Source organism: Pseudoflavonifractor sp. MSJ-37, assembly GCF_018917965.1.
In the GTDB taxonomy this organism is placed as follows: Bacteria; Bacillota; Clostridia; order Oscillospirales; family Oscillospiraceae; genus Pseudoflavonifractor_A.
On sequence record NZ_JAHLPP010000007.1, the window covers coordinates 1 to 53074 of the forward strand.

Sequence of the window (53074 nt, forward strand, 5' to 3'; positions counted from 1 at the left end):
TTGTCAGTGAACTTCTCGTAGCTCGCAGCACCGGCGGTGGTCATCATGCCCATTACCATGGTAGACGCCAGACCGACGCTGAGAACCTTCTTGAGGTTGCTCATTGAGGATTCCTCCTTGTTTGATTTTGAAGCTAATCGGGAGACAATCGTCCACGAGTGGAGTACGACAGTCCTCACACCTGCCATTTCCGTACTGTTTTCAAGAGAAAAGGGGTATTTTTCGGGGCGTTTTGCCCCGAAAAATACCCCTGGTTGACTTTTGGTTGACATGGCAAGATCGGTCTTGCCAATTTCCGCTCTATCGTGCAGAATAGAGTCCAGAAAAGGAGTTGACTGCCATGATCTTCCTCTGGTACCCCAAGTGCTCTACCTGTCAAAAGGCCAAGGCCTGGCTGGATGCCCGCGGCGTCTCCTACGATCTGCGGGACATCAAGACCGACCGCCCCTCTGTGGATGAGCTCCGGGACTGGTATCGCCAGAGCGGCCTCCCCCTCCGGCGCTTTTTCAATACCAGCGGTCTCCAGTACCGGGCTCTGGGGCTGAAAGACCGTCTCCCCGCCATGACCGAGGCGGAACAGTTGGAGCTGCTGGCCTCAGACGGGATGCTGGTCAAGCGTCCCCTGCTGGTGGGCGGCCGCTTCGCCCTCCCCGGCTTCAAGGCCGCTGACTGGGCGGAGGCCCTCCACGTGGAGTCCTGAAACGCATACGGCCGCCGACGGACCGGATCTGGTCCATCGGCGGCCGTATCTTTTTCCATTCAGAACGGGGCTGTCCCGTCCAACGCCCCGGACTGGGGACCTCTGGGCCAGCGGCCCGTCAAAAAATCATAGAAGTTGGCCATGGTCGTCATGCTGTACGGCGTCACCCACAGGCCCACGATCCCTGCCGTCAGGGCGGACAGGATCTGCCAGCCCAAGAAGGAGATCTGGAGCTTGAAGCACTCCCACTTCCACCCCCGCATATAGGCCACGCTGCTGCGCACCGCCGCCCGGGCTCCCGCCTCCGGCTCATCCACCAGGAAGAAAAAGGTCAGGGCATACCGCAGGGACACCCAGAACACATAGATCATGAAGCCGACTGCACCCAACACCGTCAGGGGCATCGCCGGCCCGCCGAGGAGCGCCCCCGGAAGGCACAGCAGGAACAACGCCCCCATGCCCAGCATCGTCCAGCCCATTGCGCTGAGGCCCACCCAGACCACCGCCAGCAGGACCCGGCCCGCCATGGAAAAGATGTCCAGCAGATCCTGGAGACCCGCCCGCCGGCCCCGGGCCATGTTCAGGCTGTAAGCCGTATAGCCCGCCGCCAGCACCTGGGAGAACAGCCCCATGAGGATCGTGAAGAACAGGTATGGCAGGAGCCACGCTCCACTCCAAAGCTCCGCCGGATAGTAGTCCGCCCCCAGGGCCATCCCCTTCAGGGCTGCGAGCGGCGAATTGGAGGCCAGCAGGAGGATCACAAAGCTCCCGCCGCTGGTCAGACCGGTGGTGAGCAGAAGATATACCAATGTCACCAGCATCGGATGGGGCGACGCCCCTGCCATCCCGGCACGGGCGTCCCATTTCGCGCGGACTCGATCGAAGCGCATCGCTCCACCTCCTATAAATATAGATGGGATCTTCCTCTCTAAGATAGCATAGCCGTATGCCTTTGGCAAGCAAAAAGCCCCGGAACTCCCTCTCTCGGGAGTTCCGGGGCCATCGTATGTCCTAAATGGTGACCGGTCAGCGGCGTCCGCCGCCGAAACCTCCACCGCCGCCGCGGCTGCCGCCAAAGCCGCCTCCACGGCTGCCGCCGAAGCTCCCTCCGCCCCGGCTCCCGCCGAAGCCGCCGGAAGGTCTGCTCCCACCAAAACTGCCGCCGGGACGGGCCCCGCCGGAGGGACGGCTCCCACCGAACCCACTGCCGGGACGGGCTCCGCCAGAGGGACGGCTCCCGCCGAACCCGCTGCCAGGACGGGCTCCGCCAGAGGGACGGCTCCCACCGAACCCACTGCCGGGACGGCCGCCGCCGGAGGGACGTCCCCCGCCGAAGCCGCCGGGACCGGGTCCACCGGGCCTGGGACCGCCAGGGCCAGGACCGGGCCCTCTGCCAGGTCCGGGCCCTCCTCTCGGGCCACCCGGAGGCGGAGGCGGCGGGGCCCAATGGCGCCGGTACCAGCTGGACCGCGGGCCGTGCCAGAAGAAGATCGGCCGGAACACCACCGGAGGCTCCGGCACGCCATAATAGCGGCGGCGGTAATCGTTGTAGCGGTACCGGTCCGCGATGGACGCGATGATGAGGATCAGCACCACCGTAAAGACCAGCACCGTGCCCTGATCCACTCCGCTCTCATAGGTATAGCTGTAGCCATAGTCCTCACCGGGCATCACGGCGCTCCCGCCGAAATAGCTCTGGTAGACCCCGTCCATCCCCTGATAAAAGCTGAGGATACCGTCCTCCCAGTCGTTTCCGGACAGGACCCGCTCGTCCAGCTCCTGCATGACGCTGTTCGTCAGGAATGCGGAGAACTCGGTGCCGGGGTACACATAGTAGCTTCCGGTGGCATCGTCGATATAGAGGATCGCGTCTCCATCCCCCAAGCCCATAGCCCGACCGGCAGACTGGGCGGCGGTCTCCAGATCGTCGGTCCCGGCGTCCTCTACGGTGACCAGGGCCACCACGCTGTTATAACGGCTGTCCCAGTTGGCGTCATAGCTGAGCACCGTCTGGGCCGCGCTCTTGGAAAGGAGGCCCGCCTGGTCATCCAGGAACCGGCTGACCTTGCCGGTGTCCAGCCCGCTCTCCAGCGGGATGCTGGGCGTAGGGCCGGTCAGGTAAGACTGCTTCCTGGCCTGTCCGATCCCGATGGCGGCCGCCACCATCAACACGAAAAGCACGATGGCTGTGGTCCGTTTCTTCAAGGGGCATCACTCTCCTCAAGCGCAAATATCCGTTCTGTCTGTCTCAGCCTCTCAGCTCCAGCAGCTTCTGCTTCAGTTCACCTTCGATCTTGCCCAGTCCCCAGGGAAGGGCGCCGGGGACGCCCTTCCCTGGGCCCCCCATCCTTTCCTTCCTCGGGACGAATGGATCGTCCCTGCGGCAAGACCGCCTGCGGCGGTGCTTGGACGCGCTCACGCGCGGCGGGCGGACGAACCGCCCGCGCCGAGCTGGGCCGTCGGCTGGTCCGGTCTGTCTCAGCCTCTCAGCTCCAGCAGCTTCTGCTTCAGCTCACCTTCGATCTTGCCCAGCTCGGCTTCCGCGTCGCGGCGCTTCTGGGCGCCGTCCTGCTGGATCTTCATGACCTCATCCAGCGTAGAGATCAGCTGTTCGTTGGTGTGCTTCAGGGTCTCGATATCCACCACGCTCCGCTCGGCCTCCTTGGCCGTCTCGATGGTGCCCATCTTCAGCAGGTCCGCGTTCTTGGTCAGCAGTTCGTTGGTCATGTTGGTCACGGCGCTCTGAGCGGCGGTGGCCTGCCGGGAGTGTTCCAGCCCCATAGCCAGCACCATCTGGCTCTTCCACAGGGGGATCGTGTTCACCAGCGAGGACTGGATCTTCTCCAGCATGAGGGTGTCGTTGTTCTGGATCAGGCGGGTCTGGGGGCCCATCTGGATGGATATCACCCGGGTCAACTCCAGGTCGTGGATCTTCTTGTCGAAGCGCTCGCACATATTGGCCAGGTCGTTGTAGGCCTGCGCGTCCTCCTGAGCGCCGGTCTGAGTGGCCTTCTGCTTGAGCTCTTCCAGCTCGCCGGTCCGGACCTGCTGGAGCCGCTTCTTGCCCGCCAGGATATACATGGTGAGTTCCTTATAATATTTCATGTTCAGCTCGTACATCTGGTCCAGCATGGCCACGTCCTTCATCAGGGTGACCTGATGCTTCTCCAGAAGGGAGGCGATCTTGTCCACATTGGTCTCAGCCTTGGAGTAGGCGATCTTCATCTCCTCCAGCTCGTTTTTCTTCTTCTGGAAGAAGCCGAGGATGCCACCCTTCTTCTCCTCAGGCGTGCCTACGTGCTTGAGCTCTACCACCAGGGAGGACAGGGCCTCGCCCACCTCGCCCAGATCCTTGGTCCGCACGGAGTTCAGAGCGCTCTCCGAGAAGCCGGCGATGTTCTTCTGGGCCGCCGCGCCGTACTGGAGCACCACGTTGGAATCCCGCAGGTCGATCTTCTGGGCGAAGTCGTCCACCATCTTCCGCTCGGCCTCGCTGAGACGGCTCTCATCCAGCTTGACGGCGGCGGCCTCCCGCTCGGCCTCGGTCATCTGGCCGGGCTTGGCCGCAGGCTCATCGCCCAGCGTCAGAACGGGGGCCTCCGGAGCGGCGGCCGCGGCCGTATCCAGAGTGGGGGTGAGCGTCAGCTCCGGCATCATATCCAGTTCGTCAGACATAGCTGATCCATCCTTTCTTCTCGTCCTTCCATTCGGGAAGTCGAATCCAGTTCGTGATATCCGTCTCTTTTATTGCGCTCCGGCCTGGAAGTCGGAGCCGGTCAGGCCCTCTCCGGAGAGCATCCGCTCCAGAACGGTGATGTCCGTGGCGATGTCCAGGGCCTCGTCTCCGAACAGGGCGTCCAGCTGGCGGTCGAAGGCGGTGACGATGGTGTCCATCATCTTTTCCACCTTGCCCTTGGTCCCGTCGATGTTGGCGCCGGAGATCCCGGCGCTGTCCATCCGGTCGTAGGCGTTCAGGAGCTTCAGCGTGGTGGGCAGGTAGTAGTCCAGGAACTTGCGGATCTGAGACTGCTTCTCCGGGTGCTCCGCCACATAGTCCAGGATCTTGCCGGTGACCTCCTCCAGATGGTCGATCTGGGCGGAGATCTTTGGATCGGCGATGCTGGCGTTCAGCCGCTTCATCTCTCCCACGGCCCGGTCCCGCTCGGCCCGGAGCGCGGCCACCTCCGGAGAGACGGCAGGCTCCTGCTTTTTCGCGGCCTCCTGCTTGGGCTGGGCGGTCTTGTCCGCCTCCTTCCCCTTCCCGTCCGCGTCAGGATAGGTGACCACATAGTCCTTCCAGATCAGGCACCGGCCCAGCACATACACCGCCAGAGAGGCGGCAGCGGCCCCAATGAAATGGAGCGGCGCATAGAGCGGCAGAGCCATGGACCAGAGCAGCCAGACGATGCCGGCCGCATAGATGGGGATCGTGGACGCTATCTTTTTGTTCGCCATCGGCATTTCCTCCAAACTGAGGTCGATTCGTTCTAGTTTATTGTACCGTTCCCCCGAGGCGGTGTCAAGGAAAGTTCCACGGGAGCAGGCCTCTGAGCGTGCCGTTTCTGGTCAGTTTCTCCGTTGACTTTATGGGGAAAGATCAGTATGATATATAAAATGCCTTTTCCTACGGTCCCGGCCTGGAGAAGACGACCCGCAACGGCCCGGTCCAGTCCCCTGACAGAAAGGGCGGGACCCCCATCCGCTGTGCCACTTGTGTCAAAGAAAGGGGACATTCCCATGCTCACGCTCAACGAGTTCAAAGAGGCCCGGAACGTACTGTCCGGCGTCATCCAGGACACCCATCTGATCTACAGCCCCGCCCTGTCCAAGAACACTGGCAACAATGTATACATCAAGCCGGAGAACATGCAGGTCACCGGCGCCTACAAGATCCGCGGCGCTTATTATAAGATCAGCACCCTCTCTCAGGAGGAGAAGGAGAAGGGCCTGATCACCGCCTCTGCCGGCAACCATGCCCAGGGCGTGGCCTATGCCGCCCAGCACGCCGGCGTGAAGGCCACCATCGTCATGCCCACCACCACCCCGCTGGTGAAGGTGAACAATACGAAGGACTACGGCGCCGAGGTCATCCTCCACGGCGAGACCTTCGACGATGCCGCCGCCCTCTGCACCAAGCTGGCCGAGGAGCGGGGCCTGACCTACATCCATCCCTTCAACGACCCCGCCGTGGCCACCGGCCAGGGCACCATCTCCTATGAGATCTTCAAGGACCTGCCCGACGTGGACGTGATCCTGGTGCCCATCGGCGGCGGTGGACTGGCCACCGGCGTGTCCACTCTGGCCAAGCTGCTCAATCCCAACGTCACCGTGATCGGCGTGGAGCCCGTGGGCGCCGCCTGCATGAAGGCCAGCCTGGAGGCCGGCCATGTGGTCACCCTCCCCAAGGTCGACACCATCGCCGACGGCGTGGCCGTCAAGACCCCCGGCGACAAGATCTTCCCCTATCTCCAGAAGAACATCGACGATATCATCACCATCCACGACAGCGAGCTGGTAGACGCCTTCCTGGACATGATGGAGCGTCACAAGATGATCGTGGAGAACGCCGGCCTGCTCACCATCGCCGCCCTGAACCATCTGGACTGCAAGGGCAAAAACGTGGTGTCTGTCCTCTCCGGCGGCAATATGGACGTGATCACCATCTCCTCTCTGGTCCAGCACGGCCTCATCAACCGTGGCCGGGTGTTCACCTTCTCCGTACAGCTCCCCGACCGCCCCGGCGAGCTGGTGCGGGTGGCCCAGATCGTGGCCAAGGAGAACGGCAACATCATCAAGCTGGAGCACAACCAGTTCGTCAACCTGAACCGTCAGGCCGGCGTGGAGCTGCGGGTGACCACCGAGGCCTTCGGCCACGCCCATAAGAACGCCATCCTGGACGCCTTCAAGGCCGCGGGCTACGACGCCCGCGTGGTGAACACCGTCCTCTAAACGAAGCATCCCCTGTGTCGGCCGCCGGCGGAGCCCACCGGCGGCCAACTATCTCAGCGGCGCGTGACCGGCCCCAGCCGGGACCGGGCCCCGTGGCTGTGTGGGAGAGCGCTGGCCAGTCCGGCCACGCAGGCGCTTCCGCACCCCTGCCGCGTGCTCCATCCTATGTGTCTCCCAGCCGCGGGGTGTCCGGCTCCGGCCCCGCGATCTCCCTCCCGCAGACCGGCTCCGGCCCCCTGTGGGAGGACTGAACGGAGGATATCGTAATGATCAAGATCGCACCCTCGATCCTTTCTGCCGATTTCGCCAACCTGGAGCGGGACATCAAGCGTGTCTCCTCCGCCGACTGGCTCCATGTGGACGTGATGGACGGCATGTTCGTCCCCAACATCAGCATCGGCATCCCTGTGGTCAAGTCCATCCGCAAGTGTACCGATATGTTCCTGGACGTGCATCTCATGATCGAGAAGCCCGTCCGCTATGTGGAGGCCTTTGCCAAGGCCGGCGCCGACCTGCTCTCCATCCATCTGGAGGCCGACGGCCCCAGCGGCATCTCCGAGGCCCTGCGGCTCATGGACGCCTGCGGCGTGAAGAAGGCGGTGGCCCTGCGGCCCATCACCTCCCCCAAGGCCGTGATCCCCTATCTGGAACAGCTGGATATGGTGCTGGTCATGACGGTAGAGCCCGGCTTCGGCGGCCAGTCCTTCATGGCCGATCAGCTGGACACCGTGGCCCAGATCCGATCTCTGATCCAGCAGTACAACCCCGCCTGCCGGCTGGAGGTGGACGGCGGCATCAACACCGAGACCGCCCGCCGGGCCGTGACCGCCGGCGCCGATACCCTGGTGGCCGGCTCCGCCGTCTACGGCGCCGCCGACCCCGCCATGGCCATCTCCGCTCTGCGGGGATGAGTCCGTCCTGACTACGGAGGTCCTCCATGCAGTATTTCCCTCCCGCGCTGGAGACGCTCACCGAGCAGTTCGCCCGTCTGCCGGGCATCGGCCGGAAGAGCGCCCAGCGTCTGGCTTTCTTTATCCTCTCCCAGCCCCCGGAGAGCGTCCAGGCCTTTGCCGACGCCCTCACGGCCGCCAAGCAGTCTATCTGCCTGTGTCCTGTCTGCCAGAACCTGACCGAGGGCGAGGGGCCCTGTGCCATCTGTTCCAGCGAGAAGCGGGACAAGGGGGTCATCTGTGTGGTGGCCACTCCCAAGGACGTGGTGGCCATCGAGCGGGCCCGGGAGTATGAGGGGCTCTACCATGTGCTCCACGGGGTGATCTCCCCTATGAACCATGTGGGTCCCGACGACCTGCACATCAAGGAGCTGATCGAGCGGGTGGCCGCCGGCGGCGTTCGGGAGGTCATCATGGCCACCAACCCCGACACCGAGGGCGAGGCCACCGCCATGTATCTCTCCCGGCTCCTGAAGCCCTTCCAGGTGAAGGTCACCCGGCTGGCCTACGGCATCCCCGTGGGCAGCCATCTGGAGTACACCGACGACGCCACCCTCATGCGCGCCCTGGAGGGCCGCAGAGAGATGCTCTGACGCACATCCCCCCTCCGAGACGCCAACAACGGCCCGCGATATGATCGCGGGCCGTTGTTTCGTCATCTGATATGACGTCTCGTATTCATTTTAGAAGGTCTTGGCAACCTCATCACACTCCGCCATGGCCTTGGCCATGATCTGCTCCACGTCATTGCCCACGATGTCCAGGCCGTCGGCGGCGATGGTCCGGAACTCCGGGATATCGAAGGAGTGGGCGATCGCCTTGAGCTGATTGGCGCCCATCTCCAGCCACTGGGCCTCCGGCGCGGAGAAATCGCCGCCCCGGGTGGTGAGGAACAGGAGCTTCCGCACATGGCACAGGCTGTGCTTCCCGCCCGCCTCGTCGTAGTAGAAGCTCAGGTTCTTCCCGGACACCCGCTCCAGATAGACCCGCAGGACCGCGGGGAAGGACTGCTCCCAGAAGGGCGCGGCGATCACCACCTTGTCGGCGGCGGCGAACTGGTGGGCGGCGGCGAACATGGGATCGTCGGTCCGGCCCTCCTCCAGCAGACGCTCCTGATAGTCCAGCGTATCGGGATAGAGGGGCTCCAGCCGCTCCACCATCACGTCCCGCTCCACCACCGTGTCCTCCGGGTGGAGGGCGGCATAGGCGGCCAGGAAGTGCCGGGCCAGCTTCAGCGTCCGGGACTTCTCCTGCCGGACACAGGCATTCACGAACAATACGTTCGCCATGTGGATCACGCTCCTAACTGCATTTTCGAAGCTATTGTATCAAGGATCGCCGAATCCGTAAAGTCCAGATCTCCCATGAGGCGCACGGCCGTCCGGCCGCTTTGGAGCAGGAGACAGCTCCCCCGCTCGTACCGGACGCAGACCGCCCGGACGCCCGCCGGCGGATCCACAGCCTGTTCTGTCCCTCCGCCGCCGCAGAGGATCTCCCGGATCTCGTCCCTGTCCAAGCCACGGGACAGCTCCGTGAACACCTCCTCCGCCAGCCAAGGCCAGGCGGCGTCCTCCCGCCGGACATACAGGAGCCCTCCGCCGTCGATCGTCTGGAGCAACGTCCGGGAGGAGAGCATCCGGCCGCCCGCCCGGGTCAGGCCGTCCTCCGGGAGCGTGCCGCCGAGGCCCAGATCCGCCGCCGTCACCACGGGATGGCCCTCCGCCGCCAGGGCCGCCGGGTCCAGAGGCTCGGACCGACGGATGTCCCCGCTCAGGAGACTGCCCAGCGCCAGCACCAGTACCGCCAGGATCAGCACAGGCTTCATCCCGCTCCGGAAGCGGGCCGCGCCCATCTGGGGCCGCGGGAAGGCCCGGTCCCGCTCCAGCGCCAGCCACACCCGGATCCCATAGGCCAGCGCGGCGCAGAACTCATACCCGGTCCAGACCAGCAGAGCCGCCAGCAGGACCATCTCCCCCAGAGCTGCCGGCTCGTAGAACATTTGGAAGGGGTAGAAACTGCTGTGTCCGATCAGCAGGAGGAGGACGGCATAGAGGGCCGTCGTGGCCAGAGTCCCCAGAGCCGCGCCCATGGCCGGGACCAGCGCCAGCCGCCGGAGCCGGTCGGCCTCCAGCGCCTCGTCGGTCTGGATAGGCACCACGGTCCGGCCCGGCTTGGACTGATAGACCCGGATCAGGCCCCACCGGCCAGTGAGTTCCCAGCCAGCGTCGGCACAGAGCCGGTCATAGCTCCCGGCTCCGTCCTCCGCCGCCCCCAGCAGACGCCTCGGCTGGGCCAGATCCACGGAATAGCGCAGGTCCGGCCGGCTCAGGGGAACGAACACAGCCATGCCGCAAATCAGCTTCTCCAGCTCCCAGCCTCTGGACTTCCAGTCCTCCAGCCACTGCTCCGCCGCCTTGTAGTCCAGGTCCGCGAAGCCGAACCAGGCATATCGTCTCTCCTTCATCCTTCCGCCTCCATCCCCAGCCGCTCCGCCACACGGCGGAGAAGCCCCGTCTCCGTCAGGTCCGGGCCAAGGCCCTCGGTGGAATAAGTCCCCACCAGAGCCGCCGTCCGCCCCTGCCGGAGCAGGAGGAACGCGCCGTCCCGGGCCGTCCAGCTCTCGTCGAAGCCCAGCTCCGCCGGCTGGAAGTCCAGCGTCCCCAGGCCCTCATAGTCCCCCGTGCCGCACTGGTCCGCCAGCGCGCAGGCCAGCCGGCGGGCATAGCCCTCCGTACCGCAGACATAGCGCTCACAGGTGAGGAACTGGTATCCCCCGTCCTGCCGGACCGTCTCCTGATACCGCTCTCCCCGGACCATCAGGGCCCACACCGGGGACAGGTCCGTCCGGGAGACCGTCCGCCCGTCCAGGCCCAGGTCCTCCGCCATGACGATCGGCCGGTCCCGGAGGGCGGCCCGCCGGAAGGGATCCGTGGTATGACAGCCCAGCACGCCCATGCTCAGCTCCCAGAGCCGGAACAAAACGTACAGCGCCGCGAACAGCCGCTCCAGCCTCGGCAGGAGGCCTCTGCACCGCGCGGCCCAGCGGGACAAGACCGTGGAGCGCCACGCACGGCCCTCCCGCTCTCGTCTCCACCAGGCCAGACCGGCGACTCCGATCCAGAAGAGTCCCGCCGTCAGGCAGAGGACGCTCAGGGCCAGCCACAGGGGCGAGGTCCGGCACAGCAGGTCGGCGGGCCCCACTACGGGCCGCCGGCCCTGCCGCGCCATGATCCACAGGGCCGCCAGCAGGAACAGCAGGGCCAGCGCCGTCTCCAGCTCCGCCTGGAGCGGCGGCCACACGGTCCGGCGGAAGCGGTCCCGCCCGGTCCAGCGCAGGTCGGAGCGGACTGGCTCCGGGTCCGCCACGGTCCGGGCCTTCAGGATCGCCAGCGGCCCGGACTGGGTCTGGAGCTCCCAACCCGCTTCCCGATACCGGCGGAGATCCGCCTCCTCCGGCTCCGGACAGAGATCCACGCACCAGCGGGTCCCGGAGGGCATCTCCTCCGCCCGCCGCCAGAGGGCCAGGCCACCGGGCCCGATCCGGTCCAGATCCCAGCCCCGGGCACTCTGCCGCTCCAGCCAGTCCTCCGCCGCGGCCCGGTCCATGGCCCCATAGGGGAACCACCCCAGCTTCCGTCTCATCCCTCCGCCTCCTCCCGCAAGACCCGCTCCATATCCGATGCCTGTCGCCGGATCCGCCGGTACTCCCGCTCCAGCACCCGCGCCCCCTTCGGGGCCAGGCGGTAGTACTTCCGGCCGTCCTCCACCCGGCTCAGGCCGATGAGGCCATCCTTCTCGAAGCGCTCCAACAGAGCGTAGAGGCTCCCCGCGCCGATGTTCACCGCGCCGTCCGTCAGGGCACTGACATATTTCATGACGCCGTACCCGTAACGCTCGCTCCGGAGCGCCAGCAGGATATAGTACATAGGCTCCGTCAGCGTGTCCAGCTTCTTCCGCGCCATGGTTCCCCCTCCTCCCTCTCCATATATCGAATATCGATATATCCATCTTAACATCAGGCCATACAGGATGTCAAGCGGCGGCCAAGAGCGAAACATGCCCGCCCCAAGGCCGAAGCGGCCTCGGGGCGGGCATAGTATCTCTTATGGGGAAAGCGCTGTCACTGCTCGTCGCCGAAGTCGGCCCGGTAGGCCGCCGCCAGCTTCTCAGGCCAGTCGCTCACCGGCTCCAGTACGCCGGTGAAGAAGCGCAGAGTGGCCGGCTCGTGGACGAAGCGCAGGCCGCCCACCAGATTCCGGTGGTCATACAGCCACTTGACCCGGTCGATGACGTACTCCGTCTGGGACAGGGTGAACACCCGGCGGGGGAAGGCCAGCCGCAGGAGCTCCATGGAGGCGATGCGCTCGGTGCCGTCGGGCTCCCGCTCCTCGGAGAGGGTGCCGCGCTCCATGCCCCGGATGCCGCCGCAGATGTACAGGGCGCAGGCCAGCGCACCGGCAGAGTACTGCTCCTGGGGCACATCGGGCAGGAACTCCTTCACGTCGATGTGGGCGCCCAGACCGCCGCCGGGGGTGATGACGGGGATGCCGTACTCATCCAGACGGCGCACACAGTAGTCGATGAACTGAGGGCCCTGAGAGATCACGTCCATGTCCATGCTCTCGTCGAAGCCCACGGTCATGGCCTCCATCTCCTTCACGGACATACCGCCGTAGGTCAGGAAGCCCTCGAACATGGGGATCAGGTCCTCCATGGAGTGGAAAAGGGCCTCGTCCCGCACCAAGATGGCGCCGCCCCGGGCGAAGCCGAACTTGCGGGCGGAGAAGTAGATGATGTCGAACTGGTCGGCGATCTTCCGGGCGATCTCCCGGACGGTCCGATCCCGCATCTCAGGCTCCCGGGTCTTGATGAAGTACAGGTTGTCCTGAAGGAGCGAGGCGTCCAGCACGGTCATGACGCCGTGCTTCCGGCAGATCTCAGTGGCGGCCTCGATGTTGGCGCAGGAGATGGGCTGGCCGCCGATCAGGTTGGTGCCCGCCTCCAGCCGGACGAAGGGCACGTTCTCCGGCCCCTCCCGCAGGATGCAGGCCTCCAGAGCCTCCAGATCGATGTCGCCCTTGAAGGGCAGGTCGCTGTGGCTGACGAGGCCCTCCTTCTTCACCAGCTCTTCCACGCGGCCGCCCAGCCGGGTGATGTGGGCCTTGGCGGTGGTGAAGTGGTAGTTCATGATGACGCAGTTCCCGGGCTTCACGAAACGGGTGGCCAGGATATTCTCACAGGCGCGGCCCTGATGGGCGGGCAGACAGTAGTGGATGCCGAAGATCTCCTCCAGCTTGCGCTGCATCTTGAAGAAGGTCTCAGATCCCGCGTAGGCATCGTCCGCCACCAGCATGGCGCTCTGCATCCGGTCAGACATGGCGTTGACGCCGGAATCGGTCAGCATATCCAGGAAGATGTCCCCGTTGTGGAGCTGGAAGGTATTGAAGCCGGCCTCCCGCATCTTCTCCAGACGCTGTTGGGCAGGCAGGAGATGGAGCTGCTGGACGATCTTGACCTTGTGCATCTCCATCGGGATCGGCTCGTGTTGATAGAACGTGATCTTAGGCATCGTTTGCCCCTCCTCATGATGATCCAAACTTCGCTCGGATCCCGACGCCGGACGGAGCGGATAAAAAACGCCCTCCGTGCCCAGCCGGGACACAGAGGACGAGAGCGACTCGTGGTACCACCTCAGTTCACCGCGTCACCGCGGCCTCATGGGATATGGCTATCCCCCACGCAGTATCGGGCGCACCCGGCGCCGCATACTCCTCCTGATCAGAGTTTCCGGGCGCTGCTCCAGACGGTAATTGGGACGCTGACGCTTCTCTGCCTCGCACCGACCGGCAGCTCTCTGGAGAAGGGATGGTCCAGCGCCTTACTGGATGTCTTTCATCGCGTTGTCTGTATCTACTTTACCACTTTTGATCGCTGATGTAAAGCGGCTGTCCCAGAAAAAATGGAGCCGATCTCCGCTCATAGCCTATGGCAAAATATGAAAACAGCCATCTTCGAAAGAAGATGGCTGTTTCATCTGGTTGCGGGAGTAGGATTTGAACCTACGACCTCCGGGTTATGAGCCCGACGAGCTACCAAGCTGCTCTATCCCGCGATATGGTGCCGGAGACCGGGCTTGAACCGGCACGGGATCGCTCCCACAGGATTTTAAGTCCCGGGCGTCTACCATTCCGCCACTCCGGCGTTTCCGGTCGCAAACTCGCTCTTGCTGAGTGCTTGATTATGATAACACATTCTCCCGCGATCGTCAACTACATTTTCAAAAAATTTTTCCGGCCGGCCATGCGCATATCTCCCGCCCCGTCGCATAGACTGAGATAGGACCATTGGAAGGAGGCAGATGCCATGCCGGAACACACCCCAGACAGCCCCGCGCCCGCCCCGATGCCCGCGCCCCGGGAGGACGTGGACGACCTGATCTTCTCCACGGAGACGGAACGGCCCGTCAGCGACCGCTAAGGTGCATTTTCCCCGCCGGACCGACAGTTTTGCTTTACATTTGCTCTCTCATTGGATATAATGGAAAGGCTAATATCGAATGAGATGTGAGAGTGTGTGATATGCTTCAATTCGACGAATATAAAGTGAGACTGAACAACATCCTGCCCGCTCTGGACGATCTGGAGCAGGCGCTGGGTCTGAAGGCCGCCGCTCAGGAGGCGGAGATGCTGGAGTCGGAGAGCGCCTCCGACGGCTTCTGGAACGATCTGGAGAAGGCCCAGAAGGTCCAGCAGCGGATCTCCCAGCTCAAGGGCAAGCTGGACGGTCAGAAGCGCCGCCGGGACGAGTGGTCCGACCTGATGGCCCTCTGCGAGATGGGCAACGAGGCGGAGGACGAAACTCTGGTCCCCGAGGTGGAAGAGGGCTTCATCAAGCTGGAGGCCGACATCGAGGAGGCCCGTCTCTCCTCCCTGCTCACCGGCGAGTACGACAACTCCAACGCCATCCTGACCATCCACGCCGGCGCCGGCGGCACCGAGGCTCAGGACTGGGCCCAGATGCTCTACCGGATGTACACCCGCTGGGCCGAGCGCCATGGCTATGACTGCAAGACCATGGACTATCAGGACTGCGAAGAGGGCGGCATCAAGAGTGCCACGATCACTATCTCCGGCGAGAACGCCTATGGCCATCTGAAGAGCGAGCATGGCGTCCACCGTCTGGTCCGTGTCTCCCCCTTCGACGCCCAGGCCCGCCGCCAGACCTCCTTCTCCGCCGTAGAGGTCATGCCCGAGCTCCCCGACGACGTGGAGGTGGACATCCGTCCCGAGGACATCGAGATGCAGGTCTACCGCTCCTCCGGCGCCGGCGGCCAGCACGTCAACAAGACCTCCTCCGCCGTCCGTTTGATCCATAAGCCCACCGGCGTGGTGGTCTCCTGCCAGACCGAGCGGAGCCAGTTCCAGAACCGGGACAACTGTATGCGGATGCTCCGCTCCCGCCTGGTCCAGCTCAAGATGGAGGCCCACCTGGAGAAGATCTCGGACATCAAGGGCGTCCAGCTCAAGATCGAGTGGGGCAGCCAGATCCGTTCCTACGTCTTCATGCCCTATCAGCTGGTGAAGGACAACCGCACCGGCTATGAGACCAGCAACATCAACGCCGTCATGGACGGCGATCTGGACGGCTTCATCAATGCCTACTTGAAGGCCAGCGCCACCGGCGAGTGGGCCAGCAAGTAAGTCCGCCGTCTTTTCTCAAAAAATGGACCGGAGCCCTCCGCAGAGCGATCTGATCTCTGCGGAGGGCTCCTCTTTCGTTTTGCTTCGCTCACTCCGCCATGGGCCGGTCCTCCAGGCGGAGGGCTAGCTCCATCGTCGGATGCGGCGTCTCCGGAGCCGCCGCCTCCCGCTCCTCTAGATAGGACGGGATACACAGAAGGGCCGCCAACAGGAGCAGTGCTCCCGGCAGGATCAGCCCTCTCTGCACAGCCTGCATTTCGTTTCCTCTCCTCTCTCCAAGTGCCTGTCCCGGTCATGGCCGGCGGCAGGCGCTCTTCGCTTCGTGTCATTATAATTCTTTTCCGTCCGTTTGTCCACCATCTTTCTCTTCCATCCTGTCCCGCTCGTTTCGTCCATACGGGGCGGGCCGCACAGAGCTGCCTCTCCGTTTGCCTTCATCAAAATATCGTTCAGCGCAAATAGCTTCCTTCTAAAGTTCTTGTCGATCCCACTCCAAGCTGGTATAATACGAATATCCATGATCTGTATACTGCCCGCGGAACGCGGAGGATAGGAGAAGAACGCTATGACGAACGAGACTGTACTCAAGGCCAAGCGCGGCAAACGCAAGACCAGCATGTCCCCCGAGGGACTGGAAGAAAACCTGAAGAAAGGCACGACCGAGCTGTTGGTGCTCTACCTTCTCCGGGAACGGGAGATGTACATCAACGAGATCACCGACCTCCTTCTGGAGCGCAGCAGTGACCGCCTCAACATCACCTTTCCTTACGCTGTCGTCTACCGTCTGCTGGACGCTCACTACATCGAGCTTGGCGAAAAGTGCATCGCCCCAGACGGCCGCCGCCGCCAGTTCTACCACACTACCCCCGCCGGAGAGGCCTATCTGGAGCAGCTCCTGGTGGTGCTGGACCGCTTCATGGGCGGCGTGTATGAGATCCTGGGCGCGGAGAACCTGCCCAAGGTGAAGCGTAAGCGCAAGCCCAAGGCCGCCGCTGAGGCCGAAACCTCCAAGGTGGATTGATCCTCATAGGAAAGCAGCCCCTGCCGGACGATCGTCCGGCAGGGGCTGCTTTTATTTTGGTCCGGCTCACTTGCTCAAATCCGCCTGGTGGGCGTCGATCTGGGCGGAGGCGATCCCGTGGGCGGTCAGATAGTCCTGAGCGGCCTTCTGCAGGTCCACCTTGGACCGGTCGGCGGAGCGGTCCACCCCCGGCGGTCTCGTTCAGCCTGCCGTGATCGATGCAGACGGCGATGTTGGTGCGGCCGTACTTCTGGACTCCTAGACCTTAGCGGCGGCGGGGCCCCGGCTGGTGTCGTAGGTACTGCCGAAGGTGACGCCGTTGACCACCCACACGTCGGAGAAGTCGGGCTTGCCGTCCTTGTTGGCACAGACCAGATAGTCACCGTCGCCATGCCTGGATACCGGGTCGTTCACATGGAGGGTGTCGCCCCAGGCGGTATCCACGGTCAGGCGGATGGCGGCGGGCACGAAGCAGGCGAAGTTGGTGTCCGGAGCCGCCTTGGTCTTGATCGGGACGAAGGTGTCCTTTTTCCCGGTGAAGTCAGCGGCCGTCAGGGCGGAGCCGTCGGGCTTGGTATAGGTGGACAGGACCTTCTCCAGCTTGGAGACCCACTGCTCCCCGCTGGTGCCCTTGAGGACCACGCTGACGCCGTCGTCCTTGGCGGTGTAGTCGGTGTTCTCCAGGTCGTTATGGAAGGAGGTGTCCTTGGAGACCATCATGCCCTCGATGGTATAGGAGGTCTTTCCGGTCAGGAAGAAGTCGGCCTCATGGGCGGCGATATAGTCCTTGGCGGAGCCCTCGTCGCTCTCGGTCTCCTCTTGGGCGGCGCCCAGCTGCTTGAGGAAAAAATCGTCCCCGGCACTGACGGCATCCTTCAGAGCGGTCAGGTCTCCGGAGAACACGTTGAAGGTATGGTCGCAACCGGCGATGAAATGGGTATCCGAGGCGCTGTTGACGGCGGCGGATCTGATCTTGTCGGCGTTGTCAGGGGTGACGGTGGTATCGGCCTCGCCCTGGATCGCCAGGATGGGGGCCTTGATCTGGGCCACGACCTTCCGCATATCGGTCTCGCCCACCTCCTGGAACCAGCGGGTGCCCACTTCCAGCGCGTCCCGCCAGTCGAAGGTCATCGTGTAGGAGCCCTTGCTCTTGGCCTGGGCGTAGGCATCCTCGAAGGTGGTGTCCCCGAACATGGAGCTGCCGGTCAGATCCAGCGCGCCAGCCCAAGTGACCACGGCCTTGAAGGTGTCCGGATAGGCGGCGGCCGCCAGGAGCGCGTCGGTGCCGCCCTGGCTCCAGCCCATGACGCCCAGCTTGGCACCGTCCACGCCGGTCTGACCGGCCAGATAGTCGGCGGCAGCCTTGGCATCCACCTTGGCGGAGGTATAGCAGTAGTCGGTGTAGCTGGCCTTGGAGTCGCCGTTGCCCATGAAGTCGATGCGGATGGTGGCGATGCCGCTGGCGGCCATGATGGGCGCGGCCGTGGCATAGCCGCTGCCGGCCTCATCCCGATTCGAGCCGGTGCCGTGGAGCATGACCACGCCGGGGACCTTGGCGTCCTTGGAGGCGGAGGCGGGCATCGTCACGGTGGCGGGGATGGAGTGGGCGGGGATCCCGTCGGTCTCCGGCACGTCGATGGACACCACAGTCTCCGTATAGACTGGCGTCAGAGCGGAGAACTGCTTCAGGATCTGAGCCAGCTCGGCCCGCTGGGTGGTGCCCAGCGGTCTCAGATTGCCCTTGTCGTCGCCCTTCAGCACGTTGCTATAGTAGCAGAAGCTCATATCAGCCAGAGCCCAAGCGGGGATCTTATCGTAGTCGGGCGCCTCCTTCATGGCCATGCCGCCCTCTTCGGAGACGATGTTGTTGAGCTTGGCATAGCGGGACAGGACCGCGGCGGTCTCGGCCCGGGTGATGGCCCGCTCGCCGTTGAAGGTCTTGTCCTTGGGCACCGCGGCCAGACCGGTGCTCTCCGCCCAGGCGGCGGCATCGGCATACCACTTGCCGGAGATGTCGGTGAAGCCGCCCTTGTCCGAGACAGCGGGCTTCCCGGCCATATTGTACAGGGTCTGGTAGACCATGGCACGGGTCACGGTAGCCGTTGGGGCGAAGGCGCCCTTGCCGGTGCCGCTCATGAGGCCCTGCTCCGCCACGAAGGAGACGGCGGAGGCGTACCACGCCTTGCTGTCCACATCGGTGAAGGCGGCGCCCTCCGCCGCCAAGGCGGGAGCGGCCATGGACAGCGCCATAGCGCCGGTCAGGACCAGAGCAACTGCTTTCTTCTTCATGAGATATCCACACCTTTCACTTCGTTTGGGGAAAACTCGATGTACCAAGGCCGGCCCGGTCCCGAAGGACGGGCCGGCCCCGGTGTCATTCAACGAACATCATTGCGGTCCGCGCATCACGCGGCCTGCTCCGTGGTCTTCGCCAGCAGATGCTGGAAGAAGAATCCGGAGATCCCGCCCTCCACAGCGGCCGTCACATCAGGCTGGTCGCTGTAGAAGCCGTAGCCGTGGTCCGCGTCTTTCACCACGATCTCAGTGGCATTGGGGAACGCCTTCAGGGAGAGCTTGTTCACCTCGGCAGGGGCGATAGTATCCTTGTCGCCATACATGACCAGTACAGGACCGGTATAGCTGGCGGCGTTGGCCAGAGGCTGGGAGGCGATCAGCTCATGGAACCACTCGGAAGACAGGTCCTGGACCTGACCGTACCGGGTGGTGAGGGTGTACTTTCCCTCCTGCTCCGCCTGAGCCAGAGCGGCATCCATCTTGTCATCTCCGCCCATGATCGACGCGATCAGGGAACGGCCGTCGATCACCGCGCCGGCCAGCAGGACCACGGCCTTATAGCCGCTGTCCTTCTCGCCCGCCAGAGTGGCGGCGATGCGGCCGCCCATGGAGTAGCCCAGGATACCGATGGCATCCGGATCCACAGGATAGTTGGCCAGCAGATACGCCTTACAGGCGTTGGAGTCCGAGATCATGTTGGACAAATAGTTCTCGGTGAAGGGCTCCTTGGACTCACCACAGCCGGGGAAATCCATGCGGATGGTGGCGATGCCCTCCTGAGCCAGAGCCACGGCGATGCCGCCGAAGCCCACGTTCTCATCCTTGCTCCCACCATGGCCGTGGTCCATGATGACCGCTGGGACCTTGTTGTCCTTGGAGGCGGAGACAGGCATGGTCACGATGGCGGGCACCTGACGGCTGCCGTTCTGGACCGTGATATGCTCCACCGTATAGGTCGGCTCCAGCTTGGAGAACTGCTTGAGCATCTGGGCAAGCTGGGACCGCTGGGCGGTGCCGGTGGGCATGAGCCGGCCCTTGGAGCCGGACAGGATGCCCAGCGCCACGGCCCGCTCCATGCCGTCCTTGGCCCAGGAGGCCACGTCGGCGGCATCGGTGAAGGCAGTCAGTTCCATATTGGCGGCATGGATGCCGGTGGTCTCGGCGTAGTCAGCGAAGACCTTGGCCAGCTCCTGGCGGGTCATCGCCTTCTCACCGCCGAACAGGCCCTTGCCCACGCCGGTGGTCAGACCCTGATCCTCCGCCCAGGCGGCGGCATCGGCGTACCACTTGCCGGAGACATCGGAGAAGGTAGCGGCCTCCGCCACAGCGGGCTTGCCCGCCATATTGTACAGAGTCTGATAGACCATGCCCCGGGTGACGGTGGCCTCCGGCGCGAAGCTGGCCTTGCCGGTGCCGTTCATGAGACCGTTGGTCAGCACGAAGCGGGCCGCGTCCGCATACCAGGCAGAGGCGGACACGTCGCCATAGTCAGCCAGCACGTCCTTGAGGACGGTGATGCGGCCGGCGGGAGCGCCATACCGCTCGGCGGTGATGGTGCCGCCCAGCACGTCGCGGGTGTAGTTCACCAGCGCGTCCTCCATGGCCACGGTGGTGTCGAACAGCTTGGCCTGCTTGAACACATAGTAGGTGTCGCCGCCGGCGGCGGTGAAGTCGTTGGTGGCGATGGTGTACTCCTTGGTCAGATCCAGGGCCGCGCCGTCGATGGTCACGTCCTTGATCCGGGCGCCGGGAGCGGCAGGAGCGAAGTAGGTGGTGTCACCGTACTGCGCCCCGTTCTCATAGGGCACGGCGGTGTCGATGGTGAAGGAGATGCCGGACACCTGGGGGAACGCGCCGATCGCGGTGGGGGTGGAACAGGTGGCGGCCTCCAGCGCCTCCAGCAGCTGAGCGCCGGTGAGCGTCACAGTGGCCACAGTGTTGCCGAAGGGGAACACCGTCTTCATGGTCTTCATGGAGATGTCCCCGGCGGGGATGCTGGCGCGGATGCCGCCGCCGTTGGTGATCGCGGCATCCACCTTATCCTGGCCCAGATACTCCCGGGCCTGCCACAGGATCGCGTCGGTGGCGAAGTCGCCCAGATTGGTCTCCTGAGTGCGGACGCCGGGGGCGCGCTCGCCGTCCAGATCCACCTCAGTCTTGGCGAATACAGCGGAGAGCTCCCCGTCCACAGCGGTGTTCCGTTCCGTGACGGCCTTGTCCACCGCCGCGTCGCTCTTGGTGTAATCGCTGGCGGCGACGGCGCCGTACTCCAGGCTCTCAGCGTCGGGATCGTAGACCACTACGCCCACATTGGCCAGCTTGGTGCCGGTGGAGACCAGCAGAGTCCCATCGATGACGTTGCTCCCGCCGTTCTGGGCGGCCACTTGCTCGTTGGTGGAGTGGCTGTGGCCGTCCACGAAGAGGTCGATGCCCTTCACATGCTCACACACGTCGATGGAGCGGTTGGGGGCGCTCTCCGGGTCCACCCCCAGATGGCCCAAGGCCACGATCAGATCGCAGCCGTCCTGCTTCAGGGCGTCCACCTGAGCCTGCGCACAGGCATACAGGGCCTCGCCCTGGAGGAACTCCAGGCCCTCCACATACTTGGGATTGGCCTTAGAGGCGGTCTCTGGGGTGGCCAGACCGAACACGCCGATCTTGGTGAGGCCGTACACGAAGATCCCGTTCGTCTGGAACACGGGCTTCTGGGTGGCCTTGTCCACGATGTTGGCGGCCAGCAGGGGGAAGTCCATGGAGGCGGCCAGGCTCTTCAGGTTCTCATAGCCGTAGTCGAACTCATGGTTGCCGGGAGCCATCGCGTCATAGCCGGCGGCATTCATGAAGCCGATCTCGGAGACGCCCTTGTCCAGGTTCACGATGGGCGCGCCCTGGATGGCGTCTCCGGCGGACAGAAGGAGCACCTCGGCTCCGGCGGCCTCATAGTCCTTCTTCAACTGGGCCACACCGGCGGTGCCGATGGAGTCCGTGGTCTTGTCCCCCTCGTGGGAGACCATGTCACCGCCGTGGGTGTCGTTGGTGTGCAGGATCACGATCTTCCCCGCCAGACTGTCGCCGGCATCGGGGACTTCCACTGCCATGGCAGGGACGGCCAGACTGAACGTCATGACCACTGCCAGCAGGAGGGAGAGGAGCTTGCTCTTCTGCTTCATCATAAGATCCTTCCTTTCACGCTCATATTCGGGGAGCTCTGCTCCCCTGCTGATCCCATCTTAACAAAATAAAACAGGAAATACAAGCGTCTCTGCGGTCTCTCCGGCTTTTTCTTTCCGACCGCTGGACCGATCACCGCTCCAGCGTCAGATCTCCCTCCCGGATCCAGCCTGCCCGGCGGCAGACCAGGCCCACCAGCCACGCGATCAGACCCGGCAGGACGAAGGAGATCAGCACGAGGCCAGCCCAGTCGAAGGGCGTGATGGCAGCCTTCGCTCCGCTGGCCACATCGCTGACCCAGCCGGAATAGACGCCGATCTGGCCCACCAGACCACAGGTGCCCATGCCGGAGGACACGGCCGCACCGTTCATCTGAAGGCGGAACACACAGGTGGCCAGCGGGCCCGTGATGGCGGAAGCCACGATGGGCGGGATCCAGATCTTGGGGTTGCGGACGATGTTGCCCATCTGGAGCATGGAGGTGCCCAGCCCCTGAGAGATCAGGCCGCCCCAGCCGTTCTCCCGGAAGGAGAGCACGGCGAAGCCCACCATGTTGGCACAGCATCCGGCCACTGCCGCGCCGCCGGCCAGACCGGTGAGTCCCAGCGCCGCGCAGATGGCCGCGGAGGAGATGGGCAGAGTCAGGGCGATGCCCACCAGGACCGATACGGCGATGCCCATGAAGAAGGGCTGGAGATCCGTGGCCCACATGATGACCCGGCCCACCGAGGAGGCCGCCATGCCGATGGCCGGCGCGAACATCGTCGCCAGCATACAGCCGGAGAAGATGGTGACGAAGGGCGTCACCAAAATGTCGATCTTCGTCTCTTTCGAGACCGCCTTGCCCAGCTCCGCCGCGATCACGGCGATCACCAGTACGGCCAAGGGCCCGCCGGCCCCGCCCAGCTCGTTGGCGGCCCCGCCTACGGTGATCAGGGAAAAGAGCACCAGCGGCGGGCACTGGAGGGCCCAGCCGATGGCACAGGCCATGGCGGCACCCACCACCATGGTGTTTTTGGCATAGGTCCCCACGGTCACGAATGCCTCGATACCCAACTGGCTGCCCAGAGTCCCCACGATCGTGCCGATCAGCAGAGACGCGAACAAGCCCTGGGCCATCGCGCCCAGAGCCTCCACGCCATACCTCTTGGCTGATATCTCGATGTTCTTGCGCTTCAGGAACGCACGGATCCCGCCATCCTCTCTTTTGTCCATAACATACACTCCTAAATATCCGCCAAGATCTGGAAGCCGTTCCAGTTCCGGCGCATTCGATATGGTCCGTATTTTAACCTTTTTCATAAGGCTTGTCAATCTCCCCTTCCTGTGCTAATATGAACCGGTCCGTACAGACTCAGGACTGCCGCATACGGCCAATACCTCAGAGAAAGGGTCGAACAACATGTATTACATCGAGAGCACCAGCAGCGATCCTCACTTCAACCTCGCCCTGGAGCAGTATGTCTTCGACAAGCTGGACCAGAGCCAGGACTACTTCATGCTTTGGCAGAATGACAACGCCATCATCGTCGGCAAGCATCAGAACACCATCGGCGAGATCAACGCCCCCTATGTGAAGGAGCATGACATCCAGGTGGTGCGCCGGCTGTCTGGCGGCGGCGCCGTCTATCATGATATGGGCAACATCAACTTCACCTTCATCGCCGACACTGGCGGCGTCAGCAAATTCGACTTCTCCACCTTCTGCCGCCCGGTGGTGAAGGCCCTGCGGAGCATCGGCGTCCCCGCCGAGATCAACGGCCGCAACGATATGACCGTGGACGGGAAGAAGTTCTCCGGCAACTCCCAGTACATGAAGCACGGCCGAGTCATGCATCACGGCACCCTCATGTTCGATTCCGACCTAGAGGTGGTGAGCCAGGCGCTGGCCGTCTCCAGGGACAAGATCGAATCCAAGGGCCTCAAGTCCGTGCGCAGCCGTGTCACCAACATCAAGCCCTATGTGAAGGAGGACATCTCCACCCAGGACTTCCTGCGGATCCTGCGGGAGTTCATGTTCGAGGAGTATGGCCTGAAGCCCTATCCCCTCACCGACGCCGACATCGAGGCGGTGAAGGCCCTCCAGCATGAGGTCTACGACAAGTGGGAGTGGAACTATGGCCGTTCCCCTGCCTGCCAGATCCGGAAGGAGCGCCGGGTAGAGGGCTGCGGCAAACTGGAGGTCCACATGGACGTGGCCCGTGGCGGCGAGATCACCGCCCTCTCCTTCTTCGGTGACTACTTCGGCAATGGCGACAGCCACGAGCTGGCCCAGCGCCTCATCGGCAGACCTCTGGAGGAGTCCGCCCTCCGTGCCGCCCTGGAGGGCGTGGAAATCGGCGACTACTTCAATAAGCTGGACAAGGACACCTTCCTCTCCATCCTGCTCCAGTGAACGTCTCCGATCCTGATCGAACGCAAAAGGCGGAGCCGGCCGGCTCCGCCTTTTTCTCATTCTCTGTGTCGTGTTCCCAGCCTCGTCCCCAGCCAGGCCGCTGCCAGCAGCATCAGGAACGCTGTGACATAGGTCATGAAGAGCCGTCCGCTCCACCGGGTCAGGCGGGCGGCCATGTTCACGAGCGGAAGGTAGTAGAGCTGAGACCATACGCCCAGCCAGCTCATCCAATAGCGCCGCAGGATCAGCTCCTGGACCGCCAGCAGTACCAGGTCCAACGTCGGCACCAGATGCAGGCAGAGCAGGACCCGCCGCCCTGTCATCCCCAGCCGGACCGCGGCCCATGCCGCGAAGCCCCAGGCCAGCAGGAAGAGCGTGGCCAGTGACAGGAAGGGCGGCATGACTCCCGTAGTCGTCATCTGCCGTTCCAGCATATAACTCCCCGCGAACGGCAGCAGACTGATCAGCACCAAGACGAGTTCCCGCATCGTGGCCCTCCCTCCCTTCGCCCTCATCCTACCATAGCTCCGATCTCAGCACAAGCAGAAAAACGCCCCTCTGCCAGTGGCAGAGGGGCGTTCGTTCGGTCTTTCTTACACCAGCTGGACGATGGCCATCTCAGCGGCATCGCCGCGGCGGGGGCCGATCTTCACGACACGGGTGTAGCCGCCGTTACGGTCGGCATACTTGGGGCCGATCTCAGTGAAGAGCTTCTTGGCCACGTCCTCCTTAGTGATGAAGGACAGAGCCTGACGATAGCTGGCCAGATCGTTCTTTTTGGCCAGAGTCACCATCTTCTCAGCGATGGGGGCCACTTCCTTGGCGCGGCTCAGAGTGGTCTTGATCTGACCGTTCTCCAGCAGGTAGGTGGTCATGGCGCGGAGCATAGCCTTCCGCTGATCGCTGCGGCGGCCCAGTTTACGATATCCGGACATGTGAGTCAACTCCTATCGGTGTTTCGCACGGCGAAACCCAGTGTAGATTCGTCCTGAGGGACCTTGCCCTCTGGAAAAGCCTCTCAGAGAGAGCCGGCGGCGGACCGCCGGAGCCGGGAGGGGACGTTACATGCCCCCGGACCGCTCCTCCCTGCGGCGCTGACAGGTCAGGCCGATCAGTTGTTGTCCTCGCTGGCCAGGGACAGGCCCATCATCGCCAGCTTGTTGATGACCTCTTCCAGGGACTTGCGGCCCAGGTTGCGCACCTTCATCATCTCATCCTCGGTCTTGGAGATCAGATCCTCCACCGTGTTGATGTTGGCGCGCTTGAGGCAGTTGAAGGAACGGACGGACAGGTCCAGTTCCTCGATGGTCAGCTCCAGCACCTTGTCCCGCTGGGCCTCGCTCTTCTCCACCACCGTGGACTTGGAGCCCATGGTCTCCGAGAGATCGGTGAAGAGGACGAAATGGTCGCAGAGGATGCGGGCGCCCAGGCTGACGGCGTCCCGGGCAGTGATGGTACCGTCGGTCCACACTTCCAGGGTCAGCTTATCGAAGTCGGTGAGGTCGCGGACACGGGTGTTCTCCACCGTGTAGTTGACCTTCCGCACCGGGGTATAGATGGAATCCACCGGGATCAGACCGATGACGGTCTGGGCCGGCTTGTTCCGGTCGGCGGGCACATAGCCCCGGCCGTGGGAGAGCGTCAGCTCCATGTTCAGGCTGGCGTCAGGGCCGAGGGTGGCGATGTGCAGCTCAGGATTGAGGATCTCGACCTCGCCGTCGGCTTTGATGTCACCGGCAGTGACTTCACACTCGCCATTGGCCTCGATGTAGACCGTCTTGACTCCCTCGCAGTGGAGCTTGGCGATGATGTTCTTCACGTTGAGGACGATCTCAGTCACGTCCTCCTTGATGCCGGGGATCGTCGTGAACTCGTGCTGTACACCGGCGATCTTGATGGAGGTGACCGCCGTGCCGGGCAGAGAAGAGAGGAGGATCCGACGCAGGGAGTTGCCGAGCGTGATGCCATAGCCACGCTCCAACGGCTCTACCACATATTTGCCGTAAGAACCGTCTCCGGGATTTTCCACACACTCGATGCGCGGCTTCTCGATTTCTACCATGTGTTACCCTCCTTATCGCAGCGGCGGGCGGGGCAACGCCCGCCGCTTGGTCATATCGTTCACCAAAATATCGAGGGTACGCGGCTATTACTTGGAGTACAGCTCGACGATCAGGTGCTCCTCGATGGGCAGGTCCACGTCCTCGCGGACGGGCAGCTTGGTGACAGTGCCCTTCAGGGAGTTTTTCTCGCGCTCCAGCCACTGGGGCAGCAGCACGGTGGGGGCGTCCTCGCCGGTCAGCTTCTTGAACTTCACGGAAGAACGGCTGGCCTCACGGACCTCGATCACATCACCGGCCTTCACCAGGAAGGAGGGGATGTCCACGCGCTGGCCATTCACGGTGAAGTGACCATGGCTCACCAGCTGGCGGGCCTCACGGCGGGTGGCGGCGAAGCCCATGCGGTACACCACATTGTCCAAGCGGCGCTCCACCAGGACCAGCAGGTTGTCGCCGGTCTTGCCGGGCATGCGGGCGGCCTTCTCATAGTAGGAGCGGAACTGCTTCTCCATGATGCCGTAAACGAACTTGACCTTCTGCTTCTCAGAGAGCTGCAGGGCATACTCGCTCTTCTTCTTTCTCATCTGGCCGCCGGGATTGCGGTTGCTCTCCTTCTTGGCGTAGCCCATAGCGGCAGGAGAAATGCCCAGCGCACGGCAGCGCTTGGCGATAGGCTGCATATTCTTTGCCATTTCTACTTCCTCCTTCTATTACACGCGGCGACGCTTGGGCGGACGGCAGCCATTGTGGGGGATGGGGGTCACGTCTTTGATCAGGGTGACCTCCAGGCCCACGGCCTGCAGAGCGCGGATGGCGGCCTCACGGCCGGCGCCGGGGCCCTTCACGTAGACCTCGACGGTCTTCAGGCCGTGCTCCATGGCAGCCTTAGCGGCGGTCTCGGCGGCGGTCTGAGCGGCGAAGGGGGTAGACTTACGGGAACCACGGAAGCCCAGGCCGCCAGAGGAGGCCCAGGACAGGGCGTTGCCGCCCATATCGGTCACAGTGACCATGGTGTTGTTGAAGGAAGAGCGGATATGCACCTGGCCCTTCTCAATGTTCTTCTTCTCGCGGCGCTTGCGCACCACTTTCTTGCCGGTCTTAGCAGCAGTAGCCATCGATATCCCTCCTTACTTCTTCTTGTTCGCGACGGTACGCTTGGGACCCTTGCGGGTACGGGCGTTGGTCTTGGAGCGCTGGCCCCGGACGGGCAGGCCCTTGCGGTGACGGGTGCCACGGTAGCAGCCGATCTCGGTCAGACGCTTGATGTCCATCGCGACATCGCGGCGGAGGTCGCCTTCCACAGTGTACTCATGACCGATGACCTCGCGCAGCTTGGCCTCGTCCTCGTCGGTGAGGTCCTTCACGCGGGTATCGGGGGAGATCCCGGTCTTGGCCAGGATCTTATTGGCGCTGGTGCGCCCGATGCCGAAGATATAGGTCAGGCCGATCTCGATCCGCTTGTCCTTCGGCAGGTCAATGCCAGCAATACGTGCCATACTGTTTCTGCACCTCCTATTAACCTTGTCTCTGCTTATGCTTGGGATTTTCGCAAATAACCATGACTTTGCCCTTGCGCTTGATGACTTTGCACTTCTCGCACATGGGCTTCACGGACGGTCTAACTTTCATTCTAGTAACCTCCTGGTAGCCTGATGGCCCCGGCAGGGCGGGGGCAAGGCCCCTCGACTGCCGGTCGTTGTTGGTACGTGCGCGGGCATGGGATCATGCCGCCGCGCTGGGGAGTGCCCGGGACGGGACCGGAGCGCTTACTTGCTTCTCCAGGTGATACGTCCGCGGGTCACATCGTAGGGGGACATCTGGACCGTCACCTTGTCACCGGGTAGGATGCGGATGAAGTTCATCCGCAGCTTGCCGGAGATGTGGGCCAGGATGATGTGGCCGTTTCCGATATCCACGTGGAACGTGGTGTTGGGAAGGGACTCAACCACGACGCCCTCCACTTCGATCATATCATCTTTTGCCAAAGCGTCATACCCTCCTTGTTACAGCTCGGAAAGCGGCCAGCGCCCTCCGGAGTGCCCGGTCGGAGATCTCTTCTCCCATGCGGAAGCGCTGGAGATGCAGCTGCTGATACGCACCGCTGTCCTCCACTTCCACATGGCCCGGCTTCTTTCGTTTCGGCCGGGAGAGCTTCCGCCGCTTGCCGTCCACCAGGAGGAGGTATCCGCCTTCCATCCCGGTGACACAGAAGAGCTCGCCCTTGTCATGACCTGCCGTGGATCGGACGATCCAGCCGGTATAGTCCTGCATAGCTCACTCTCCGGGACAGGTGAGCACTTCGGGCTCCCCGTCGGTGATGAGGATCGTGTTCTCATAATGGGCGGCCAGGGAGCCGTCAACGGTCACGGTGGTCCACTTGTCTTTGAGGACCTTCACGTGCCAGTCACCGGCGCAGACCATGGGTTCGACGGCGATGGTCATGCCCGGCTGGAGCCGGGGACCATGGCCGGCAGGCCCAAAATTGGGGACCTCGGGAGCCTCGTGGAGCTTGACGCCCACGCCGTGACCCACGAAATCCCGCACCACCGAGCAACCGTTCGCTTCCACGTACTGCTGCACGGCATGAGAGATGTCATAGACCCGATTGCCCGGGCGGGCCATTTTGAAGCCCTCCCAGAAGCTCTGCTCCGTCACCTCGATGAGGCGCTTCGCTTCGGGGGAGATCTCGCCGCAGGCGAACGTCGCGGCGCAGTCTCCATGGAAGCCATCGATATAGGCGCCCACGTCCACGCTCACGATATCGCCTTCCACCAGCTTCCGGTGATCCGGGATGCCGTGGATGACCACATCATTGATGGAGACACAGGCAGAGCCGGGAAAACCGCCATACCCCAGGAAGGAGGGGCGGGCACCCTTGCTCTCGATGAACTTCCGAACTGCGGTGTCGATCTCCAGCGTGGACACGCCGGGACGCACCATCGTACCGGCTAGTGCGCGGGCCTGGGCGGTGATCCGCCCAGCCTTGCGCATCAGCTCGATCTCGCGGGGAGATTTGAGAGAGATCATTTCCATCTCATCACTTCCCCAGCAGTTCCATGATGGCCGCGTTGGTGGCCTCGATGCCGCCCATATCGGGGACGGACTTGAGGACGCCCTTGGCCTCGTAATAGTGCTTCAGAGGCTCGGTCTCCTGATGATAGACCTCCAGACGATGCTGCACGGTGGCAGGCTGGTCGTCCTTGCGCTGCTCCAGAGGACCGCCGCACTTATCACACACACCCTCCACCTTGGAAGGGGCGGCGGTGACGTGATAGGTGGCGCCACAGGAGTGGCAGGTGCGACGGCCAGTCATGCGCTTCTCGATGACCGCGTCGTCGATCTCCAGGGAGAGGACCACATCGAAATGGATCCCGGCTCTATCCAGAGCCTCAGCCTGAGCGATGGTGCGGGGCACCCCGTCCAGGATATAACCATTGGCACAGTCGGCTTCTGCCAGCCGCTCCTCGATGATGCCGATGATGACTTCGTCGGGGACCAGCTTGCCCGCATCCATGAACTTCTTGGCCTTCAGACCCACGGGAGTGCCGTTCTTCACGGCGGCCCGCAGGATGTTGCCGGTGGAGATGGTGGGGATGCCGAGCTTCTGGCTGATGATCTCAGCCTGCGTGCCCTTGCCGGCGCCGGGGGCGCCCAAAAGGATCAGCTTCATAGCCAAAACACCTCGTTACTCCAGGAAGCCCTTATAATGCCGCATGAGCATCTGAGCCTCCATGGCTTTCACGGTCTCCAGCGCCACGCCCACCACGATGATGATGGAGGTACCGCCGATGGCCAGACTCTGGTTGTTCAGGATGCCGCCGGTCACGATGGGGACGATGGCCACCACGGACAGGTACAGGGCACCGAACAGAGTGATCTTATTGAGGACCTTGCTGATGAAGTCCGCGGTGGGCTTGCCGGGGCGGAAGCCAGGGACGAAGCCGCCGTTCTTCTTCAGGTTGTTGGCCACTTCCACCGGGTTGAACTGCATGGTGGAGTAAAAGTAGCTGAACCCCAGGATCAGCAGGAAATACACCACGATATAGAAGACGCTGGTGGTGTCGAACACCTTCAGGAAGGTGTTCCAGCCGCTGCCCTCGACCTGCGCGGAGGGGACGAACGCCCCGATGGTGGCAGGCAGAGAGGCGATGGACTGAGCGAAGATGATGGGCATGACGCCGGTCATGTTCACCTTCAGGGGGATATGGCTGGACTGGCCACCGTACATCTTCCGGCCGACCACACGCTTGGCATACTGGACGGGGATGCGCCGCTCTGCGTTCTGGATGAACACGATGAAGACGACCATCGCCAGCATACCGATCACGATGCCAACCACACCCAGAGGATGCAGCTTGAAGGAATCCGCCACATCGTTGGACCAGTTCCGCACGCCCACGACCATGTATTCGATCATGGAGGGACCGCGGGACAGGATACCAGCGAAGAGGATGATGGAGATACCGTTGCCGATGCCATACTCGGTGATCTGCTCGCCCAGCCACATGACGAAGGCGGAGCCGGCGGTGAAGGAGACGACGATCACGACCGCCGCCCACCAGCCGGGAACACCGGTGGTATCCAGCACATCTCCGCCCACGTTCCGGATCAGAGTGTAATAGCCAAAGCCCTGGATCACAGCGATCGCCACGGTGACATACCGGGTGATGGCCGCGATCTTCTTCCGGCCCTCTTCACCGCCCTCTTTCTGCATACGCTCCAGAGCCGGGATAGCCACGGTCAGGAGCTGGACGATGATGGAGCTGTTGATATAGGGCTGCACTCCCAGTGCGAACACCGTCGCGTGGGAGAAAGCGGTGCCGTTCATCGCGCCCAGAAGGCCGAAGATCGTGCCGCTCATGGCAGTGATCTGCTTCGCGAAAACGGACCCGTCCACGAAGGGAACGGGAACGGCGGAGCCCAGGCGGAAGACCAGCAGCGCGAAGACCACGAAGAGGAGCTTCTTGCGCAGCTCAGGGATCTTCCAGGCATTGCGTACGGTCTCGATCACTTAGATCACCTCGTACTTTCCACCTGCCGCAACGATCTTCTCCTTGGCGGAGGCAGAAAACGCGGAAGCGCGGACGGTGAGCTTCTTGCTCAGAGTGCCGTTGCCCAGGATCTTCACGCCGTGCTCACACTTGGACAGGATGCCCTTCTCCAGCAGATCGCTGGCAGTGACCGTGGCGCCGTCCTCGAACTTGTTGAGGGCGGCCACGTTGATGGCCTCCAGCCGCTCCGCAAAGATGTTGTTGAAGCCACGCTTGGGCAGACGACGGGTCAGAGGCATCTGGCCGCCTTCGAAGCCCACGCGGACGCCGCCGCCGGAGCGGGCCCACTGGCCCTTCTGACCGCGGCCGGCGGTGGTGCCGTTGCCGGAACCCTTACCGCGGCCCTTACGGAAAGACTTCTTCACAGAGCCGGGCGCGGGGGACAGTTCATGCAGTTTCATTTCGCGCACCTCCTTACTTTTCCTCGGTCACCTGCAGCAGGTAACCGATCTGAGCGATCTTGCCGCGGGTCGCGGCGTTGTCGGGCTGTACGGTGGTGTCGCCGATCTTACGCAGGCCCAGCGCCTCGGCAGTCGCCTTATGCTTGACGATGCGGCCGTTCAGGCTCTTGACCAGCTTGATGTTCATGTTAGCCATTGTGGTCGGCCCTCCTTAACCTACGATCTCGCCGACGCTCTTGCCCCGGACGCGAGCCACTTCCTCAGGGCTGCGGAGGGTCTTCAGGCCCTCGAAGGTGGCGGAGACCACATTCTGGGGGTTGTTGGAGCGCAGGCACTTAGCGCGGATATCACGGATGCCGGCGGCCTCCATGACGGCGCGGACGGGACCACCGGCGATGATGCCGGTACCGGGGGCAGCGGGCTTCAGCAGCACGCGGCCGGCGCCGAACTCACCGATGACCTCATGGGGGATGGTGGTGCCGGACAGGCTCACCGTGCACATATTCTTCTTGGCATCCTCGATGCCCTTGCGGATCGCCTCGGGCACCTCAGAGGCTTTGCCCAGGCCGAAGCCCACGCGGCCCTTCTCATCGCCGACCACCATCAGGGCGGCGAACTTGAAGATGCGGCCGCCCTTGACGGTCTTGGAAACGCGGTTCAGAGAAACGAGCTTCTCGGTGAACTCGCTGGGTTCTCTTTCAAATCTAGCCATGTTCGTTTTCTCCTCCCCTTAAAATTCGAGGCCGCCCTCGCGGGCACCCTCGGCCAGAGCAGCCACGCGGCCGTGGAACACGAAGCCGCCGCGGTCGAAGACCACGGTGCTGATGCCGGCAGCCTTGGCGCGCTCGGCAACGGCCAGACCGACCTTCTTGGCAGCCTCGCAGTTGCAGCCCTTGCCCTCGAAGCCCTTCTCCAGGGAAGAAGCAGCGACCAGAGTCTTGCCGTTCACATCATCGATGATCTGGGCATAGATGTTGGTCTCGCTGCGGAACACGTTGAGACGGGGACGCTCGGGCGTGCCGGAAATCTTGGAGCGGACACGCTGATGGCGCTTAAGCCGCTGCGCCTTGGTATTGGGACGATTGATCATGTTGGCACACCTCCTTACTTCTTCTTGACGCCGGTCTTGCCTTCCTTGCGGCGGATGACCTCGTCAGTGTATTTGATACCCTTGCCCTTATAAGGCTCGGGAGGTCTTTTCTCTCTCACTTCAGCGGCGAACTGGCCGACCTGCTCCTTGCTGGCGCCGGAGATCACGATCTTGTTCGCGCTGGGGGTCTCGATGGTGATGCCCTCGGGAGCCTCCATGAAGACCTGATGGGAGAAGCCCAGGTTCATGACCAGCTTCTTGCCCTCCATGGCAACACGGTAGCCGACGCCGTTGACGTCCAGCTCCTTCTTGAAGCCCTCGGTCACACCGGTGACCATGTTGTGGATCAGGGTCCGGGTCAGGCCATGCAGGCTGCGGTTCTCCTTGAGGTCGTTCGGGCGGGTCACATGGATCTCAGTGCCCTCCTGAGCGATGGTCATGTTGGGGTGGAACGCACGGGTCAGGGAGCCCTTGGGGCCCTTGACGGTCACGACGTTCCCATCGATCTTCACGTCCACACCGGCGGGGATGGAGATCGGCTTTCTTCCGATACGAGACATATTCTACTCTCCTCCCTTACCAGACGAACGCAAGGACCTCGCCGCCGACATGGGCCGAACGAGCAGCCTTGTCGGTCATGACGCCCTTGGACGTAGAAACGATAGCGATGCCCAGGCCGTGGATCACGCGGGGCAGCTCGTCAGAGCCGGCATACACGCGCAGACCGGGCTTGGAGACGCGGCGGAGGCCGGAGATGACCTTCTCCTTGCCAGCGCCGTACTTCAGGGTGATGCGGATGACGCCCTGAGTGCCGTCGTCGATCAGCTGGAAGTTCTTGATATAGCCTTCATCCAGCAGGATCTGAGCGATGGACTTCTTCATGTTGGACGCGGGGACGTCCACGGTGTCATGCTTTGCGTTGTTCGCGTTGCGGATGCGGGTGAGCATATCCGCAATAGGGTCGGTGATATGCATGAGTTTACCCTCCTTGTTAGAGTTACAGGCCCGTGAGAAGAGCCTGTTAAGGCGGCAAGGTATCGGAGTTCGCAGGGCTCCGACCTTTTAACCGTCTGCCAAAGAAATATTATATAGTGAAACGCCCTCGTTGAAAAGGGAAAAGTATGATTTTTTTCACTTTTGGCGAAACGCCCTACCGCATCCTGTGAAAAAGGTCACACTTGACAGATCTTACAACGAGGACGGCACTACCAGGCCGAAAATCTGCCAGGATCCGCCTTTTTTGGAACTTTCCCTCACGCAACGCAAGCGCCAGACGTGCTCTCGCACGCCGGGCGCAGCGTTTTGCGTGTCGGTATGATTACCAGGAGGCCTTCTTCACGCCGGGGATCTGGCCCTTGTAAGCCAGCTCGCGGAAGCAGATACGGCAGATGCCGTAGTCGCGCAGATAGGCGTGGGGACGGCCGCAGATCTTGCAGCGGTTGTAGCGGCGGGTGGAGAACTTGGGCTCCGCCTGCTGCTTCAGGATCATAGACTTCTTAGCCATTGACGTTCTCCTCCTTAGCGGGCGAAGGGCGCGCCGATCAGGGTCAGCAGCTCCTTGGCCTCTTCATCAGTCTGAGCGGTGGTGCAGAACACGATGTCCATGCCGCGGATCTTGTCGATCTTGTCGTACTCGATCTCAGGGAAGATCAGCTGCTCCTTGATGCCCAGAGCATAGTTGCCGCGGCCATCGAAAGCGTTGCCGTTGATGCCGCGGAAATCACGCACGCGGGGCAGGGCCACGTTGAACAGGCGGTCCACGAACTCCCACATACGGTCGCCGCGCAGAGTGACCTTGGCGCCGATGGGCATGCCCTCACGCAGCTTGAAGTTTGCCACGGACTTCTTGGCCTTGGTGATAACGGCCTTCTGGCCGGTGATCTTGGTCAGGTCGCCCACGACGGCCTCCAGGACCTTCGCGTTGTCCCGGGCCTCGCCGCAGCCGCAGTTGACCACGATCTTGTCCAGCTTGGGGATCTGCATCACGGACTTATAGCCGAACTTCTGCATGAGAGCAGGAGCGACCTCGTCCTGGTACTTCTTCTTCAGGTTAGGGACCTTCTTATCAGCCATTACGATGTCTCCTCCTCTCTTAGATCTCGGCGCCGCACTTCTTGCAGATGCGGACCTTCTTGTCACCCTCGATCTTATGACCGATGCGGGTGGGCTTGTTGCACTTGGGGCACACGCGCTGCACCTTGCAGGCGTACAGGGGGGCTTCCTTCTTCACGATGCCGCCCTCTTCGCCCTGCTTGCGGGGCTTGACATGACGGGTCGCGATGTTGACGCCCTCGACGATGACCTTGCGGTCCTTGGGCATGACGGAGAGGACCTTGCCCTGCTTGCCCTTATCCTTGCCGGACAGGACGACGACCAGGTCGTCTTTCTTGATGTTGATCTTATTCATGTTTCTCCTACCCCCTTACAGCACTTCGGGAGCCAGGGACAGGATCTTCATATAATCCTTGTCGCGCAGCTCGCGGGCCACGGGCCCAAAGATACGGGTGCCCCTGGGGTTCTTGTCCTCTTTGATGAGGACGGCGGCATTGTCGTCGAAGCGGACATAGCTGCCGTCGCTGCGGCGGACGCCCTTGACAGAGCGGACGATGACGGCCTTGACGACCTCGCCCTTCTTCACGGTGCCGCCGGGCTGAGCCTTACGGACAGAGGCGACGACCACGTCGCCGATGTTGCCGTATCTCCGCTTGGAGCCGCCCAGCACACGGATGGTCTTGATCTCCTTGGCGCCGGTGTTGTCGGCGACCTTCAGATAGCTTTCCTGCTGAATCATTCCGGCACCTCCTTACTTCGCCTTTTCGATGATCTCAACGACGCGCCACCGCTTGTCCTTGGACAGGGGGCGGGTCTCCATGACGCGGACGCGGTCGCCCACGCCGCAGGCATTCTGCTCGTCATGGGCCTTGAGCTTGTAGGTCCGCTTCACGATCTTCTTATAGAGGGGGTGGGCCACACGGTCGGCGATGGCGACCACGACGGTCTTGTCCATCTTATCGGAGACCACCAGGCCGACTCTGGTCTTGCGGGAAGAAGTTCTGTTTTCCATGCTCTATTTCCTCCTTCTTACGTTATCGGCCAGCGAGCTGCAGCTCGCGCAGGATGGTCTTGACTCGGGCAATATCCTTCTTGACCTCAGCGATCTTGACAGGATTTTCGAGCTGATTGGTGGCATGCTGAAGACGGAGCTGGAACAGGTCCTTCTTCAGGTCGCCCAGCTTGGTCTCCAGCTCGGCGGCGCTCATCTTGCGGACTTCATTTGCCTTCATCATTCTTCACCACCAATCTCGGTCTCGGCGGTCTCCTTCTTCACGATCTTGCACTTGACGGGCAGCTTGTGAGAAGCAAGACGCAGGGCCTCGCGGGCGACTTCCTCGGAAACGCCGGCGATCTCGAACATCACGCGGCCGGGCTTGACCACGGCCACCCAGTACTCGGGGGAGCCCTTACCGGAACCCATTCGGGTCTCAGCGGGCTTCTCGGTCACGGGCTTATCGGGGAAGATCTTGATCCAGACCTTACCGCCACGCTTGGTGTAGCGGGTCATGGCGATACGGGCGGCCTCGATCTGATTGCTGGTGATCCAGCAGGGTTCAGTGGCCTGAAGGCCCCAATCGCCGTAAGTGACGGTATTGCCCTTGAGGGCCTTGCCCTTCATGCGGCCGCGATGCACGCGGCGGTATTTCACTCTCTTAGGCAGCAGCATTAGTTGGAGCCTCCTTCCTTCGGGGTGTTGGCAGCGGGACGAGCGCCGCCGTTGCGGTTGAAGCCGCCCTGGGGCCGGCCGCCATTGCGGTTGAAGCCGCCGTTGCGGTTGAAGCCGCCTCTGCGGTCGCCGTCGCGGCGGTCGCGGCGGGGACGGTCAGGACGCTCCTTGAAGTTCTTGGTGTCCAGGGTGCGAGGGGTGGTCCGCAGGCTCTGGGTCAGGACCTCGCCCTTGTAGATCCACACCTTCACGCCGATGCGGCCGTAGGTGGTGGCAGCCTCAGCGAAGCCATAGTCGATGTCGGCGCGCAGGGTCTGCAGGGGGATGGTGCCATCGTGATAGTGCTCGACGCGGGCGATCTCAGCGCCGCCCAGACGGCCGGAGCAGCAGGTCTTGATGCCGCGGGCACCCATGCGCATGGCGCGGCCCATGGCGTTCTTCATGGCACGGCGGTAGCCGATGCGCTTCTCCAGCTGCTGGGCGATGTTCTCGGCCACCAGCTGAGCGTTCATGTCGGGGTTCTTGACCTCGACGATGTTCAGCGCCACGGACTTGCCGATCATCTTCTCCAGAGTCAGGCGCAGACGCTCGATGTCCGCGCCGCCCTTGCCGATGACGACACCGGGACGGGCGCAGTGCAGGTAGATGCGGACCTTGGCGTTGTCGCGCTCGATCTCGATCTTGGGGATACCGGCGCCGTACAGGGTCTTCTTCAGGTAATCACGAATCTTCTTATCCTCGACCAGCAGGTCGCCGACCTTCTCGTTGCGGGCGTACCAGCGGGAGTCCCAATCCTTGATGACACCCACGCGCAGGCCGTGGGGATTGACTTTCTGTCCCATTTTGTTCCTCCTCCCTTAGCGCTCGCTCACCGCGATGGTGATGTGAGAAGTACGCTTGTTGATCCGGTACGCACGACCCTGAGCGCGGGGCATGATCCGCTTCAGGATGGGGCCGGGAGCCGCGTAAGTGGTAGACACATACAGCTTCTCAGGATCCATCTGGTGATTGTTCTCAGCGTTGGCCGCGGCGCTCTTGAGCACCTTGAGCATGAGCTCGGAGGCGGCCTTCGGGGTGGCCATCAGGATGTTGGTGGCCTCAGCCACACTCTTGCCGCGGATCAGATCGCAGACGATCTGGACCTTGCGGGGAGAGATGCGGGCATACTTCAAAACAGCTTTCGCTTCCATGTTCTCTCCTCCTTACTTACCGGTCTTAGCGCCGGCGTGGCCGCGGAACGTGCGGGTGGGGGCGAACTCGCCCAGCTTGTGGCCCACCATGTCCTCAGTCACGTACACGGGCACGTGCTTGCGGCCGTCATGGACGGCGAAGGTGTGCCCCACGAAGGCGGGGAAGATGGTGGAGGCGCGGCTCCAGGTCTTGAGGACCTTCTTCTCGCCGGTCTGGTTCATCTCATCGACCCGCTTCAGCAGCTCGGGGGCGCAAAAGGGGCCTTTCTTGATACTTCTGCTCATCTTTTACTGCCTCCTTACTTCGCGTTACGATGCTTGACGATGAACTTCTCGGTGCGGTTCTTGCCCTTGCGGGTCTTGTAACCCATCGCAGGCTTGCCCCAAGGAGTCACAGGGCCGGGACGGCCAACAGGGCTCTTGCCCTCGCCGCCGCCGTGGGGGTGGTCGTTGGGGTTCATGACGGAACCGCGGACGGTGGGCCGCCAGCCCATGTGGCGCTTGCGGCCGGCCTTGCCGATCTGGATGTTCTCGTGCTCGATGTTGCCGATCTGGCCGATGGTGGCCAAGCACTCGGGCCGGATATAACGGACCTCGCCGGAGGGGAGACGGACCTGAGCCATGCCGTTCTCCTTGGCCATCAGCTGAGCGAACTCACCGGCGGCGCGGACCAGCTGGCCGCCCTTGCCGGGATACAGCTCGATGTTGTGGATCAGGGTGCCCAGAGGGATGTTGGCGATGGGCAGGCAGTTGCCGGGCAGGATGTCGGCCTCAGGACCGGTGGTGATGATGTGGCCGGCCTTCATGCCGACGGTCGCCAGGATATAGCGCTTCTCGCCATCCTCATACTGGATGAGGGCGATGTTGGCGGAGCGGTTGGGATCGTACTCCACGCGGACCACAGTGGCGGTGCCCTGCTTGTCGCGCTTGAAGTCGATGACGCGGTACTTCTTCTTGTTGCCGCCGCCGCGATGGCGGACGGTGATGCGGCCGTAGCTGTTGCGGCCGGAGTTCTTCTTCAGGACTTCGGTCAGGCTGCGCTCGGGCTTAGCCTTCTTGTCGATCCCCTCGAAGGCGGACACAGTCATGTGACGGCGGGAGGGGGTAGTGGGCTTGAACGTCTTGATAGCCATATCTCAATACCTCCTTACACCATGCCCTCGAAGAACTCGATGGTCTTGGAGTCCTCGGTGAGGGTGACGATGGCCTTCTTGTAGGAAGGACGGCGGCCAGCGGGGTAACGGCCGGTGCGCTTCTGCTTGCCGTCCATGTTGATCGTGTTGACCTTAGCGACCTTCACGCCGAAGATCTCTTCGACAGCCTTGGCGATCTCGATCTTGTTGGCGTCCTTGGCCACCTCGAAGGTGTACTGCTTCATCTCGAACAGAGAAGCGGACTTCTCAGTGATGATGGGACGCTTGATGATATCATAAGCGACGGTAGCCATTACGCGAACACCTCCTCGATGACGGCCAGAGCAGCCTTGTCCACGATGAACTTGTCGGCGTTCACGATGTCGTAAACGCTCAGGATCTTAGCGGTGGTGGTGACCACGCCGGGGATGTTCCGGGAGGACTTCACCACGTTCTCGTTGACCTCGGAGGTCACGACGACGGACTTCTTCGCCTCGACGGCGGTGAGGAAGCTCTTCATGTTCTTGGTCTTGATCTCGTCCAGGGACAGGCCGTCCACGACCACGATGTTGCCCTCAGCGGCCTTGGCAGAGAGGACGGACTTGAGGGCCAGACGTTTGACCTTCTTGTTCAGGGTGTAGCTGTAGTCACGGGGCTTGGGAGCGAACACGATGCCGCCGTGGGTCCACTGGGGGGCGCGGGTAGAACCCTGACGGGCACGGCCGGTGCCCTTCTGGCGCCAGGGCTTGATGCCGCCGCCGGAGACCTCAGCGCGGGTCAGAGCGGACTGGGTGCCCTGACGGCAGTTGGCCAGGTGGTTCTTGACGACCTCGTGGACAACGACCTCGTTGGGCTCGATACCGAAGATGGCGTCGGAGAGCTCCACTTCGCCGACCTTCGTGCCGGTCATGTTAACAACGTTTGCCTTAGGCATTTGGTTTCTCTCCTTTCTTAGCGGTTACGCGCAGACGCCTTCTGGGGATTGACGCGGGCGGAAGCCTTCTGCGGGTTGTTGCTGATGCCGGCAGCCGCACCCTTCTCCTTGACGTTGATCACGCTGTTGCGCAGATACACGAGGCCGCCCTTGGGGCCGGGGATCGCGCCGCGCACGGCGATGATGCCAAGCTCGGAGTCCACCTTGATCACGTCCAGGTTCAGGACGGTGACCTGATCGCAGCCCATATGGCCGGCGCCGATCTTGCCCTTGAAGATGCGGGAAGGATCGGTAGCGGGGCCCATGGAGCCGGCGTGACGATGCACAGGGCCGGTACCGTGAGACTCCTTCAGGCGATGGGCGCCGTGACGCTTGATGACGCCGGCGTAGCCCTTGCCCTTGCTGATGCCGGTGACGTCCACGCGGTCGCCCTCGGCGAACACATCGATCTTCACCTCGTCGCCCACGTTCATCTCGGCGGCATTGTCGAGCTTGAACTCCTTCAGGACCTTCTTGGGGGCAACGCCCGCCTTCTTCAGATGGCCCAGCTCAGGCTTGGTGAGCTTCTTCTCGGCGACTTCCTCGTAGCCGAGCTGCACGGCGGTGTAGCCGTCCTTCTCCTCGGTCTTCTTCTGCACGACGGTGCAGGGGCCCGCCTCGATGACGGTGACCGGGATGACCTTACCTTCGGCGTCAAAGATCTGCGTCATGCCGACCTTCTTACCGATGATGGCCTTTTCCATGTTTTTTCCTCCTTGATAAGGTTATTGGTTGGACGAGTTGAGCATTGGTCTCTCATTGCTCGGCCAACTTGACCCGTCCATCTCAAGATGCGATGGACAGCGGGTTCAACACATTCGTTTGCGGTCGTCAGACGAGAAGCCTTACAGCTTGATCTCGATCTCGACGCCGGCGGGGAGCTCCAGAGACATCAGAGCCTCGACGGTCTTGGGGGAGGGCTTCTGGATGTCAATCAGGCGCTTGTGGGTGCGGCGCTCGAACTGCTCACGGGAATCCTTGTACTTGTGGACGGCCCGCAGGATGGTGACCACCTCTTTCTTGGTGGGCAGGGGGATGGGGCCGGACACGGAAGCGCCGGTGCGCTTGGCGGTCTCGACGATCTTCTCAGCGCTCTGGTCGATGAGCTGATGGTCGTAGGCCTTCAGGCGGATGCGGATCATTTCTTTCTGAGCTGCCATGATTGTTTTCCTCCTTGAAACATACGAAGTGACGTTCTGTATTCCGTGCACGCTTCGTACGGTGAGAATCTTCTGTACACGTTTCCGTGCGTATCATTCTGTGACACGAAGAAAACCGGCGCAAAAGCAGCCGGTTTCGTCCCTGCACAGCGATATACGCCGTGTACGGAACCTTCTCAGCCGCCCGATTTGCTCGGACATACTCCGCGGAAGTTACCGGCAAAGCCGCAATCTCCCGCATCATCGCAAGGTGTGCCCTTATCACAGGCACTCGTTTATTGTACCAGATCGGAGCGGTGGTGTCAAGCCGCCATACCCCATTTTTTCGCCGAACTCCAGCTCGTTCCGCTCCGGTCCTTTGTGCATATTCAGCCGCAGGCCGCCAGCGCCGCCTCCACAGCGGGCAGGACGGCCCCCCCGTCGATGCTCTCCCCGGTGAAATGCTCCAGTGCGAAGACGGCCTGCCAGATCAGCATCCCAAGCCCGTTGAGGCCCAGATGCCCGCGCAGGCGGGCCTGCCGCAGGAGTTCCGTTTCCGCCGGGGCATAGATCAGGTCGCACACCGCCGCCCCGTCCTTCAGGGCATCCAGGAAGCCGAAGGACTCGAACTGCCCCGCCGTGCCCGTCATCCCCAAGTTGGTGCAGTTGACCACCAGGTCGGCCTCCGACGCCAGCCTGCTCAGCGTTTCCTGGTCGAACGCCGCCGGGACCATCCGTCCGTCCCCGTGGGCGGCGCAGAGGGCCTCCGCCTTCTCCACGGTCCGGTTGGCCACGATCACCCGTTCGGCCCTCCCGGCCTGGCAGAGCTTGGGGGCTACGGCCTTCGCGGCCCCGCCGGCCCCCAGCACCAGGACGGTCCGGCCCTCCGTGGCGACCCCGGCCTGCCCCAGAGCGGCCAGAAAGCCCCGGCCGTCGGTGTTGTAGCCGTACCGCTTCCCGTCCCGGAGGACCACGGTGTTCACCGCGCCGTACATCCGGGCATCCTCGTCCAGCGCGTCCATCAGGGGCACCAGCTCCTGCTTGTGGGGCATCGTGGCATTGAAGCCTGCGTATCCGGCGAACTCAGCGCACTCCAGCCACTCCCGGCAGGTCCCCCGGGCCACTGGCTGACAGAGATAGAGATAGTCCAGCCCCAGAGTCCGGATCATGGTGTTCTGGATGACCGGCGACTTGGAGTGGAGCACCGGGTCCCCGATGACACAGAGCTTTTTCGTGGTGTTCTTCAGCTCCACCTGCATGATCTCAGCCCTCCTGACGGGACAGGAAGTAGGACATGGCGGCCTCATAGCCGTAGAGCCCCAGGCCGCAGATCTGCCCCACACACCCGGCGGCGGTGACGCTCTTGTGGCGGAACTCCTCCCGCTGGTGGATGTTGGAGATATGCACCTCCACGCAGGGGACGCTCACCGCCTTGAGGGCGTCCAGGATCGCCACGGAGTAGTGGGTATAGGCGCCGGGGTTCATGACGATGGCGTCGTAGACTCCCTGCGCCGCCTGGATGGCGTCCACGATGGCCCCCTCGTGGTTGGACTGGAAGCACTCTGCCGTGGAGCCGTGCTCGGCGGCGAAGGCCTTCAGCCGCAGGCAGAGGCTCTCATAGGTGTTCTCGCCATAGATGCCGGGCTCCCGCTGGCCCAGCAGGTTCAGATTGGGCCCGTTGATGATGAGGAATTTCATTTGTCCAAGACCTCCATGATCATATCCGCCGCCTCTCCCGGGGTGGAATGACCTTCGATGATATGGTCGGCCCACTTCTCGTAGACCGGCTCCCGTCTGCGGTACCGCTCCAGGAAGGCCTCTCGCCCGGCCTGTCCCAGAGGGCGGTCCTCCATGGATACGCTGTCATAGATCGCGCCCGGGTCCCGGCGCAGGAAGAACACAGTTCCGCTGGCCTTCAGCGGGGCGATGCAGTCCCGGCGCAGGGGCAGACCGCCGCCGCAGGCCACCACCCGGCCGCTCCGCTCGGACAGGTCCTCCGCCACCGCCAGCTCACAGCCCCGGAAGTACTCCTCCCCCTCTTCCGCGAAGATGGTCGGGATGGAGCGCCCCTCGATCTCCTCCACCATGGCGTCGGTGTCGTTCAGCTCCATGCCCAGACGTCTGGCCAGGATGGCGCCCACTGTGGACTTGCCGCAGCCCATCATGCCGATCAGGATCACGTTCTTCATGCGTCCTCGTCCTCCCACGCCTTGAAGTTGCCCAGGATCCGCACCTGGCTGGCCAACTGGGAGAGCTCATGGAGCATCCCATCCATGCCGGGGGCGGCCAGGTCGCCGGTGAAATCCAGGAAGAACAGGTACTCCCACCCCCGTCCGGGGATGGGCCTGGACTCGATCTTCAGCAGGTTGAGCCCCTGTACGGCGAACACCGTCAGGATCTCATGGAGGGATCCGCTCTGATGGGGCAGACGGAAGAGGGCGCTGATCTTGTTCCGTCCGGGCCGGAGCTCCATCACCGGAGCGACCACCACGAAGCGGGTGTGGTTCTGGCTGTTGTAGTTGACCCCCTCCGCCAGGATGTGCAGACCGTAGATCTCCGCGGCCCGGCGGGAGCAGATGGCGGCGGCGGTGCGGTCGCCGGTCTCGGCCACCTGCTTGGCGGAGCCTGCCGTGTCCAGCGTCGGGACCCGCTCCCACTCCCGGTGCTGATCCAGATACTTCTCCGACTGCATGAGCCCCTGTTCATGGGAGTACACCGTCCGGATGTCCTCCAGCCCCACTCCAGGCAGGGCCATGAGGCAGTGCTCCACCTTCACCTGATACTCACCCACCATATAATAGTGGTACTGAGCCAGCAGATCGTATACCTGCCGGATGGAACCGGTGGAGCTGTTCTCCACTGGGAGGACGGCATAGTCGGCCTCGCCCCTCTCCAGAGCCGTGAACACGTCGTTGAACCAGGGAAGGCCCCGGCTGGACACATCCTTCCCGAAGAAGCCCACAGCGGCCTCCTCGCTGTAGCATCCCGGTTCGCCCTGATAGACCACCCGGGGGCGCTCCACCGGCGGCCGGGCTTTGGCCACCGCCTCCACATAGGCGGCATACCCCGGGTCCCCGGCGTCCTCTGTGACCAGTCCTCTCTGCTGGCGGCGGGAGATGGCCATGATGCTCTCATAGAGCTCGGCCACATCGGCCCGGCGGGCAGGGTCCGCCGCCAGGGCGGTCTTGGCGGCGATGACCTGCCGCTCCCGTCCGGCGTCCAGCACCGGCACTCCGTGGGCCGCCTTCCACTCCCCCACCCTTCCGGTGATCTCCATCCGGCGGAGGAAGAGCTCCACCAGCTCCTCGTCGATGTGGTCGATCTCCTGTCGGTACTGATCCAATCCGCTCATGCCGTTCTCCCTTTCCTGCCCATCCTCGTTCCAGGGCCGATGCCTTTCTTTTTATGGTATACTATCCGACCCCGGCGCGCAAGTCCCGGAGATCATCCGATCCTCAGGACCTCGCAGGCGGCCAGGGCCGCCGCGGCCTCCACCACAGGCAGGGCCCGCAGGACCACACAGGGGTCGTGCCGCCCCTCGATGGTCAGCTCAGTCTCCTCCATCCGGGACAGGCTCACCGTCTGCTGGGGGCGGGAGATGGACGGGGTGGGACGGAACACCACCTCGAACTCCACAGGCATCCCGTTGGTGATGCCGCCGTTGACGCCGCCGGTGTGGTTGGTCCGGGTACGGATCTGGCCATCCTCCAAGCAAAAAGCGTCATTGGCCTCGCTCCCCCGCATGGCGGCGAAGCCGAAGCCCGCCCCGAAAGCGATGCCCTTCACCGCGGGCACGGCAAAGAGATGCTGGGAGAAGATGCCCTCCACGTTGCAGCCGAAGTCCGGCGCCCCCATGCCGGCGGGCATCCCGGTGACGGCACAGCGGATGCAGCCGCCCACCGAGTCCTGCTCCGCCTTGGCGGCCAGGATCGCGGCCTGGGCCTGCTCCGGCGTGGGATCCTGGATCCCGGCGATCTGGGAGACCCGGGCGGTCACGCCGATCCCCCGCTCCTTCAGCACCAGCTTGGCCACTGCCCCGGCAAAGACCAGAGGGGCCGTCAGCCGGCCGGAGAAGTGTCCGCCGCCCCGGTAGTCGTTATAGCCGCCGTACCGCACCTGACCGGTGTAGTCCGCGTGGCCGGGCCGGGGCATATCCTTGAGCTGGCTGTAATCCTTACTGCGGGTGTCCGTGTTGCGGATCACGGCGCAGAGGGGCGTCCCGGTGGTCCGGCCCTCGAACAGGCCGGAGAGGACCTCCGGCTCGTCGGCCTCTTTCCGGGGCGTGGAGGTAGGATCTTTGCCGGGAGCCCGACGGGCCAGCTCCGAGCGGATGAAGGCCCAGTCCAGCTCGATCCCGGTGGGGACGCCCTCCAGCGTCACGCCGATGGCGGGACCATGGGACTCTCCGAAGATGGTGTATCTCATGCCGTTTCCTCCTCCCGGACGATCTGGCCGCCCAGAGACTCATAGTCCTCCCAGAAGTTGGGGTAGGACTTCTTCACACACTCCGCGCCCTCGACCGTCACGGGGGCTTCACAGCGGACGGCGGCGATGGCCGCCATCATGGCGATCCGGTGGTCGTTGTGGCCGGAGACAGTGACGCCCCCCGCCAGCCGGAGCTTCCCGCGGATGGTCAGGGAATCGGCTCCCTCCTCCACGTCCGCGCCCAGCCGGCTGAGGACCTCCGTCACGGTGGCCAGCCGGTCGCTCTCCTTGATGCGCAGGCGTCCGGCGTTGAGGATCTTGGTGGTCTCCCCCGCCCGGAGGGCGGCCATGGCCGCCAGCGGGGGCACCAGATCGGGGCACTGGCTCACGTCCAGCTCCATCAGGCCCCGGCCGCTCAGGAGCTGAGCCTGCCGGTGGACGATCTTGTCCCCCTGCACGGACTCCAGATCCAGCCCGCCGATCTCCACCGGACAGCCGAAGGACCGGGCGGCATACCAGAAGGCGGCGTTGGACCAGTCGGCCTCGATGGCCATGTCCCGGTGCTCATAGACCTGTCCTCCTGGGACCCGGAAGGTCCGTGCCCCGTCGTATCCAGCCTCCACGCCGAACCGCTCCAGCGCGTCCAGCGTCATGTCCACATAGCCCCGGCTCTCCAGCTCCGTGGTGAGACGGATCTCTGAATCCCCCTCCAGCAGAGGCAGGGCGTACAGCAGGCCGGTGATGAACTGGGAGGACACGTCGCCCGGCAGCTCATAGACCCCCGGTGCCAGCGTCCCTTCCACCGTCAGGGCGCCGTCCTCCAGCGCATACCGGATGCCCTTCTCCCGGAAGATCTGGAAGTAGGGCTCCTGGGGGCGCTCCATGAGCCGGCCGTGTCCGGTGAAGCGTCCCTTCCCCTTCAGCGCCAGCGCCACAGGGATCAGGAACCGAAGGGTGGACCCGGACTCGCCGCAGTCCATACACTCAGGGGCCGGATCTTCGTGGCCGTCCACCAGTCCACAGCCCCGGATGATGGTCCCATCGGCGGAGGCGTCCGCGTCCAGCGTCCGCATACAGCGGAGGGTGGCCTGGATGTCCTCGGACAGGGCCACGTTGGACAGGCGGCAGAAGCCGTCGGACAGGGCCGCCGCGATGATCAGCCGGTGGGCCTGGGACTTGGAGGGCGGCGGCGTGATGGCCCCCTCCAGGCTCCGGGGTGCGATCGTCACTCTCATCACAGCGCCTCCAGCAGGGCGGCCTTGGACATCCTGTGGGGGACGGCCTTCCCCATCTCCTCCAGGACGATCAGGGAGATGTCGTCTCCGGCGCCCTTTTTGTCCAGCCCGATGGCGGCGACGTACTCCTCGTGGCTGCACTCGATCGTGCCAGGCAGGCCCAGGGCCGTGACGGCCCGCTCGATCTGCCCCGCCAGCTCCGGCGGCGTGAGGCCCAGCTTGGTCCCCAGTTTGGCGGCCAGCACCATGCCCGCCGCCACGGCCTGTCCGTGGGTCCAGGTCTCATAGTGGCCGGCCAACTCGTAGGCGTGGCCCAGGGTATGGCCGAAGTTCAGGAGCATCCGGCGACCGGTGTCCCGCTCGTCCTCCACCACCACGGACCGCTTCCAGTCACAGCAAGTGTAGAGGATGTGCTCGATATCGGCCATCAGCTCCTTCCGGCTGGGACGGGCGGCCAGGAAGTCGAAGAACGCCCGGTCGAAGATACAGCCGTATTTGATGACCTCCGCCATGCCGTCGGCAAAGGTGCTGTCCGGCAGGGTGTCCAGCACGTCCGGGTCCATGAGGACTAGCTTGGGCTGCCAGAAGGCCCCGGCCAGGTTCTTGCCCGCCCGCAGGTCCACGGCCACCTTGCCGCCCACGGAGGAGTCCACCTGAGCCAGCAGGGTGGTGGGGATCTGGATGAAGTCCACACCCCGCAGGATCGTGGCGGCGGCGAAGCCGGCCAGATCGCCCACCACGCCTCCGCCCAAAGCGGCCACCGCGTCGGTGCGGGTCAGGCCGGCGGACATCATGTTCTCCCACAGGATAGCCAGCTCCTCTGGGCATTTGGCGCTCTCCCCGGCGGGGACGGTGCAGGTGCTCACCCGGAAGCCAGCGCTCCGCAGGCTGGCGGCCGTGCGCTCCAGGTACAGGGGCTCCACATTGCTGTCCGTCACCAGGAAGATGCGGGCGGCTTTGGGCAGGACCGTCCGGCACCGCTCGCCCGCCAGATCCAACAGGCCCCGCTGGATCTGGATGTCATATGCCCGTCCGGGCAGGTCCACAGTCAGCGTTCTCATGTCATGCGCTCCTCCTCTTTCCTCATGGGTCGTCCCGCTCCGGTCTCAGTCCATGGTGTTCCGCCAGGCGCGGAGGCTCTCCACCTTCTTCATCACCTGGTCGAAGTGCTCGGGGGTCAGGGACTGCTGGCCGTCGCACTTGGCGTGAGGGGGATCGTTGTGCACCTCGATGATCAGGCCGTCGCACCCGATGGCGGTGGCGGCGATGGCCAGGGGCTCCACCATCCAGTACATGCCGGCGGCGTGGGAGGGATCCACGATGATGGGCAGGTGGCTCATCTTGCGGATGGCGGGGATGGCGGACAGGTCCAGTGTGTTGCGGGTGTAAGTCTCGAAGGTGCGGATGCCCCGCTCGCAGAGGATGACGTTCTCATTGCCGGCGGCCATGATGTACTCGGCGGACATGATCCACTCCTCGTAGGTGTTGGCCAGGCCGCGCTTGAGCAGGATGGGCTTGCTCAGCTTGCCCACTTCCTTCAGCAGATCGAAATTCTGCATGTTCCGGGCACCCACCTGCACCAGGTCCACCTTCTCCTCGAAGACCTCCGCATAGCGGGGGGCCATGATCTCGGACACGATGGGCAGGCCCGTGGCCTTCTTGGCCTCCAGCAGGAGGTCCAGTCCCTCCTCGCCCATGCCCTGGAAGGAGTAGGGGGAGGTACGGGGCTTGAACGCGCCGCCGCGGAGCATCTTGGCGCCGCTGGCCTTCACGTCTCTGGCGATGCCGGTGACCTGCTCGGCGCTCTCCACAGAGCAGGGGCCGGCGATCACCGCGAAGTTGCCGCCGCCCACCTTGACGCCGTTCACGTCCACCACCGTGTCCTCGGGATGGAACTTCCGGTTGGCCTTCTTATAGGGCTCCTGCACGCGCATGACCCGCTCCACATGGGGGTCGATGGCGATCTTGTCCATGTCCAGCGCGGTGGTGTCGCCCACCAGTCCCAGGATACTGCATCCCACGCCATTGGTGATGCCCACGCGGAGCCCCTGAGACTCGAACTTCTGAGCCAGAGCCTCGATATCCTGCTTCTGCGTACCGGGTTTCATGATGACTACCATGATGATCCATCCTTTCTGAAATACGAAAAGGCACCTGACCCGTCCATCGATGAGATCGATGAGCGCGTCAGGTGCCTGTTATCTGCGGCAAACCTTGGACTCTCCGCGAGCCCCTCATCCATTCCATCTTTCTTTATTTACCCATGCCAAAAAAGCCGGCGCCCATAAATCGAGCCCAGCCATAGGTAAAGGAGAAAGATGCAGTTGTGAGGGTGCTTCGGTCCATTCGTCTAGCCTCACATTTCTTGAAATTCAAGTGCATTATACTCCCGCATGCATGAAAATGCAACCTGCATTTTGTAAAGATCCAGCTTCCGTCGCCGCATGGCTTCGTACGATCTGTTCTCTCGCCTCTGCAGACCGGAAAAACGGCGGCCCGTCCGGACCGCCGCTTTGAGAGGGATATCGCTTTTATTCCGGGATATAGGCCCGCACTCGGAGCTTGGCGCCCAGGCTCTCTGCCAGCTCCCGGCAGTGCTGGATCTCCTCAGGACTCTTGTCCTTGTCCACGATGGTCATGATCACATGAGGCACGTAGGCCGTGGCCTCCTTCGTGAAGTCCAGCATGGCCTCCCAGCCCTTCACCCCGTCCCTGGGCTGAGTGACGGCGCAGTACTCCTCCGCCGTGGAACCGTTCAAAGAGATGGATACGGTATCGATCCGTCCCTTCAGCTCCGGCACCACGTCCCGGCCGTGGATCAGGTTCGCGTGGCCGTTGGTGTTGATCCGGGTGGGAGGCAGGGCGGGCACCCTGACCTTGAGCTGATCCACCAGCCACAGGATATCATCGATCCGGAAGGTGGGCTCCCCAAAGCCGCAGAACACCAGCTCCCGGTAGGAGGCCAGATCTCGGGCCGTCAGGTCGGCCAGAGCCTCTTCCCGGCTGGGCTCATGCTCCAGCCACAGGTCGTCGGCGTAGATGCTTCCCTTGTGTCCATTGTGCCGCAGGCAGAACACGCAGGCGCAGTCGCACTTGTTGGTCAGGTTCACATAGAGCGCGCCTTCATATTCATAAGAGATCGTCATCATAGTCGTTCTTCTCCTCTTCTCTCATTTCTCTAAATGCCGTGTCATGGGATGCGGAAGAACCGCTTCCCGTTCTCCATCGTGACGCGGGCCGCCTCTTCGGTGGTCAGACCCTTGATCTGGGCCACGGTCTCCGCCATGCGCCACAAATACCCTGAATCACACCGCCGCCCCCGGAAGGGCTCCGGCGTCATATACGGGGAGTCGGTCTCCAGCATGATGTGGTCCATGGGGAGCCACTCCAGCACCTCCAACGCCCGGCGGGCCTTCTTGAAGGTGATGCTGCCGGTGAAGGAGAGCATCCAGCCCATCTTCACCAGGATCTTCGCCTCCTCGACGCTCCCGGCGTAGCAGTGGAACACGCCCCGGGCGTTCGGGTGGGCCCGGGCGATGTCCAGACAATCCTGATGGGCGTCCCGGTCGTGGACGATAGCGGGCAGATCCAGCTCCTCCGCCAGAGAGAGCTGGGCATCATAGAACGCCCGCTGTTTGGCCCGTCCCTCCGGGTCCTTGACCCAATAGTAGTCCAGACCGATCTCGCCGATGGCCTTGACCCTGGGATGGGCCGCCAGGGCCCGGATCTGGTCCAGATCCGGCCGCTCCACCCCCTCCAAATTTTCAGGGTGAAAGCCCACGGCGGCATACATGAAGGGCCAGCGCTCCGCCAGCTCCACGGCCATCCGGGAGGAGGGCAGATCGCAGCCGGGGTCCACCACCAGCGCCACGCCCCGGTCCGCCAGACCGGCCAGGACCTGATCCCGGTCCGGATCGAAGGCGTCGCTGTCATAGTGGGCATGGGTGTCGAAAAAGATCGGTCCGGTCTCCTTCACGGCCGGCCAGCAGGGCTGGGGCTCCGGACAGACAGCATGGGACATAGGCAAGGACCTCCTAGATATCATGATAGCATCCTCCGTCCCCATTGGAATACCCAGTCCGCAGATATCGGATAAGGCCAGTGGGATCATCGGACGCAGAAAAAGCTGTTTTTCAGGCTCCATCTATGATACAATGTTTCCTACTTGAATGCAAGGGAGCCGATCGATATGTCGAGCACATCTACGAACACGCTGTCTCAGGCCTTCCGGAGCTTCGCCCAGGAGGGCGGCTTCCGGCTCACCGGCGACGGGAAGGTCTATGGTGCCAGCCGCCGCTATCCCTTCGAGGCGGCCCTCATCACCCGGGGGCAGGGCGTCGTCTGTTTCTTTGTCCGGGTGGACGGCGTCCTCTCCACCGATGCCCTCACCGCCCTCCGTGGGAAGCTGGACCAGGGTTGGACCGTTGGCATCGCCGCCCGCGGCAATTATACCCTGACCTACAATGCCGCCAAAAACAAGGGCGGTGCCCACGATCTGGCCCGGGCGCTGGATGCCATGACCGCCGCTCTGGCGGCTGATAAGGTCCCCATCCCCGACGTCTGCCCGATCTGTCAGAAGAAGCACTGCGACGCACTGGCCAAGGTCCAGGACATGGGCTTCGGTCCGGTCCACCGGGCCTGTGTCCGCAACGCCGCGAAGGATCTGCGCCCCGCCGCCAAGGCCGGCTCTGTGCCCACCGGCTGGATCGGTGCGGTGCTGGGCGCGCTGGTGGGTGCCCTCCCCTCGGTGGTCACCACTATCCTGATGGGCCGGATCTTCCTGCTGGCCTATGCCCTGATCCCCCTGCTGGCCTTCCAGGGCTATAAGCTCCTCCGGGGCAAGATCGATCACCGGGCCCCTCTGACCGCCACCGCCGTCACCTCTCTGGCCGGCCTGTTCCTGCTGCAGCTCTTCTTCGCTGCCTGGAGCCAGGGCACGGCCCTCTCCCCCGCCCTGTATGGCACCGTGTTCGGTCCCGCGGACGTGCTGAAGAGCCTGCTCCTCTGGCTCTTCGGTCTGTGGATGGCCTGGGGCCAGCTCAGCCGCACCTCCGGCTATGCCGCCGAGTCCTTCACCTCCACGCTGGACACGATGACCACTCCGGATGGCAAGCCCCTCCAGTCCGGCCATCAAAAGGACTGACGAAACTCCTCCGAATATCGAAAAGGCGCTGCCCGCCCGGGCAGCGCCTTTCTTCTTCGTTCCACGATGTTCGGATCAGATCTCCTCCGGCGCGTCCAGATGGCCTCCGGCGGCCTCGATGGCCTCCCGGTCCTTGGCCTGACGGTCCTGGATGGCGTCCTGGAGGACCATATCCTTCACCTTCATGAGGCGGATGGTGGTAGAACGCTCGTTCTCATCCAGCTTCATGGAGATATACTTGATAGCCTCCTGCATCTGGGGGATCTTGACGTACTCCAGCGCGTTGACGCGGCGGCGGGTCTTTTCGATCTCCTCCGCCAGGAGCTGACTGGTCTTTTCGATCTCCGCCAGGCGGAGCATATCCTGGAACACGGAGGCCATGGCGTCCACCGCGTCATCCAGCTCGCCAGATGTGGTGGCGAAGCCGTAGGGATAGACCTCCCCCGGATCCTCGCTCTTGGTTTTGAACTGGTAGACAGGCACTTCCACCGACATGACGTTCTGGAAGCTCATATCCAGTTCCACGCTCTGCTTGGGGTAGAGCAGAGACTGCTCCAGCATCTCGCTGGACATGAGGGCCGAGGCCACCGTGAAGGAGCCGTAGGCCTGCATGAGGCCGTCCTCTACCTTTTTGCGAAGGGCCCGGTTCTCCCGCACCACGTCCAGGAACTGCTTCATCAGCTCATCGCGCTTGTCTTTCAGGAGCTTGTGGCCCCGGGTCGCCGTTTTCAGCCGGCCCTTCAGCCGGGTCAGCTCCATGCGGGTGGGGTTCACATTGATGGCCGGCATACGTTATCCCTCCTTTTTCGGGAGGTACTTCTCGATGAACTCCGGCTTGATGCGCTTCAGCTCCGCGGGCGGCAGGATGCTCAGCAGCTCCCAGCCCAGCTGGAGGGTCTCCTCGATGGTCCGGTTGGTGTCGTTGCCCTGGGAGACATAGCGCTTCTCGAACTCGTCAGCGAACTTGGCGTACAGCAGGTCGGTGGGGCTCAGGGCGGCCTCGCCCAGGATGGACATGAGTTCCTTGTTCTCCTTGCCGGTGGAATACGCGGCGAAGAGCTGGTTCATGGTGCCGGCGTGGTCCTCGCGGGTCTTGCCCACGCCGATGCCCTTGTCCTTCAGACGGGACAGGGAGGGCAGCACGTCCACGGGCGGGTTGATGCCCTTGCGGTAGAGCTCCCGGCTCAGGATGATCTGGCCCTCGGTGATATAGCCGGTCAGGTCGGGGATGGGATGGGTCTTGTCATCCTCGGGCATGGTCAGGATGGGGATCAGAGTGATAGAGCCGGGCTTGCCCAGCTGACGGCCGGCGCGCTCGTAGATGGTGGCCAG

At 63.3% G+C, this 53074-nt stretch carries 66 protein-coding genes and 2 tRNA genes (1 of these 68 cut by a window edge); 8 read left to right on the forward strand and 60 right to left on the reverse strand.

The window, feature by feature from the left end; translation table 11 throughout:
* Positions 1 to 340 precede the first annotated feature (340 nt).
* Positions 341 to 700: an arsenate reductase family protein gene (locus KQI12_RS11500; protein WP_216573525.1), complete on the forward strand. Its 360-nt coding sequence runs from the start codon at positions 341 to 343 to the stop codon at positions 698 to 700.
* Positions 701 to 759: 59 nt separating this feature from the next.
* On the opposite strand, the gene KQI12_RS11505 is transcribed toward KQI12_RS11500, so the two are convergent.
* The 4 genes from KQI12_RS11505 to KQI12_RS11520 form a co-directional block, all read right to left on the reverse strand.
* Positions 760 to 1590 carry a DUF975 family protein gene (locus KQI12_RS11505; protein ID WP_216573526.1) on the reverse strand — a complete coding sequence of 277 codons (831 nt, stop codon included), beginning with the start codon at positions 1588 to 1590 and terminating at the stop codon, positions 760 to 762.
* Between the two features lie 136 nt (positions 1591 to 1726).
* Entirely contained in the window at positions 1727 to 2905 is a 1179-nt protein-coding gene (locus KQI12_RS11510; protein ID WP_216573527.1) for a TPM domain-containing protein, read from the reverse strand.
* A gap of 273 nt (positions 2906 to 3178) precedes the next feature.
* Positions 3179 to 4375 (reverse strand): toxic anion resistance protein, encoded by a 1197-nt coding sequence (locus tag KQI12_RS11515; protein ID WP_216573528.1) that lies wholly within the window; start codon positions 4373 to 4375, stop codon positions 3179 to 3181.
* 69 nt (positions 4376 to 4444) lie between these two features.
* Positions 4445 to 5155 carry a 5-bromo-4-chloroindolyl phosphate hydrolysis family protein gene (locus KQI12_RS11520; RefSeq protein ID WP_216573529.1) on the reverse strand — a complete coding sequence of 237 codons (711 nt, stop codon included), beginning with the start codon at positions 5153 to 5155 and terminating at the stop codon, positions 4445 to 4447.
* A 282-nt stretch (positions 5156 to 5437) separates the two neighbouring features.
* On the opposite strand from KQI12_RS11520, the gene ilvA reads away from it, so the two are divergent.
* The 3 genes from ilvA (at position 5438) to recR (ending at position 8192) form a co-directional block, all read left to right on the forward strand.
* Positions 5438 to 6649, forward strand: a complete 1212-nt coding sequence (ilvA, locus tag KQI12_RS11525) for a threonine ammonia-lyase (RefSeq protein ID WP_216573660.1) — start codon at positions 5438 to 5440, stop codon at positions 6647 to 6649.
* A gap of 266 nt (positions 6650 to 6915) precedes the next feature.
* Positions 6916 to 7560, forward strand: coding sequence for a ribulose-phosphate 3-epimerase (gene rpe, locus KQI12_RS11530; protein WP_216573530.1), 645 nt, complete (start codon positions 6916 to 6918; stop codon positions 7558 to 7560).
* Positions 7561 to 7586: 26 nt separating this feature from the next.
* A complete protein-coding gene (recR, locus tag KQI12_RS11535; RefSeq protein ID WP_216573531.1) occupies positions 7587 to 8192 on the forward strand; it encodes a recombination mediator RecR in 606 nt (201 codons plus the stop codon).
* A 90-nt stretch (positions 8193 to 8282) separates the two neighbouring features.
* Here recR and KQI12_RS11540 read toward each other — a convergent pair whose 3' ends face one another.
* The 7 genes from KQI12_RS11540 to KQI12_RS11570 all read right to left on the reverse strand — a co-directional run bounded on the left by KQI12_RS11540 (position 8283) and on the right by KQI12_RS11570 (position 13800).
* Positions 8283 to 8888 carry an NAD(P)H-dependent oxidoreductase gene (locus KQI12_RS11540; RefSeq protein WP_216573534.1) on the reverse strand — a complete coding sequence of 202 codons (606 nt, stop codon included), beginning with the start codon at positions 8886 to 8888 and terminating at the stop codon, positions 8283 to 8285.
* A 5-nt stretch (positions 8889 to 8893) separates the two neighbouring features.
* Positions 8894 to 10063: a DUF2812 domain-containing protein gene (locus KQI12_RS12730; RefSeq protein WP_216573536.1), complete on the reverse strand. Its 1170-nt coding sequence runs from the start codon at positions 10061 to 10063 to the stop codon at positions 8894 to 8896.
* On the reverse strand, positions 10060 to 11241 hold the full coding sequence (locus KQI12_RS11550; RefSeq protein ID WP_216573538.1) for a DUF2812 domain-containing protein: 1182 nt from the start codon (positions 11239 to 11241) through the stop codon (positions 10060 to 10062). The genes KQI12_RS12730 and KQI12_RS11550 overlap by 4 nt, the downstream gene beginning before the upstream one ends.
* Entirely contained in the window at positions 11238 to 11561 is a 324-nt protein-coding gene (locus tag KQI12_RS11555) for a PadR family transcriptional regulator (RefSeq protein WP_216573539.1), read from the reverse strand. The genes KQI12_RS11550 and KQI12_RS11555 overlap by 4 nt, the downstream gene beginning before the upstream one ends.
* Before the next feature lie 158 nt (positions 11562 to 11719).
* On the reverse strand, positions 11720 to 13168 hold the full coding sequence (locus KQI12_RS11560) for a tryptophanase (protein ID WP_216573541.1): 1449 nt from the start codon (positions 13166 to 13168) through the stop codon (positions 11720 to 11722).
* A gap of 466 nt (positions 13169 to 13634) precedes the next feature.
* Positions 13635 to 13711: transfer RNA gene (locus KQI12_RS11565), tRNA-Met, on the reverse strand.
* A 3-nt stretch (positions 13712 to 13714) separates the two neighbouring features.
* A tRNA-Leu gene (locus tag KQI12_RS11570) sits at positions 13715 to 13800 on the reverse strand.
* Positions 13801 to 14177: 377 nt separating this feature from the next.
* Between KQI12_RS11570 and prfB the strand changes: the two genes are divergently transcribed.
* Positions 14178 to 15299 carry a peptide chain release factor 2 gene (gene prfB / locus KQI12_RS11575; protein ID WP_216573543.1) on the forward strand — a complete coding sequence of 374 codons (1122 nt, stop codon included), beginning with the start codon at positions 14178 to 14180 and terminating at the stop codon, positions 15297 to 15299.
* 88 nt (positions 15300 to 15387) lie between these two features.
* On the opposite strand, the gene KQI12_RS11580 is transcribed toward prfB, so the two are convergent.
* Positions 15388 to 15555, reverse strand: a complete 168-nt coding sequence (locus tag KQI12_RS11580) for a hypothetical protein (protein ID WP_216573545.1) — start codon at positions 15553 to 15555, stop codon at positions 15388 to 15390.
* A 309-nt stretch (positions 15556 to 15864) separates the two neighbouring features.
* On the opposite strand from KQI12_RS11580, the gene KQI12_RS11585 reads away from it, so the two are divergent.
* On the forward strand, positions 15865 to 16320 hold the full coding sequence (locus KQI12_RS11585) for a PadR family transcriptional regulator (RefSeq protein WP_216573547.1): 456 nt from the start codon (positions 15865 to 15867) through the stop codon (positions 16318 to 16320).
* A 258-nt stretch (positions 16321 to 16578) separates the two neighbouring features.
* On the opposite strand, the gene KQI12_RS11590 is transcribed toward KQI12_RS11585, so the two are convergent.
* The 3 genes from KQI12_RS11590 to KQI12_RS11600 form a co-directional block, all read right to left on the reverse strand.
* Positions 16579 to 18609: an alpha/beta fold hydrolase gene (locus KQI12_RS11590; RefSeq protein ID WP_216573548.1), complete on the reverse strand. Its 2031-nt coding sequence runs from the start codon at positions 18607 to 18609 to the stop codon at positions 16579 to 16581.
* Positions 18610 to 18725: 116 nt separating this feature from the next.
* Positions 18726 to 21788 (reverse strand): alpha/beta fold hydrolase, encoded by a 3063-nt coding sequence (locus KQI12_RS11595; protein WP_216573550.1) that lies wholly within the window; start codon positions 21786 to 21788, stop codon positions 18726 to 18728.
* A gap of 130 nt (positions 21789 to 21918) precedes the next feature.
* Positions 21919 to 23001, reverse strand: a complete 1083-nt coding sequence (locus KQI12_RS11600) for a PTS transporter subunit IIC (RefSeq protein WP_216573552.1) — start codon at positions 22999 to 23001, stop codon at positions 21919 to 21921.
* A 187-nt stretch (positions 23002 to 23188) separates the two neighbouring features.
* Here KQI12_RS11600 and KQI12_RS11605 point away from each other — a divergent pair, with 187 nt between their 5' ends.
* Positions 23189 to 24181: a lipoate--protein ligase gene (locus KQI12_RS11605; RefSeq protein ID WP_216573554.1), complete on the forward strand. Its 993-nt coding sequence runs from the start codon at positions 23189 to 23191 to the stop codon at positions 24179 to 24181.
* A gap of 56 nt (positions 24182 to 24237) precedes the next feature.
* On the opposite strand, the gene KQI12_RS11610 is transcribed toward KQI12_RS11605, so the two are convergent.
* From KQI12_RS11610 to KQI12_RS11820, 43 genes are all read right to left on the reverse strand, one after another.
* Complete coding sequence (locus KQI12_RS11610) at positions 24238 to 24669, reverse strand: hypothetical protein (protein ID WP_216573556.1); 432 nt, start codon at positions 24667 to 24669, stop codon at positions 24238 to 24240.
* A 105-nt stretch (positions 24670 to 24774) separates the two neighbouring features.
* Positions 24775 to 25116, reverse strand: coding sequence for a 50S ribosomal protein L17 (rplQ, locus tag KQI12_RS11615; protein ID WP_216573558.1), 342 nt, complete (start codon positions 25114 to 25116; stop codon positions 24775 to 24777).
* 176 nt (positions 25117 to 25292) lie between these two features.
* Positions 25293 to 26243, reverse strand: a complete 951-nt coding sequence (locus KQI12_RS11620) for a DNA-directed RNA polymerase subunit alpha (protein WP_216573559.1) — start codon at positions 26241 to 26243, stop codon at positions 25293 to 25295.
* 87 nt (positions 26244 to 26330) lie between these two features.
* Complete coding sequence (rpsD, locus tag KQI12_RS11625; RefSeq protein WP_216573560.1) at positions 26331 to 26933, reverse strand: 30S ribosomal protein S4; 603 nt, start codon at positions 26931 to 26933, stop codon at positions 26331 to 26333.
* 18 nt (positions 26934 to 26951) lie between these two features.
* The gene (gene rpsK, locus KQI12_RS11630) at positions 26952 to 27356 is read right to left on the reverse strand and encodes a 30S ribosomal protein S11 (RefSeq protein ID WP_216573561.1); all 405 of its coding nucleotides are present in this window, start codon (positions 27354 to 27356) and stop codon (positions 26952 to 26954) included.
* Between the two features lie 12 nt (positions 27357 to 27368).
* Positions 27369 to 27737 carry a 30S ribosomal protein S13 gene (gene rpsM, locus KQI12_RS11635; RefSeq protein WP_216573562.1) on the reverse strand — a complete coding sequence of 123 codons (369 nt, stop codon included), beginning with the start codon at positions 27735 to 27737 and terminating at the stop codon, positions 27369 to 27371.
* Between the two features lie 19 nt (positions 27738 to 27756).
* Positions 27757 to 27870, reverse strand: coding sequence for a 50S ribosomal protein L36 (gene rpmJ, locus KQI12_RS11640; RefSeq protein ID WP_008982609.1), 114 nt, complete (start codon positions 27868 to 27870; stop codon positions 27757 to 27759).
* 137 nt (positions 27871 to 28007) lie between these two features.
* Positions 28008 to 28226, reverse strand: coding sequence for a translation initiation factor IF-1 (gene infA, locus KQI12_RS11645; protein WP_216573563.1), 219 nt, complete (start codon positions 28224 to 28226; stop codon positions 28008 to 28010).
* Between the two features lie 4 nt (positions 28227 to 28230).
* The gene (locus KQI12_RS11650) at positions 28231 to 28512 is read right to left on the reverse strand and encodes a KOW domain-containing RNA-binding protein (protein ID WP_216573564.1); all 282 of its coding nucleotides are present in this window, start codon (positions 28510 to 28512) and stop codon (positions 28231 to 28233) included.
* A 3-nt stretch (positions 28513 to 28515) separates the two neighbouring features.
* Positions 28516 to 29268: a type I methionyl aminopeptidase gene (map, locus tag KQI12_RS11655; RefSeq protein WP_216573565.1), complete on the reverse strand. Its 753-nt coding sequence runs from the start codon at positions 29266 to 29268 to the stop codon at positions 28516 to 28518.
* 10 nt (positions 29269 to 29278) lie between these two features.
* Complete coding sequence (locus KQI12_RS11660; RefSeq protein ID WP_216573566.1) at positions 29279 to 29911, reverse strand: adenylate kinase; 633 nt, start codon at positions 29909 to 29911, stop codon at positions 29279 to 29281.
* A 15-nt stretch (positions 29912 to 29926) separates the two neighbouring features.
* Entirely contained in the window at positions 29927 to 31252 is a 1326-nt protein-coding gene (gene secY, locus KQI12_RS11665; RefSeq protein WP_216573568.1) for a preprotein translocase subunit SecY, read from the reverse strand.
* Positions 31253 to 31693 (reverse strand): 50S ribosomal protein L15, encoded by a 441-nt coding sequence (gene rplO, locus KQI12_RS11670; RefSeq protein WP_216573570.1) that lies wholly within the window; start codon positions 31691 to 31693, stop codon positions 31253 to 31255.
* A gap of 13 nt (positions 31694 to 31706) precedes the next feature.
* Positions 31707 to 31889 (reverse strand): 50S ribosomal protein L30, encoded by a 183-nt coding sequence (gene rpmD, locus KQI12_RS11675; RefSeq protein WP_216573572.1) that lies wholly within the window; start codon positions 31887 to 31889, stop codon positions 31707 to 31709.
* A 15-nt stretch (positions 31890 to 31904) separates the two neighbouring features.
* Positions 31905 to 32405 (reverse strand): 30S ribosomal protein S5, encoded by a 501-nt coding sequence (rpsE, locus tag KQI12_RS11680; RefSeq protein WP_216573574.1) that lies wholly within the window; start codon positions 32403 to 32405, stop codon positions 31905 to 31907.
* Positions 32406 to 32423: 18 nt separating this feature from the next.
* A complete protein-coding gene (rplR, locus tag KQI12_RS11685) occupies positions 32424 to 32783 on the reverse strand; it encodes a 50S ribosomal protein L18 (RefSeq protein WP_216573575.1) in 360 nt (119 codons plus the stop codon).
* Positions 32784 to 32797: 14 nt separating this feature from the next.
* A complete protein-coding gene (gene rplF, locus KQI12_RS11690; protein WP_216573577.1) occupies positions 32798 to 33343 on the reverse strand; it encodes a 50S ribosomal protein L6 in 546 nt (181 codons plus the stop codon).
* Positions 33344 to 33359: 16 nt separating this feature from the next.
* Positions 33360 to 33758: a 30S ribosomal protein S8 gene (gene rpsH, locus KQI12_RS11695; protein ID WP_216573579.1), complete on the reverse strand. Its 399-nt coding sequence runs from the start codon at positions 33756 to 33758 to the stop codon at positions 33360 to 33362.
* 343 nt (positions 33759 to 34101) lie between these two features.
* Complete coding sequence (locus tag KQI12_RS11700; RefSeq protein WP_006573415.1) at positions 34102 to 34287, reverse strand: type Z 30S ribosomal protein S14; 186 nt, start codon at positions 34285 to 34287, stop codon at positions 34102 to 34104.
* A 14-nt stretch (positions 34288 to 34301) separates the two neighbouring features.
* Entirely contained in the window at positions 34302 to 34856 is a 555-nt protein-coding gene (gene rplE / locus KQI12_RS11705; RefSeq protein WP_216573581.1) for a 50S ribosomal protein L5, read from the reverse strand.
* Positions 34857 to 34875: 19 nt separating this feature from the next.
* Positions 34876 to 35190, reverse strand: coding sequence for a 50S ribosomal protein L24 (rplX, locus tag KQI12_RS11710; protein ID WP_216573583.1), 315 nt, complete (start codon positions 35188 to 35190; stop codon positions 34876 to 34878).
* A gap of 15 nt (positions 35191 to 35205) precedes the next feature.
* Complete coding sequence (gene rplN / locus KQI12_RS11715; RefSeq protein ID WP_216573585.1) at positions 35206 to 35574, reverse strand: 50S ribosomal protein L14; 369 nt, start codon at positions 35572 to 35574, stop codon at positions 35206 to 35208.
* A gap of 12 nt (positions 35575 to 35586) precedes the next feature.
* A complete protein-coding gene (gene rpsQ / locus KQI12_RS11720; protein WP_216573587.1) occupies positions 35587 to 35847 on the reverse strand; it encodes a 30S ribosomal protein S17 in 261 nt (86 codons plus the stop codon).
* Between the two features lie 22 nt (positions 35848 to 35869).
* Positions 35870 to 36067, reverse strand: coding sequence for a 50S ribosomal protein L29 (rpmC, locus tag KQI12_RS11725; RefSeq protein WP_216573661.1), 198 nt, complete (start codon positions 36065 to 36067; stop codon positions 35870 to 35872).
* A complete protein-coding gene (gene rplP / locus KQI12_RS11730; protein WP_216573589.1) occupies positions 36067 to 36504 on the reverse strand; it encodes a 50S ribosomal protein L16 in 438 nt (145 codons plus the stop codon). The genes rpmC and rplP overlap by 1 nt, the downstream gene beginning before the upstream one ends.
* Complete coding sequence (rpsC, locus tag KQI12_RS11735; protein WP_216573591.1) at positions 36504 to 37346, reverse strand: 30S ribosomal protein S3; 843 nt, start codon at positions 37344 to 37346, stop codon at positions 36504 to 36506. The genes rplP and rpsC overlap by 1 nt, the downstream gene beginning before the upstream one ends.
* Positions 37347 to 37361: 15 nt before the next feature.
* On the reverse strand, positions 37362 to 37694 hold the full coding sequence (rplV, locus tag KQI12_RS11740) for a 50S ribosomal protein L22 (RefSeq protein WP_216573593.1): 333 nt from the start codon (positions 37692 to 37694) through the stop codon (positions 37362 to 37364).
* A gap of 12 nt (positions 37695 to 37706) precedes the next feature.
* Positions 37707 to 37979, reverse strand: coding sequence for a 30S ribosomal protein S19 (rpsS, locus tag KQI12_RS11745; protein ID WP_216573595.1), 273 nt, complete (start codon positions 37977 to 37979; stop codon positions 37707 to 37709).
* Between the two features lie 14 nt (positions 37980 to 37993).
* Positions 37994 to 38827, reverse strand: coding sequence for a 50S ribosomal protein L2 (gene rplB / locus KQI12_RS11750; protein WP_216573597.1), 834 nt, complete (start codon positions 38825 to 38827; stop codon positions 37994 to 37996).
* A gap of 14 nt (positions 38828 to 38841) precedes the next feature.
* Complete coding sequence (rplW, locus tag KQI12_RS11755; protein ID WP_216573599.1) at positions 38842 to 39141, reverse strand: 50S ribosomal protein L23; 300 nt, start codon at positions 39139 to 39141, stop codon at positions 38842 to 38844.
* Positions 39141 to 39761 carry a 50S ribosomal protein L4 gene (gene rplD / locus KQI12_RS11760; RefSeq protein ID WP_216573600.1) on the reverse strand — a complete coding sequence of 207 codons (621 nt, stop codon included), beginning with the start codon at positions 39759 to 39761 and terminating at the stop codon, positions 39141 to 39143. Before rplD ends, rplW begins: the two co-directional genes overlap by 1 nt.
* Before the next feature lie 17 nt (positions 39762 to 39778).
* Positions 39779 to 40504 carry a 50S ribosomal protein L3 gene (gene rplC, locus KQI12_RS11765; protein WP_216573602.1) on the reverse strand — a complete coding sequence of 242 codons (726 nt, stop codon included), beginning with the start codon at positions 40502 to 40504 and terminating at the stop codon, positions 39779 to 39781.
* Between the two features lie 141 nt (positions 40505 to 40645).
* Positions 40646 to 40960: a 30S ribosomal protein S10 gene (gene rpsJ / locus KQI12_RS11770; protein WP_216573604.1), complete on the reverse strand. Its 315-nt coding sequence runs from the start codon at positions 40958 to 40960 to the stop codon at positions 40646 to 40648.
* Positions 40961 to 41328: 368 nt separating this feature from the next.
* The gene (gene aroE / locus KQI12_RS11775) at positions 41329 to 42198 is read right to left on the reverse strand and encodes a shikimate dehydrogenase (RefSeq protein WP_216573606.1); all 870 of its coding nucleotides are present in this window, start codon (positions 42196 to 42198) and stop codon (positions 41329 to 41331) included.
* Between the two features lie 4 nt (positions 42199 to 42202).
* The gene (gene aroQ, locus KQI12_RS11780) at positions 42203 to 42637 is read right to left on the reverse strand and encodes a type II 3-dehydroquinate dehydratase (RefSeq protein WP_216573608.1); all 435 of its coding nucleotides are present in this window, start codon (positions 42635 to 42637) and stop codon (positions 42203 to 42205) included.
* Entirely contained in the window at positions 42634 to 43128 is a 495-nt protein-coding gene (locus KQI12_RS11785) for a shikimate kinase (RefSeq protein WP_216573609.1), read from the reverse strand. The genes aroQ and KQI12_RS11785 overlap by 4 nt, the downstream gene beginning before the upstream one ends.
* Positions 43125 to 44291 (reverse strand): bifunctional chorismate mutase/prephenate dehydratase, encoded by a 1167-nt coding sequence (locus tag KQI12_RS11790; protein WP_216573611.1) that lies wholly within the window; start codon positions 44289 to 44291, stop codon positions 43125 to 43127. Before KQI12_RS11790 ends, KQI12_RS11785 begins: the two co-directional genes overlap by 4 nt.
* 92 nt (positions 44292 to 44383) lie before the next feature.
* Entirely contained in the window at positions 44384 to 45364 is a 981-nt protein-coding gene (locus tag KQI12_RS11795; protein WP_216573613.1) for a chorismate synthase, read from the reverse strand.
* A complete protein-coding gene (gene aroA / locus KQI12_RS11800) occupies positions 45361 to 46599 on the reverse strand; it encodes a 3-phosphoshikimate 1-carboxyvinyltransferase (RefSeq protein ID WP_216573615.1) in 1239 nt (412 codons plus the stop codon). Before aroA ends, KQI12_RS11795 begins: the two co-directional genes overlap by 4 nt.
* Positions 46599 to 47660, reverse strand: a complete 1062-nt coding sequence (gene aroB, locus KQI12_RS11805; RefSeq protein ID WP_216573617.1) for a 3-dehydroquinate synthase — start codon at positions 47658 to 47660, stop codon at positions 46599 to 46601. The genes aroA and aroB overlap by 1 nt, the downstream gene beginning before the upstream one ends.
* 45 nt (positions 47661 to 47705) lie before the next feature.
* Positions 47706 to 48719, reverse strand: coding sequence for a 3-deoxy-7-phosphoheptulonate synthase (gene aroF, locus KQI12_RS11810; RefSeq protein ID WP_216573619.1), 1014 nt, complete (start codon positions 48717 to 48719; stop codon positions 47706 to 47708).
* A gap of 411 nt (positions 48720 to 49130) precedes the next feature.
* Positions 49131 to 49748, reverse strand: coding sequence for a TatD family nuclease-associated radical SAM protein (locus KQI12_RS11815; RefSeq protein WP_216573620.1), 618 nt, complete (start codon positions 49746 to 49748; stop codon positions 49131 to 49133).
* Between the two features lie 41 nt (positions 49749 to 49789).
* Positions 49790 to 50620 (reverse strand): TatD family hydrolase, encoded by an 831-nt coding sequence (locus KQI12_RS11820; RefSeq protein ID WP_253291065.1) that lies wholly within the window; start codon positions 50618 to 50620, stop codon positions 49790 to 49792.
* A gap of 168 nt (positions 50621 to 50788) precedes the next feature.
* Here KQI12_RS11820 and KQI12_RS11825 point away from each other — a divergent pair, with 168 nt between their 5' ends.
* Positions 50789 to 51742 (forward strand): hypothetical protein, encoded by a 954-nt coding sequence (locus KQI12_RS11825; RefSeq protein ID WP_216573622.1) that lies wholly within the window; start codon positions 50789 to 50791, stop codon positions 51740 to 51742.
* Between the two features lie 75 nt (positions 51743 to 51817).
* Here the strand turns inward: KQI12_RS11825 and KQI12_RS11830 are convergent, their stop codons facing one another.
* Both KQI12_RS11830 and KQI12_RS11835 read right to left on the reverse strand, forming a co-directional pair.
* Positions 51818 to 52531, reverse strand: a complete 714-nt coding sequence (locus KQI12_RS11830) for a V-type ATP synthase subunit D (protein ID WP_216573624.1) — start codon at positions 52529 to 52531, stop codon at positions 51818 to 51820.
* Positions 52532 to 52534: 3 nt separating this feature from the next.
* Positions 52535 to 53074, reverse strand: the 3' end of a protein-coding gene (locus tag KQI12_RS11835) for a V-type ATP synthase subunit B (RefSeq protein ID WP_216573626.1). 843 nt of this gene lie beyond the right edge of the window; the window shows 540 of its 1383 coding nt (coding positions 844-1383); its start codon lies off the right edge, out of view; the stop codon is at positions 52535 to 52537.

What these genes read in the sequence shown, in the direction of transcription:
- KQI12_RS11500 (WP_216573525.1), top strand. Translation starts at nt 341, where the DNA reads ATGATCTTCCTCTGGTACCCCAAGTGCTCTACCTGTCAAAAGGCCAAG.
- KQI12_RS11505 (WP_216573526.1), bottom strand. Translation starts at nt 1,590, where the DNA reads ATGCGCTTCGATCGAGTCCGCGCGAAATGGGACGCCCGTGCCGGGATG.
- KQI12_RS11515 (WP_216573528.1), bottom strand. Translation starts at nt 4,375, where the DNA reads ATGTCTGACGAACTGGATATGATGCCGGAGCTGACGCTCACCCCCACT.
- KQI12_RS11520 (WP_216573529.1), bottom strand. Translation starts at nt 5,155, where the DNA reads ATGGCGAACAAAAAGATAGCGTCCACGATCCCCATCTATGCGGCCGGC.
- ilvA (WP_216573660.1), top strand. Translation starts at nt 5,438, where the DNA reads ATGCTCACGCTCAACGAGTTCAAAGAGGCCCGGAACGTACTGTCCGGC.
- rpe (WP_216573530.1), top strand. Translation starts at nt 6,916, where the DNA reads ATGATCAAGATCGCACCCTCGATCCTTTCTGCCGATTTCGCCAACCTG.
- recR (WP_216573531.1), top strand. Translation starts at nt 7,587, where the DNA reads ATGCAGTATTTCCCTCCCGCGCTGGAGACGCTCACCGAGCAGTTCGCC.
- KQI12_RS11540 (WP_216573534.1), bottom strand. Translation starts at nt 8,888, where the DNA reads ATGGCGAACGTATTGTTCGTGAATGCCTGTGTCCGGCAGGAGAAGTCC.
- KQI12_RS12730 (WP_216573536.1), bottom strand. Translation starts at nt 10,063, where the DNA reads ATGAAGGAGAGACGATATGCCTGGTTCGGCTTCGCGGACCTGGACTAC.
- KQI12_RS11550 (WP_216573538.1), bottom strand. Translation starts at nt 11,241, where the DNA reads ATGAGACGGAAGCTGGGGTGGTTCCCCTATGGGGCCATGGACCGGGCC.
- KQI12_RS11555 (WP_216573539.1), bottom strand. Translation starts at nt 11,561, where the DNA reads ATGGCGCGGAAGAAGCTGGACACGCTGACGGAGCCTATGTACTATATC.
- KQI12_RS11560 (WP_216573541.1), bottom strand. Translation starts at nt 13,168, where the DNA reads ATGCCTAAGATCACGTTCTATCAACACGAGCCGATCCCGATGGAGATG.
- prfB (WP_216573543.1), top strand. Translation starts at nt 14,178, where the DNA reads ATGCTTCAATTCGACGAATATAAAGTGAGACTGAACAACATCCTGCCC.
- KQI12_RS11580 (WP_216573545.1), bottom strand. Translation starts at nt 15,555, where the DNA reads ATGCAGGCTGTGCAGAGAGGGCTGATCCTGCCGGGAGCACTGCTCCTG.
- KQI12_RS11585 (WP_216573547.1), top strand. Translation starts at nt 15,865, where the DNA reads ATGACGAACGAGACTGTACTCAAGGCCAAGCGCGGCAAACGCAAGACC.
- KQI12_RS11590 (WP_216573548.1), bottom strand. Translation starts at nt 18,609, where the DNA reads ATGAAGAAGAAAGCAGTTGCTCTGGTCCTGACCGGCGCTATGGCGCTG.
- KQI12_RS11595 (WP_216573550.1), bottom strand. Translation starts at nt 21,788, where the DNA reads ATGATGAAGCAGAAGAGCAAGCTCCTCTCCCTCCTGCTGGCAGTGGTC.
- KQI12_RS11600 (WP_216573552.1), bottom strand. Translation starts at nt 23,001, where the DNA reads ATGGACAAAAGAGAGGATGGCGGGATCCGTGCGTTCCTGAAGCGCAAG.
- KQI12_RS11605 (WP_216573554.1), top strand. Translation starts at nt 23,189, where the DNA reads ATGTATTACATCGAGAGCACCAGCAGCGATCCTCACTTCAACCTCGCC.
- KQI12_RS11610 (WP_216573556.1), bottom strand. Translation starts at nt 24,669, where the DNA reads ATGCGGGAACTCGTCTTGGTGCTGATCAGTCTGCTGCCGTTCGCGGGG.
- rplQ (WP_216573558.1), bottom strand. Translation starts at nt 25,116, where the DNA reads ATGTCCGGATATCGTAAACTGGGCCGCCGCAGCGATCAGCGGAAGGCT.
- KQI12_RS11620 (WP_216573559.1), bottom strand. Translation starts at nt 26,243, where the DNA reads ATGGTAGAAATCGAGAAGCCGCGCATCGAGTGTGTGGAAAATCCCGGA.
- rpsD (WP_216573560.1), bottom strand. Translation starts at nt 26,933, where the DNA reads ATGGCAAAGAATATGCAGCCTATCGCCAAGCGCTGCCGTGCGCTGGGC.
- rpsK (WP_216573561.1), bottom strand. Translation starts at nt 27,356, where the DNA reads ATGGCTACTGCTGCTAAGACCGGCAAGAAAGTGGTGCGCAAGCGCCGC.
- rpsM (WP_216573562.1), bottom strand. Translation starts at nt 27,737, where the DNA reads ATGGCACGTATTGCTGGCATTGACCTGCCGAAGGACAAGCGGATCGAG.
- rpmJ (WP_008982609.1), bottom strand. Translation starts at nt 27,870, where the DNA reads ATGAAAGTTAGACCGTCCGTGAAGCCCATGTGCGAGAAGTGCAAAGTC.
- KQI12_RS11650 (WP_216573564.1), bottom strand. Translation starts at nt 28,512, where the DNA reads ATGCAGGACTATACCGGCTGGATCGTCCGATCCACGGCAGGTCATGAC.
- map (WP_216573565.1), bottom strand. Translation starts at nt 29,268, where the DNA reads ATGATCTCTCTCAAATCTCCCCGCGAGATCGAGCTGATGCGCAAGGCT.
- KQI12_RS11660 (WP_216573566.1), bottom strand. Translation starts at nt 29,911, where the DNA reads ATGAAGCTGATCCTTTTGGGCGCCCCCGGCGCCGGCAAGGGCACGCAG.
- rplO (WP_216573570.1), bottom strand. Translation starts at nt 31,693, where the DNA reads ATGAAACTGCATGAACTGTCCCCCGCGCCCGGCTCTGTGAAGAAGTCT.
- rpmD (WP_216573572.1), bottom strand. Translation starts at nt 31,889, where the DNA reads ATGGCTAACATGAACATCAAGCTGGTCAAGAGCCTGAACGGCCGCATC.
- rpsE (WP_216573574.1), bottom strand. Translation starts at nt 32,405, where the DNA reads ATGGCTAGATTTGAAAGAGAACCCAGCGAGTTCACCGAGAAGCTCGTT.
- rplR (WP_216573575.1), bottom strand. Translation starts at nt 32,783, where the DNA reads ATGATCAATCGTCCCAATACCAAGGCGCAGCGGCTTAAGCGCCATCAG.
- rplF (WP_216573577.1), bottom strand. Translation starts at nt 33,343, where the DNA reads ATGTCTCGTATCGGAAGAAAGCCGATCTCCATCCCCGCCGGTGTGGAC.
- rpsH (WP_216573579.1), bottom strand. Translation starts at nt 33,758, where the DNA reads ATGCATATCACCGACCCTATTGCGGATATGCTCACCCGCATCCGCAAC.
- KQI12_RS11700 (WP_006573415.1), bottom strand. Translation starts at nt 34,287, where the DNA reads ATGGCTAAGAAGTCTATGATCCTGAAGCAGCAGGCGGAGCCCAAGTTC.
- rplE (WP_216573581.1), bottom strand. Translation starts at nt 34,856, where the DNA reads ATGGCTGATAAGAAGGTCCCTAACCTGAAGAAGAAGTACCAGGACGAG.
- rplX (WP_216573583.1), bottom strand. Translation starts at nt 35,190, where the DNA reads ATGAATAAGATCAACATCAAGAAAGACGACCTGGTCGTCGTCCTGTCC.
- rplN (WP_216573585.1), bottom strand. Translation starts at nt 35,574, where the DNA reads ATGATTCAGCAGGAAAGCTATCTGAAGGTCGCCGACAACACCGGCGCC.
- rpsQ (WP_216573587.1), bottom strand. Translation starts at nt 35,847, where the DNA reads ATGGAAAACAGAACTTCTTCCCGCAAGACCAGAGTCGGCCTGGTGGTC.
- rpmC (WP_216573661.1), bottom strand. Translation starts at nt 36,067, where the DNA reads ATGAAGGCAAATGAAGTCCGCAAGATGAGCGCCGCCGAGCTGGAGACC.
- rplP (WP_216573589.1), bottom strand. Translation starts at nt 36,504, where the DNA reads ATGCTGCTGCCTAAGAGAGTGAAATACCGCCGCGTGCATCGCGGCCGC.
- rpsC (WP_216573591.1), bottom strand. Translation starts at nt 37,346, where the DNA reads ATGGGACAGAAAGTCAATCCCCACGGCCTGCGCGTGGGTGTCATCAAG.
- rplV (WP_216573593.1), bottom strand. Translation starts at nt 37,694, where the DNA reads ATGGAAGCGAAAGCTGTTTTGAAGTATGCCCGCATCTCTCCCCGCAAG.
- rpsS (WP_216573595.1), bottom strand. Translation starts at nt 37,979, where the DNA reads ATGAGCAGAAGTATCAAGAAAGGCCCCTTTTGCGCCCCCGAGCTGCTG.
- rplB (WP_216573597.1), bottom strand. Translation starts at nt 38,827, where the DNA reads ATGGCTATCAAGACGTTCAAGCCCACTACCCCCTCCCGCCGTCACATG.
- rplW (WP_216573599.1), bottom strand. Translation starts at nt 39,141, where the DNA reads ATGGCTACCGTCGCTTATGATATCATCAAGCGTCCCATCATCACTGAG.
- rplD (WP_216573600.1), bottom strand. Translation starts at nt 39,761, where the DNA reads ATGCCTAAGGCAAACGTTGTTAACATGACCGGCACGAAGGTCGGCGAA.
- rplC (WP_216573602.1), bottom strand. Translation starts at nt 40,504, where the DNA reads ATGGAAAAGGCCATCATCGGTAAGAAGGTCGGCATGACGCAGATCTTT.
- rpsJ (WP_216573604.1), bottom strand. Translation starts at nt 40,960, where the DNA reads ATGGCAGCTCAGAAAGAAATGATCCGCATCCGCCTGAAGGCCTACGAC.
- aroE (WP_216573606.1), bottom strand. Translation starts at nt 42,198, where the DNA reads ATGCAGGTGGAGCTGAAGAACACCACGAAAAAGCTCTGTGTCATCGGG.
- aroQ (WP_216573608.1), bottom strand. Translation starts at nt 42,637, where the DNA reads ATGAAATTCCTCATCATCAACGGGCCCAATCTGAACCTGCTGGGCCAG.
- KQI12_RS11785 (WP_216573609.1), bottom strand. Translation starts at nt 43,128, where the DNA reads ATGAAGAACGTGATCCTGATCGGCATGATGGGCTGCGGCAAGTCCACA.
- KQI12_RS11790 (WP_216573611.1), bottom strand. Translation starts at nt 44,291, where the DNA reads ATGAGCGGATTGGATCAGTACCGACAGGAGATCGACCACATCGACGAG.
- KQI12_RS11795 (WP_216573613.1), bottom strand. Translation starts at nt 45,364, where the DNA reads ATGAGATACACCATCTTCGGAGAGTCCCATGGTCCCGCCATCGGCGTG.
- aroA (WP_216573615.1), bottom strand. Translation starts at nt 46,599, where the DNA reads ATGAGAGTGACGATCGCACCCCGGAGCCTGGAGGGGGCCATCACGCCG.
- aroB (WP_216573617.1), bottom strand. Translation starts at nt 47,660, where the DNA reads ATGAGAACGCTGACTGTGGACCTGCCCGGACGGGCATATGACATCCAG.
- aroF (WP_216573619.1), bottom strand. Translation starts at nt 48,719, where the DNA reads ATGGTAGTCATCATGAAACCCGGTACGCAGAAGCAGGATATCGAGGCT.
- KQI12_RS11815 (WP_216573620.1), bottom strand. Translation starts at nt 49,748, where the DNA reads ATGATGACGATCTCTTATGAATATGAAGGCGCGCTCTATGTGAACCTG.
- KQI12_RS11820 (WP_253291065.1), bottom strand. Translation starts at nt 50,620, where the DNA reads ATGTCCCATGCTGTCTGTCCGGAGCCCCAGCCCTGCTGGCCGGCCGTG.
- KQI12_RS11825 (WP_216573622.1), top strand. Translation starts at nt 50,789, where the DNA reads ATGTCGAGCACATCTACGAACACGCTGTCTCAGGCCTTCCGGAGCTTC.
- KQI12_RS11830 (WP_216573624.1), bottom strand. Translation starts at nt 52,531, where the DNA reads ATGCCGGCCATCAATGTGAACCCCACCCGCATGGAGCTGACCCGGCTG.